Here is a 57,671-nt window from a genome sequence, read left to right as displayed (position 1 = left end):
CAACCGCCACGCGCTCGACCTTGCCATCCTTAACTTGCTGGATGAAGTCGGAATAGTTGAGGGTCTGCGGCTCGTTAGGGCTGGAGAAGTTGTTCATCACCGTCACCAGGACAGCCGCGATGATCAACCACAGGATCAGATTCTTTGCCATATCGTTCAATTAACTACCCTCTGAAGCAAGCTCCGCTACTGGCGCGCGCTTCGCATGATATTCACCGGCCTAACTTACTACATTACCTACAACTCTGGCAGGCGCCGTCTGTAACCCTTTGTGAAACTTTGACTACACAATATTCGTAAAGCTTCGTGACGAAAGCGATATAAAAAAACCTATCGGCTCTCTTAAAAACCTCAAAGACGCTCATCACTGGCGGCGCCTTCGATACCGCGGAACCCCCGCGCCAACAGATACTGCTCGCGAGATCGGTCCCGGGAGGAGTCTGGTTTGCGCATCTGCACCTTGTCGAACAGCTTGCGGATGTTCTTGTGGTACTCGTCGAAGCCCTCACCCTGGAAAACCTTGACCAGGAAATCACCACCCGGACGCAATACCCGCCCCGCCAGGTCCAGTGCCAACTCGCAGAGGAACATGGCTCGCGGCATATCAACAGCCGGTAATCCACTCATATTGGGGGCCATGTCGGAAATCACAAGGTCTACCTGCGAATTTCCCACAGCCTCCAATATCTCGGCCAGCACGGCATCCTGGGTAAAGTCGCCATGCACGAAGGTCACATCCGGGATGCTGTCCATCTCAAGGATGTCGGAAGCGATCAACCGGCCTTGCCCACCAATCAGACGACTGGCCACCTGGGACCAGCCACCCGGGGCAGCCCCGAGGTCGATCACGCTCATGCCGGGGCGAAACAATTTGTCTTTGTCCTGGAGCTCCAGCAGTTTGTAACTGGCCCGGGAACGATAGCCATCCTTTTGCGCCTTTTTGACGTAAGGATCGTTGAAATGCTCTTGCAGCCACTTAAGGCTAGTTTTGGAACGGGCCACGGGCCACCTCGAAAAATAAAACGGGTCGTGATTAACTGGGCGGTCCCGGACTCGCTCGGGTAAACTGGCCGCCGCTTTTTTACAAGATCAGACGCAGGGGTCAGATTATGCCGCTCACTCAAGAGCAGAAGAAACAGTACAAATCCATTGGCCACCATCTGAAACCAGTTCTGATTGTGGCAGACAACGGTTTGACTGAAGGTGTGTTAGCCGAATTTGAACGCGCACTGAACGATCATGAACTGATCAAAATCAAGGTCAACATCCTTGATCGCGAAGCACGCCTGGCCGCCATTGCAGAACTGTGCAAGGTCGGTAAAGCGGACCTGGTTCAGGTCATCGGCAAGATGGCGCTGCTGTATCGCAAGAATTTCAGCGTCAACAAGCAATTGTCGAACGTTCATCGCTTCAAGTAACAAGGGTCACGGGCGCGCTTCGCGCGCCCCGCCACTCCACCCTGGCGCCGGCTGTAAAACCAGCACCAACCCGCAGAACCCTAGCACAAGATAGCTGAATAGCTGCCAGCGCAACGCTTCCGGCAACCATACATGCACCACGCAAAACATTGCGCATGCATACAGCGCCACCAACAGTAGTTGGCCGCGAATATCCCGCCATAAACTCCCCAAGCCTTCGGCCTTGATCAGCACCAGCACCTGGAGCGTCACGCACGCCGCCGCAAAATCCACCAGCAGCGCACTGAGCAATCCGTCGATCTCATCGATCAGCAACGGCGCCAGACCAATCAGGCCCAGCACCGGTAACACGCCAACATGAAACAGCCACAGGCCACCCACCCAAAGCATCTGGGCGAGCTGCCAAAGCATGGCGCCCACACTAAATGGGCGCCGTCTTTCAGATGTGACGAACTTCAACAATCTCGTACTCGATCACGCCACTTGGCGTTTTCACAGCCACCACATCACCCTCTTCCTTGGCAATCAAGGCACGGGCAATCGGCGAACCTACAGAGATCTTGCCCTGCTTGATGTCAGCTTCGTCCTCACCCACGATGTGGTAAGTCACGCTTTCATCGGTCTCGACGTTGGCGATTTCAACGGTGGTGCCGAAAATCACCTTACCCGTATGGGGAATGGTCGTTACATCGATAACCACCGAGTTCTGAAGACGGCCTTCGATATCGCGAATACGCGCCTCGACCATACCCTGCTGCTCACGAGCAGCGTGGTATTCGGCATTCTCTTTCAAGTCACCCAGCTCACGGGCCGTACCGATGTCCTGGCTCAGCTTCGGACGGACGACCTTGGTCAGATGGGCGTGCTCCTCTTCCAGGGCCTTGAAGCCCTGGACAGTCATGGGGTATTTGGTCATGCCTTCAATCCTGCGTGTAGATCCTGCAAGCGACGCACGGTCTTTTCCGGACCGAACTTGAGCGCTTCGCAGATGGCTTCGCCAGCAGCAATAGTCGTGGTGCAGTAGATCTTGTGCTGCAAGGCGTTACGACGGATGGAGTAAGAGTCCGCGATCGACTGGCGACCTTCGGTGGTGTTGATGATCAGAGTGACTTCGTCATTCTTGATCATGTCGACCACGTGCGGACGGCCTTCCGTCACCTTGTTCACGCGACGCACTTTCAGGCCCGCAGCCTCGATCAGCTTGGCGGTCCCGGCAGTGGCCACGACTTCGAAGCCCAAGTTGATCAGATCACGGGCCACGCCTGCAACCAGTGGCTTGTCATCATCACGCACGCTGATAAACGCAGTACCGCCGGTCGGCAGCACTTCGCTGGCACCCATCTGGGCCTTGGCGAACGCCTCACCGAAGGTATCTCCCACACCCATCACTTCACCGGTGGACTTCATCTCTGGGCCCAGGATCGGGTCCACACCAGGGAATTTGGCGAATGGGAACACCGCCTCTTTCACGCTGTAGAAGTTCGGAATGATTTCCTGGGTGAAGCCGATTTCCTTCAGGGTCTTACCCGCCATCACGCGGGCAGCGATCATGGCCAGAGACACACCGATGCACTTGGAAACAAACGGCACGGTACGCGAAGCACGCGGGTTGACTTCGATGACGTAGATGTCCTCGCCTTGCAGCGCCAACTGTACGTTCATCAAGCCGACTACACCCAGCTCCAGGGCCATTTTCTTGACCTGTTCACGCATCACGTCCTGGATGTGTACCGGCAGCGAATAAGGCGGCAGCGAGCAAGCGGAGTCACCGGAGTGAACACCAGCCTGTTCGATGTGCTGCATGATCGCGCCGATCACCACGTCGGTGCCGTCGCAAACAGCGTCCACGTCCATTTCGATGGCGCAGTTGAGGAAGTGGTCCAGCAGCACCGGGCTGTCGTTGGACACTTTCACCGCATCACGCAGGTAACGCTTGAGTTCTTCTTCTTCGTAGACGATTTCCATCGCACGACCGCCCAATACGTAGGACGGACGCACCACCAGCGGGTAGCCGATCTTGCTGGCTGCACGGATGGCTTCGTCTTCGCTGCGCACGGTGGCGTTTGGTGGCTGACGCAGGTTCAGACGCTCGACCATCTGCTGGAAGCGCTCACGGTCTTCAGCGCGGTCGATGGCGTCAGGGCTGGTACCGATGATCGGCACACCGGCAGCTTCCAGGGCACGCGCCAGCTTCAGCGGGGTTTGGCCGCCGTACTGGACGATCACGCCTTTAGGCTTCTCGACGCGCACGATTTCCAGCACGTCTTCCAGGGTCACTGGCTCGAAGTACAGGCGATCGGAGGTGTCGTAGTCGGTGGAAACGGTTTCCGGGTTGCAGTTGACCATGATGGTTTCGTAACCGTCTTCGCGCAGAGCGAGGGCGGCGTGCACGCAGCAGTAGTCGAACTCGATACCCTGGCCGATACGGTTCGGACCACCACCCAGAATCATGATCTTGTCGCGGCCCGACGGCGCGGCTTCGCACTCTTCCTCGTAGGTGGAGTACAGGTAGGCGGTGTCGGTGGAGAACTCGGCAGCACAGGTGTCAACGCGCTTGTAGACCGGGAAGATCTCCAGCTTGTGACGATGGGTGCGCAGGTTTTTCTCGGTCACACCCAGCAATTTGGCCAGGCGCTGGTCGGAGAACCCCTTGCGCTTGAGGCGGAACATCATGTCGCGGTCGATACTGGCCAGGCCCAAGGTCTTGACCTTCTCTTCTTCCTTGATCAGATCTTCAATCTGGACCAGGAACCAAGGGTCGATCATGTTCATGCCGAAGATGTCTTCAACGCTCATGCCGGCACGGAAGGCGTCAGCCACGTACCAGATACGCTCGGCGCCCGGCACGGTCAGCTCGCGCTTGAGCACGCTCATGCTTTCCGGGCTGGCCAGGTCGAGCTTCTCGTCCAGGCCGCAAACGCCCACTTCCAGGCCGCGCAGGGCTTTCTGCAGGGATTCCTGGAAGGTACGGCCGATGGCCATGACCTCACCCACAGACTTCATCTGAGTGGTCAGGCGCGCGTCGGCCTTGGCGAATTTTTCGAAAGCAAAACGTGGCAGCTTGGTCACGACGTAGTCGATGGACGGCTCGAAAGACGCCGGGGTCTTGCCGCCAGTGATGTCGTTCGACAACTCGTCCAGGGTGTAACCCACTGCCAGCTTGGCCGCGACCTTGGCAATCGGGAAGCCGGTGGCTTTCGAAGCCAGGGCCGACGAACGCGATACACGCGGGTTCATTTCGATCACGACCATGCGGCCGGTGTTCGGGCAGATGCCGAACTGAACGTTGGAACCACCGGTTTCCACGCCGATCTCGCGCAGTACCGCCAGGGAGGCGTTACGCAGGATCTGGTATTCCTTGTCGGTCAGGGTCTGTGCCGGAGCCACGGTGATCGAGTCACCGGTGTGCACGCCCATCGGGTCGAAGTTTTCGATAGAGCAGACGATGATGCAGTTGTCCTTTTTATCGCGGACAACCTCCATCTCGTACTCTTTCCAACCGATCAGGGATTCGTCGATCAGCAGCTCTTTGGTCGGCGACAGGTCCAGACCACGGGCGCAGATTTCTTCGAACTCTTCACGGTTGTAGGCGATACCGCCACCGGTGCCACCCATGGTGAAGGATGGACGGATGATGCACGGGAAACCCAGGGTCTCAAGGACCGCATTGGCTTCTTCCATGCTGTGGGCGATACCCGAGCGTGGGCATGCCAGGCCGATGGACTTCATGGCCTTGTCGAAACGCGAACGGTCTTCAGCCTTGTCGATGGTGTCAGCATTGGCACCGATCATCTCTACGCCGAATTTCTCCAGGACGCCTTCGCGCTCCAGGTCCAGGGCGCAGTTCAGAGCAGTCTGGCCGCCCATGGTCGGCAACAGTGCGTCCGGACGCTCTTTCTCGATGATCTTGGCAACGGTCTGCCACTTGATCGGTTCGATGTAGGTAGCGTCGGCCATGGCCGGGTCGGTCATGATGGTAGCCGGGTTGGAGTTCACCAGGATGACGCGGTAACCCTCTTCGCGCAGTGCTTTACAAGCCTGGGCGCCGGAGTAGTCGAATTCGCAGGCCTGGCCGATCACGATCGGGCCGGCGCCGAGAATCAGGATGCTTTTTATGTCTGTACGTTTTGGCATGGGTTTGTCACTCAAATCCGCAGGTCAGTCGGCAAGCCGTCTTGAACAATCTTTGAAGCGCCTGCGGGGGCCACCGAGGTCCGGGGCCGCCCGCAAGCCGCTCAGTCAGCGTCGCTTGGCCATCTCATTGATGAAACGGTCGAACAGCGGCGCGACGTCGTTCGGGCCCGGGCTGGCCTCAGGGTGGCCCTGAAAGCTGAACGCGCTCTTGTCGGTGCGCTCGATACCCTGCAGGGAACCGTCGAACAGCGACTTGTGAATAGCGCGGACGTTGCTCGGCAAGGTTGCTTCATCCACCGCGAAACCGTGGTTCTGGCTGGTGATCATCACAACGCCCGTGTCCAGGTCTTGTACCGGGTGGTTGGCACCGTGGTGGCCGTGGCCCATTTTCAGGGTCTTGGCGCCGGAGGCCAGGGCCAGCAGCTGGTGGCCCAGGCAGATACCGAATACCGGAATCTCGGTTTCCAGCACGTCCTTGATTGCCTGGATAGCGTAGTCGCATGGCTCGGGGTCACCCGGGCCGTTGGACAGGAATACGCCATCCGGTTGCAGGGCGAGCACATCGCTGGCCGGGGTTTGCGCCGGAACCACCGTCACGCGGCAGCCGCGCTCGACCAGCATGCGCAGGATGTTGTACTTGACGCCGTAGTCGTAGGCCACTACGTGGTAAGGCAACTCAGCGGCTTCGATGGTCGCATGGTCATCAGTCTTCAAATCCCAGACCGTGGAGCGCCACTCATACTTCTCTTTAGCGCTGACGACTTTCGCCAGGTCCATGCCTTTCAGGCCAGGGAAACCTTGCGCCGCGGCAATCGCCGCCTCTTCGGAGATATTGTCACCGACCATGATGCAGCCGTTCTGCGAGCCTTTTTCACGCAGGATGCGTGTGAGGCGGCGAGTGTCGATACCGGCGATCGCCACAACGTTGTTGGCTTTCAGGTAATCGGACAGCGACATCGTGTTACGCCAGTTGCTCGCAACCAGTGGCAGGTCACGAATCACCAGACCCGCCGACCAGACACGATCAGACTCGACGTCTTCCGGTGTAGTACCGGTGTTGCCGATGTGCGGATAGGTCAGGGTAACGATCTGCTGGGCGTAGGAAGGATCAGTAAGGATTTCCTGATAGCCGGTCATGGCAGTGTTGAACACTACCTCTCCAACGGTTTGACCGTCGGCTCCAATGGCATCGCCGCGAAAAATGCTGCCATCAGCAAGGGCGAGTATGGCTGGCTTAGTCAAGAAGACCTCCCGTAAATAAAGCCTGAAAGGGCGATCGCAGGTTGTAAAAAAGCGGAGTGACGTATGGACACGTCACCCCGCTTGTTCACTGAATTATTCTGCGCGCTTTTAGTGGACACACTAAAGCTGTAGCTTACAGAAAAAGGCTTTTTGGGTCCACCGCTAATGAGCCTTAAAGGCAGGGGAATGCGACAGGACGTCGCCTAGCGGGTAAAAACGGGGCCTAAGCATAAGCTTGAGACCCCCTTTTAGCTACTGATTAGTGCAGATCCAGCACGTCACGCATGTCGTAAAGGCCAGGCTCACGCCCTTCCAGCCAAAGCGCGGCACGCACCGCGCCCTTGGCGAACGTCATACGGCTGGACGCCTTGTGAGTGATTTCCAGGCGCTCGCCTTCAGCGGCGAACAACACAGTGTGATCTCCCACCACATCACCACCGCGAACCGTGGCAAACCCGATGGTGTCATGCGCGCGCGCACCGGTATGACCTTCACGACCGTAAACGGCGACTTTCGACAAATCACGCCCCAACGCATCGGCAATCGCCTCACCCATGCGCAGCGCGGTACCGGACGGCGCATCGATCTTGTGGCGGTGATGAGTCTCGATAATCTCGATATCCGCCTCATCACCCAGCACGCGAGCCGCCAGATCCAGCAGCTTGAGCGAAAGGTTCACACCCACGCTGAAATTGGCGGCGAAGACGATAGGAATATCCTTGCCCGCCTCCACCAACAATTGCTTCTGCTCGGCACTCAAGCCCGTGGTACCGATCACCATGGCCTTGCCGGCTTTGCGGCAGAACGCCAGGTTCTTCAGCATGACGTCCGGCAGGGTGAAATCGATCAATACGTCGAACTCGTCAGCCACCTGTTCCAGGTTGCCGGACAGCGAAACGCCGATACGCCCCAACGAGGCCAGCTCACCGGCATCCGCACCGATCAGCGTGCTACCGGGGCGCACGATGGCCGCGGTCAGCCCGGAAGCAGGCGAGCGCTGCTGCACCGCCTCGACCAGCGTCTTGCCCATGCGCCCTGCAGCGCCCATTACGGCTATACGTCGCATACTCACTTCCTTACAGGTCGCCGAAGAAGCGCTTCACGCCATCGAAAAAGCCAGTGGTCTTCGGAGAGTGGGAGTGATCCCCCTCCAACGAACTGCGGAATTCTTCAAGCAATTCACGCTGACGGCGATTCAGGTTGACCGGCGTTTCCACCGCCACGCGGCACATCAGGTCACCGGCGCCACCGCCGCGCACCGGCGCAACGCCTTTGCCACGGATGCGGAACTGCTTGCCGGTCTGCGTGCCTTCAGGAATCTTGAGTTTCACACGCCCATCAAGCGTCGGAATCTCGATCTCGCCACCCAAAGCCGCATCGACAAAACTGATCGGCACTTCACAGAACAGGTGCTTGCCATCACGCTGGAAGATCGAGTGCTCACGCACGTTGATCACCACGTACAAGTCACCCGTAGGGCCGCCCTGAGTACCCGCCTCGCCCTCGCCCGACAGACGAATACGATCACCGGTATCCACACCCGCCGGCACTTTCACCGACAGGGTCTTGTACTCTTCGACACGCCCTTCGCCGTGACAGGAGTCGCACGGGTCGGAAATGATCTTGCCCTGGCCATGGCAGCGCGGGCAGGTCTGCTGCACCGAGAAGAAACCTTGCTGCATGCGTACCTGGCCGATACCCCCACAGGTCGGGCAAGTAATCGGCGAGGAGCCCTTCTTGGCACCCGAGCCATCACACGGCTTGCAGTTGACCAGCGTCGGCACACGGATATTGACACTCGTACCGCGTACCGCTTCTTCCAGGTTCAGTTCCAGGGTGTAGCGCAGATCGCTGCCGCGCTGGGCACCGCCACGCTGGCCACCACGGCCACCACCAAAGAAGTCGCTGAAGACATCGCCGAAGATATCGGAGAAGTTCTGACCACCAAAACCGGCGCCACCACCGCCCATGCTCGGATCGACGCCGGCATGGCCGTACTGGTCGTAGGCCGCACGCTTGTTAGGGTCAGATAGGCATTCGTAGGCTTCGTTGGCCTCTTTGAACAGTTCTTCGGATTCCTTGCTATCCGGATTACGGTCCGGGTGATGCTTCATAGCCAGGCGACGGTAGGCCTTCTTCAGGTCCGACTCGCTGGAGCTGCGCTCCACACCCAATACTTCGTAATAGTCACGCTTTGCCATAAGTCTTTGCACTCTTAAGGATGTTCAGCCAGACCCTCCTGAGCCTTGCCAAACTCGTTGAGCCCCAATACAGGCCCGGACCCAACTCACGTCAATTCAACGATCCTGGTCATTACTACTTTTTAACCGGAGCCCCGATCAAAAACGCGGTATTTACTGCTCGGGAAGCAGGAGCATTCCCGATCACACCGCCAGCATCCGAACGCTGTCGCATGCTGTAAAAATTCGCGTACCCCAGACACGCCAACGCGGGAGCAAGCTCCCGCGCGGCGACATCCTACCAGTCACCGCTTGATAGCGGTCAACCGGACGACCAACTTACTTGTTGTCTTTGACTTCTTCGAACTCAGCATCGACAACGTCGTCGTGCTTGGCTTCAGGCTCAGCGTGTTGCGCGCCGCCTTCAGGCTGGGCCTGTTGTTCGGCGTACATTTTCTGAGCGACTGGCGCGGAGACTTTCGACAGCTCTTCGATCTTGGCTTCGATGGCAGCCTTGTCGTCGCCTTTGACAGCGGCTTCCAGGGCAACCACGGCAGCTTCGATTGCAGTTTTCTCTTCAGCAGTCACTTTATCGCCAGCATCAGCGACCATTTTGCGGGTCGAGTGAACCAGGGCATCGCCTTGGTTACGCGCACCGGCCAATTCTGCAAACTTGGCGTCCGCGTCGGCATTGGCTTCGGCATCACGAATCATCTGTTGAATTTCTTCATCAGACAGGCCGGAGTTGGCCTTGATGGTGATCTTCTGCTCTTTGCCGGTCGCCTTGTCTTTCGCACCGACGTGCAGGATACCGTTGGCGTCGATGTCGAAGGTCACTTCGATTTGTGGCACGCCACGTGGTGCTGGTGGAATCTCGGACAGGTCGAACTTGCCCAGGGATTTGTTCTGTGCAGCCTGCTTACGCTCACCTTGCAGCACGTGAATAGTCACGGCGCCCTGGTTGTCGTCGGCAGTCGAGAACACTTGCGATTTCTTGGTAGGAATCGTGGTGTTTTTCTCGATCAGCGCAGTCATCACGCCGCCCATGGTTTCGATACCCAGGGTCAGCGGGCTGACGTCCAGCAGCAGTACGTCTTTCACGTCACCAGCCAGTACCGCGCCCTGAATAGCAGCACCCATGGCAACCGCTTCGTCCGGGTTCACGTCTTTACGTGCTTCCTTGCCGAAGAACTCGGTGACTTTCTGCTGTACCAGTGGCATACGGGTCTGACCGCCCACCAGGATCACGTCGTTGATGGAGCCAACGTCGATACCTGCGTCTTTCAGGGCGATGCGGCAAGGTTCGATGGTGCGCTGAACCAGGTCTTCAACCAGCGCTTCCAACTTGGCGCGCGAGATCTTCACGTTCAAGTGCTTCGGACCGGTGGCGTCTGCAGTGATGTACGGCAGGTTCACGTCGGTCGACATGCTCGAGGACAGCTCGATCTTGGCTTTCTCAGCGGCTTCTTTCAGGCGCTGCATGGCCAGCGGGTCACCCTTGAGGTTCATGCCGCTTTCTTTCTTGAATTCGTCAACGAGGTAGTCGATCAGACGAATGTCAAAGTCTTCACCACCCAGGAACGTGTCACCGTTGGTGGCCAACACTTCGAACTGGTGTTCACCGTCGACTTCCGCGATCTCGATCACGGAAACGTCGAAGGTACCGCCACCCAGGTCATAAACGATCACAGTGTGGTCGCCTTTGGCCTTGTCCATACCGTAGGCCAGAGCCGCCGCGGTAGGTTCGTTGATGATACGTTTTACATCCAGGCCCGCGATGCGGCCGGCGTCTTTGGTCGCCTGGCGCTGGCTGTCGTTGAAGTAGGCCGGAACGGTGATCACCGCTTCAGTCACGGTTTCACCCAGGTAATCTTCGGCAGTCTTCTTCATCTTTTTCAAGACTTCAGCCGAGATTTGCGGTGGAGACGCTTTCTTTCCATTTACTTCAACCCAGGCGTCACCGTTGTCAGCCTTGGCGATTTTGTAAGGCACCATCTTGATGTCTTTCTGTACGACTTCTTCGTCGAACTTACGACCGATCAGACGCTTTACCGCATACAGGGTGTTATGCGGGTTAGTCACGGCCTGACGCTTGGCCGACTGGCCGACGAGGATTTCACCGTCGTTGGCGTATGCAATGATCGACGGCGTGGTACGCGCGCCTTCGGCGTTTTCAATGACTTTTGCAACGCCGTTTTCCAGCACGGAGACGCAGGAGTTGGTAGTCCCCAGGTCGATACCGATAATTTTGCCCATGATTTACTCTCCCGAAACTTGAATTTGGATGCCGCAGCTGTGGTGGCTAACCGCGGTAGCACTTAAACGCTTGACTTATAGATGGGGCCGTTACGACTGATTTCAAGCCTGCTCATCAATAGAAGGTGAAACGGGTGCAGGAGCCTTGCTCACCACCACCATTGCCGGGCGCAGCAAGCGACCGTTAAGCAGATAACCCTTCTGGAACACTTTCAACACACTGTTAGGCTCAAGGTCATGGCTCTCTTGCATGGCCATGGCTTGGTGATGCTCGGCGTTGAACGGCTCGCCGCCTTGCGGATCGATCGCTTCCAACTGATAACGCTTCAGGGTGTCCTGGAACATTTTCAGGGTCAGCTCGATCCCTTCACGCATCGCACGGATGTTTTCGTCGTCCGGGTTGGACAGCTCAAGACCACGTTCAAGGCTGTCGATAATCGGCAGCAAGTCGCCGGCAAATTTTTCCAGCGCGAACTTGTGAGCCTTTTCTACATCCTGCTCGGCACGGCGGCGGACGTTCTGCAGATCGGCGGCAACACGCAAAGACTGATCCTGCGCAGCGGCCAATTGCTCTTCAAGCACTTGTACACGAGTTGCCAGCTCATCGCCGCCAGCCGAATTGGCGTCTGGAGTTTGCGTATCCTGCGTCTGTTCGTCAGCCATAGATTTCTCCTTTCAAAATCATGCGCGAACTCGACTCGCGCTTCTGTTCCGGTATATGGGGTCACAATTTCCAGGTTCAAGGGCGCAGGCGTTACCAAAAGTCTTTCACAGGCCCGGGAGCATTTCCGTCGCATTCATTCCGTATCGCACTAAGAAAAAACAATACTCAAGCAAATCGAGCTAAGCGCCAGGATTGTCAGGCCCGAACAAAACACTGTATAAATAACCAGACCTAAAGCCTGGGAGCGGCCGTCATGCTGGTGCACCTGTCCGTACATAACTACGCCATTGTTGAACACCTTGATCTAGAGCTGGATCGCGGAATGAGCGTAATCACAGGCGAAACCGGCGCCGGCAAGTCGATCATGCTCGACGCGCTGGGCCTGACCCTGGGCGACCGAGCCGACAGCGGCGTGGTCCGCCCCGGCGCGGACAAGGCCGATATCCTGGCCACCTTTGACCTGGCGGACATCCCGGAAGCGGAAGCCTGGCTGGCTGAACGCGACCTCAATAACGAAGGCCCGTGCATCCTGCGCCGAGTCATCACCGCCGAAGGGCGCTCACGCGGCTATATCAACGGCACGCCCTGCCCCCTTGGCGACCTGAAAGCGCTGGGTGAGCTGCTGATCGACATCCATAGCCAGCACGAACATCAATCCCTGCTGAAAACCGATACCCACCGTCGCCTGCTGGACGAATACGCCGGGGCCACCGACCTGGCCCGCCAAGTGCAGCTTGCCGCCCAACGCTGGCGCCAGACCCGCCAGGAGCTGGAGCGCCTGTCCAACTCCGGCGACGAACAACGCGCTCGCCACCAGTTACTCAGCTATCAACTTGAAGAACTGGAAAGCCTGGGCCTGGGCGAGACGGAGCTGGAGCAGCTGGAACAGGAACACAAGAACCTCACCAACGCAGAAACCCTGCTGGGCATTTGTCGCCAGGTAGTGGAGCAGTGCAGCGAGAGCGATTCGGGCAATGTGCTCAATGCACTCACGGCCAGCCTCAATCGGCTGTCCAGCGTAAACAGCGCATCCGGCTCATTGAGCGAAGCCACCACCCTGCTGACCAGCGCACAGATCCAGGTTGAGGAGGCAGTGGGCGAACTGAATCGCTTCCTGGATCACTTTGATGCCGACCCTGCTCGCCTCCAGGAAATAGAAGAACGCCTGGACACCATCTACACCCTGGCGCGCAAACACCGGATCCAACCCACCGAAGTGGCGACGATGCAGCAGAAATTGCTGGATGAAATCGAAACCCTCAACGCAAATGACGAATCCATCGAACGCCTGAGTGAAGAGCTCGCTTCGTTTGCCCGTCATTACCAGGAGAAAGCACGAGAACTCAGTGACCTGCGCCGTCAAGCGGCCACGGGGCTGGCCGCTGCGGTGGAACAGGAAATCCAGCGCCTGGGCATGCCGGGCGGCCGCTTTACCATCGAGTTGCACAGCAACGCCACCAATGAACTACAACCCCACGGCCTGGAGCAGGTAGAGCTGCTGGTCAGCGCCAACCCAGGGCAGCCGCTCAAGGCACTGGCCAAAGTGGCGTCCGGCGGCGAGCTGTCGCGCATCAGCCTGGCCATACAGGTGATAACGGCCCAGACCTCACGCGTCCCCACCCTCGTGTTCGACGAAGTGGACGTTGGGATCGGCGGGCCGACTGCTGAGATTGTTGGTCAGCTGTTGCGACGTTTGGGAGATCGCGGCCAGGTGCTGACGGTGACCCACTTGCCGCAGGTAGCTGCCCAAGGGCATCAGCACCTGTTTGTACATAAAGTGCGGGGCAGTGATGCAACGCATACCGCAGTGTCCAAGCTGAACAAATCGGAACGCGTGGAAGAAGTGGCACGCATGTTGGGCGGTATAGACTTGACCAAAGAGTCCTTGGCTCACGCCAAGAAAATGGTGGTAGCCGCCAAGGCTTAGCCAAGCCTTTCTTTATATAGAGGTAGAAAACACGAAGGCGACCCTGAGGTCGCCTTCGATCGTTGCGCGGAGTGAATCCGCGTCATTTTTACTTTTTCTTACGGATGTACAGAACCAGATTGTGGTCGACCAATTCGAATCCATGGTCCTCGGCAATCTTATGTTGCAGAGCTTCGATCTCGGGGCTGGTGAACTCGATAACCTCATTGGTATCCAGGTCAACCATGTGGTCATGATGACCACCGTCAGCCAATTCAAACACCGCATGACCGCCGTCGAAATTATGGCGAACCACCAGCCCTGCGGCTTCAAACTGGGTCAGCACACGATAAACCGTGGCCAGGCCAACGTCCTCGTTAGACTCCATCAGCGCCTTGTAGACATCCTCGGCACTCATGTGGCGCTGCTCAGCAGAATCGAGCATTTGTAGAATTTTGACTCGTGGCAGAGTCACTTTGAGACCGACTTTGCGTAGTTCGCTATTTTCAACCATGGTTAGCTTTCTCGCGGATGCTGCTTCGCAGCTTCTCTTAATACGGGTATGATCGGCGTTTAACGTTGTCCCAGCCAAGATAGTGGAAGTCGCCCACCGATGCAAAACACCAAGCTCTTGCTAACCAGTTTCACCTTTGTGGGACTGCTCGCACTCGCCGGTTGTTCATTCCCCGGGGTTTACAAAATCGACATCCAACAGGGCAATGTCGTCACGCAGGACATGATAGACCAGTTACGCCCGGGAATGACCCGACGGCAAGTACGGTTTATCATGGGCAACCCTCTGCTGACCGACACTTTCCATGCCGATCGCTGGGATTATCTCTACAGCATCCAGCCTGGTGGCGGTGAACGCCAGCAGGAGCGCGTCAGCGTTATTTTTAATGGCAACGACCAGCTTGTCAGCCTGTCAGGTGACTTCAAGCCCGGTGTAAGCCGCGATGACGCCCTGCTCGGCAAGGATAACGGCACGAACGTGAGCGCGCCTGCACAGGACGCCGAGAAGCCGAAGTCCGAAGAGCCTGCCAAGCCCGGCTCCTTGCTGGACCAGATCCAGAAGGACGTTGACGGCGTGAAGACCGTCCCGGTCCCGACACCAGAACCTCTGGACGCCAGCCCGCAGTAACTGCGCGGCAAGCAACAAAAAAGCCCGGCATGCCGGGCTTTTTGTTGCGTGTCATCTGGCGAACTTATGCGCCTTGCTGCCTGGCCATCGCAGCCTTGGCCGCACGCAGCCTACGCACCTCTTTAGGGTCTGCCAGCAACGGCCGGTAGATCTCGATACGATCACCCGCGCTGACGGTACGCTCATCCGGCTTTTCGACCACCTTGCCGAAAATACCCAAGGGATACTCAGCCAACTCCAGCCCGGGAAACTGCGCCGCAATCCCCGACGCCTGCACCGCGCCCCTTACGCTCGTGCCCACCGGTACCGTTACCGCCAACAAAACCTGGCGGTCCTCGGCGGCATACACCACTTCAATCTCAACCATGCAGTTGTTTGGCTCGCTGGCAAAATGCGTCCACCAGCGTATTGGCCGCCTGATTGAACAGAGGGCCCAATGTCGCCCGCACAACCGGGCCCGCGTAGTCAAAGGACAGGTCCAGGCTGATCTTGCAGGCTTTGTCGGTCAGCGCCTTGAAGACCCACACCCCGTGCAATTGAGTGAAGGGGCCTTCCTGCAGGTTCATTTCAATGGATTGCCCAGGCACCAGCACATTACGCGTAACAAAGTGCTGGCTGAGACCACCCTTGGCCACCCCGACACTGGCAACCATATGCTCATCAGTGCTTTCCAGCACTTGCGCAGTAGAACACCACGGCAGGAACTCCGGGTAACGCGCCACGTCGTTGACCAGGTCATAGAGCGCCTGCGCCGGATAGGGCAGCAGGGCCGAACGTTGAATATGCGTCGTCATGTGAGCGTGATTTCCACTGCTGAGGCAAACATCGCGAAAAGAACAGCCGGATCCGCGAGCGAAAAAGATCAAAGAACTGTCTGCATTGTCCGGGATTCGTCGAACACGCTCAAGCACGCAGGTTGACCGTAGCCGACACGCTCGCAACTCCCTATAATGCCGCCCCTATGGCTAAACAAAAGAAACACCCCACAGGGACCATCGCGCAAAATAAAAAGGCGCGACACGATTACTTCATCGAACATCGGTTCGAGGCTGGTCTGGTCCTGGCCGGCTGGGAAGTAAAAAGTCTGCGCGCCAGCAAGCTGCAACTGGTCGACAGCTACGTATTGCTCAAGGATGGCGAGGCATGGCTGCTTGGCAGTCATATCACCCCGCTGACCACCGCGAGCACCCACGTGATTGCCGACCCGGTACGCACGCGCAAACTGCTGCTCAATGCCCGCGAGATCGATAAACTCGCGGCAGCCGTACAGCAGAAAGGCTATGCCTGCGTCTGCTTGTCCTGGTACTGGAGCAAGCACCTGGTCAAGTGCGAGATCGCACTGGGCAAGGGCAAGAAGGAATACGACAAGCGCGATACCGAGCGCGAACGCGACTCCAACCGTGAGTTGCATCGCGCCGTGCGCAACAAGGGCAAGGAAGAGTAGCCCTTGCGAGGCTGTAGCCTGGGGTGGCTCACCCCGGCTACATGCCTTTACGCCGCTCCGCCCGCGCCACGCGCTGAACCTCCTGACGTACTTCCTCCAACACTTCCTGCACATACAGCAGGTGACGTGTTGAGACTTCCCGCGCCTGCTCGGCCCGCCCTTCGATAATTGCCAGATACAAGTCCCGATGCTGGCTGATCAGCATGTCGCGCGTTTCAGTGCGTTGCTGGTACATGCCACCGATATTGGTCACCACGTTGCGCTTGAGCAGATCGAACAGCCCCCGAATGGTGTGCAACAACACCGCGTTATGGCTAGCCTCGGCAATCGCCAAATGAAACCGCGCATCGGCCGCCCCCTCTTCCAGGCGGCTCACCTCGTCGGCCCGCGTGTAGCAATCCTGCAACGCGTCAAACGCTGCGGTCAGCCGCTCACGGTCGACCTCGGTGGCGCGCAGCGCCGCGTAATAGGCGCAGGACGCCTCAAGCGTCTGGCGAAACTCCAACAGGTCACGCTGCGCCTCGGGGTTGTTTTCCAACAGATGCAGCAACGGATCACTGAAGGTCGACCCCAGCGACTCCGCCACATAGTTACCCCCGCCCTGGCGACTGACCAATAACCCCTTGGCCGCCAGCTTCTGGATCGCCTCACGCAACGACGGACGCGACACGCCAAACCGCTCCGCCAGAGCACGCTCTGCCGGCAAGCGTTCGCCTGACTTCAACGTGCCCTCGAGGATCATGCCCTCAAGCTGCTCGACAATATCGTCAGACAAACGGCGCTGCCGCACCTGATCAAACCCCATAACTCACTCCCCACAACCCCGACCACTCGCCGGGGCCTCTATTCTCGCCTATCGCCGCGCTTGCAGCACCTATCAGAACACCCTCGATTGACCCAACCAGAACCCCCTCGCCGACGACGCTACGACCAAAGTTTGCCAAGCGGCAAATTGACACACCCACGCCAACGCTTTTACTCTAGCCGACAGCGCTTGTAAATTGGTCTTACCAATTATCCAAGATGACTGAATCGCGCCTGACCAACAACAATTAGGGGCCACCCCATATGCAAACCTGGCAACAGCTCTACAGCCCTCTCGGAAGCCTCGGCCTGTCCGCATTGGCCGCCGTTATCCCGATCGTATTCTTCTTCCTGGCCCTGGCCGTGTTTCGCCTCAAAGGTCACGTCGCCGGGAGCATCACCCTGGCGCTGTCGATACTGGTGGCAATCTTCGCCTTCCAGATGCCGGTAGACATGGCGCTCGCCGCCGCAGGCTACGGTTTCGCCTATGGGCTGTGGCCAATCGCGTGGATCATCGTCGCCGCGGTCTTCCTCTACAAACTGACGGTCAAAAGCGGCCAGTTCGAGATCATCCGCAGCTCGGTGCTGTCGATTACCGACGATCAACGCCTGCAGGTATTGCTGATTGGTTTCTGCTTCGGCGCCTTCCTGGAAGGTGCCGCCGGTTTCGGTGCGCCGGTGGCGATCACCGCCGCCCTGCTGGTGGGCCTGGGCTTCAACCCGCTGTACGCTGCCGGCCTGTGCCTGATTGCCAACACCGCGCCAGTCGCCTTCGGTGCGCTGGGCATTCCGATCATTGTCGCCGGACAAGTGACCGGTATCGATGCGTTCAAGATCGGCGCCATGACGGGCCGCCAACTGCCACTGCTGTCGCTGTTCGTTCCGTTCTGGCTGGTGTTCATGATGGACGGCCTGCGCGGCGTTCGCGAAACCTGGCCGGCGGCGTTGGTGGCGGGCGCAAGCTTTGCGGTCACGCAGTACTTCACCTCCAACTTCATCGGCCCTGAACTGCCGGACATCACCTCGGCCCTGGCCAGCCTGATTGCTCTGACCTTGTTCCTGAAAGTCTGGCAGCCCAAGCGCACTGCCGGCGCACAGATCGCCGGTGTCACCCCCAGCGCGACGATCACCGCCAGCGCCGGGGGCTTCGGCCAGCCGCGCAGCACAGTGGCCTCGCCTTATAGCCTGGGGCAGATTTTCAAAGCCTGGTCGCCGTTCCTGATCCTGACCGTACTGGTCACCATCTGGACCCTCAAGCCCTTCAAGGCAATGTTCGCCGCAGGCGGCTCGATGTACAGCTGGGTGTTCAACTTCGCCATTCCCCACCTGGATCAAATGGTGATCAAGGTCGCACCAATCGTCACCAACCCGACCGCCATCCCCGCCGTCTTCAAACTGGACCCGATTTCGGCTACCGGCACCGCGATTTTCTTCTCCGCGCTGATCTCAATGCTGGTGTTGAAAATTGACATCAAAACTGGTCTGACCACTTTAAAAGAAACCTTTTACGAGCTGCGCTGGCCGATCCTGTCCATCGGCATGGTGCTGGCATTCGCCTTCGTCACCAACTACTCCGGCATGTCGTCGACCATGGCCCTGGTATTGGCGGCCACCGGCGCCGCTTTCCCGTTTTTCTCGCCGTTCCTCGGCTGGCTGGGGGTTTTCCTGACAGGCTCCGACACCTCGTCCAACGCCCTGTTCAGCTCGCTGCAAGCCACCACCGCGCACCAGATCGGCGTCAACGACACCCTGCTGGTGGCCGCCAATACCAGCGGCGGCGTGACCGGCAAGATGATTTCGCCGCAATCGATCGCCGTGGCCTGCGCCGCGACGGGCCTGGTGGGCAAGGAATCCGACCTGTTCCGCTTCACCCTCAAGCACAGCCTGTTTTTCGCCACGATCGTGGGGCTGATCACCCTGGCACAGGCCTACTGGTTCACCGGTATGCTGGTGCACTAAAGACCTGCACGTAATAGGGTAAGCATCGACGCCGGACCAAGGTGCGGCGTCAACTATTCCTGGAGGACCGATGAGCCTGCCTGCTGCTTTTCTGCGTGACGTCGCACAGCTGATTTCGAAAGATCGACGCTTCGACGACCCGCTTTCCACCCTGGCCTTCGGCACCGACGCCAGCTTTTATCGACTGATCCCACAACTGGTGGTCCGTGTAGAGTCGGAAGACGAAGTGGTGGCGCTGCTGCAACTGGCCCAACGCGATCACGTTCCCGTGACCTTTCGTGCGGCAGGCACCAGCTTGTCCGGCCAAGCCATCTCTGACTCGGTGCTGATCGTGCTGGGCGACAACTGGAACGGCCGCGAGATTCGTGGGCAAGGCACGCAGATCCGTCTGCAACCCGGCGTGATCGGCGCTCAGGCCAACGCCTGGCTGGCGCCGTTCGGGCGCAAGATCGGCCCTGATCCTGCGTCGATCAACGCCTGTAAAATCGGCGGTATCGTTGCCAACAACGCCAGCGGCATGTGCTGCGGTACGTCACAAAACACCTACCACACCTTGGCGGGCATCCGCCTGGTACTGGCTGACGGCAGCCGCCTGGACACCGAAGATCCAGCCAGCGTCGCAGCCTTTGAGCAACAACATGGTGCACTGCTCGAGCGCTTGGCGACATTGGGCCGCGAGACGCGAGCCAACGCCGAACTGGCAGCCAAGATCCGCCACAAATACCGTCTGAAAAACACCACCGGCTTGTCACTCAATGCCTTGGTCGACTTTGATGAGCCCCTGGATATCCTCAGCCACCTACTGGTGGGCTCCGAGGGCACGCTGGGCTTTATCAGCGCGGTCACCTACGACACGGTGATTGATCACCCGAACAAGGCGTCGGCGCTGATTGTCTTCCCGGACGTCGAAACCTGCTGCAACGCAGTGACCGTCTTGAAAACCCAACCGGTCTCGGCGGTCGAATTGCTCGACCGGCGCAGCCTGCGCTCGGTACAGAACAAACCGGGCATGCCGGCTTTCGTACAACACCTATCGGAAAGCGCCTGCGCGTTGCTGATCGAATCCCGTGCGGCATCGCCATCGCTGCTGCAGGAACAGATCAGACTGATCATGGCCTCCCTGGCGCCTTTCCCTGTGGAGAAACAGGTCGACTTCACCGAGGACCCAGTGGAGAACGCCCGGTTATGGGCCATCCGCAAAGACACCTTCCCCGCCGTCGGCGCCGTGCGCAAAACCGGCACCACGGTGATCATCGAAGACGTGACCTTCCCGGTCGAACAACTGGCCATCGGCGTCAACCGCCTGATCGAACTGTTCGACAAGCATCACTACGACGAAGCGATCCTTTTCGGACACGCCCTGGAAGGCAATCTGCACTTTGTGTTCACGCAAGGCTTCAACAGCAGCGAAGAAGTCGCACGCTACCAAGCGTTCATGGACGACGTCGCGCAGCTGGTGGCCGTGGAATTCGGTGGCTCGCTGAAAGCCGAACACGGCACCGGCCGTAATATGGCGCCCTTCGTCGAACTGGAATGGGGCAGCGACGCCTATCAATTGATGTGGCAGCTTAAACGCCTGCTCGACCCCAACGGCATTCTCAATCCAGACGTGGTGCTCAGCGAAGATCCGCAAATCCACCTCAAACACCTCAAGCCCTTGCCCGCCGCCGACGAGCTGGTGGATAAGTGCATCGAGTGCGGTTTCTGCGAGCCGGTGTGCCCGTCGAAGGGGCTGACCCTGAGCCCACGCCAGCGCATCGTGATCTGGCGCGATATCCAGGCCAGACGGCGCGCCGGCGTCGACACCACCGAGCTGGAAGCGGCGTACCATTACCAGGGCATCGACACCTGCGCCGCCACCGGGCTATGCGCCCAACGCTGCCCCGTAGGCATCAATACCGGTGACCTGGTGAAAAAGCTGCGTTCTCGTGACGCCAACCGTACGAAAACAGCCGAATGGCTGGCCAGCCATTTCGCCACCGCCCTGCAAGGTGCACGCTTCACCCTGCACGTTGCCAATGGTGCGCGCATGCTGCTGGGCGCACCGCGCCTTGCAACACTCTCGGCGAACCTCACCCGGTTGTCCCAAGGCCAGATCCCGCAGTGGACCAACGCCATGCCGCAGCCGGAGAAAGCCATTCGCTTCAGCCCGCCTGTGACCGACGAGCGCCCCCGCGTGGTTTATCTGGCGGCTTGCGTCTCGCGTGCCATGGGCCCCGCAGCCGGTGATAAAGAGCAGATATCGCTGTACGACAAAACCCGTGGCCTGCTGGAAAAGGCCGGCTACCAAGTCGTATTTCCCGAGCACCTGGACAACCTGTGCTGCGGGCAGCCTTTCGCGTCCAAGGGCTACGCCGAACAGGCCGAACACAAGCGCCAGGAAATGCTCGGCGCCCTGCTCCACGCCAGTCGTGGCGGCCTCGACCCGATCTACTGCGACACCAGCCCCTGCACCCTGCGGCTGATGCAGGACCTCGGCGAAACGCGCCTGGACCTCTACGACCCGGTGCGCTTCATTCGCACCCATCTGATGGACCGCCTCGACTTCACCCCCCAGGAAGCGCCCATCGCCGTACACGTCACCTGCAGCACCCAGCACCTGGGCGAAAGCCAGGCGCTGATCGACCTGGCGCGACGCTGCGCCAAGACCGTGGTGGTCCCGGAAGGCATCCACTGCTGCGGCTTTGCCGGCGACAAGGGCTTCACCACGCCGGAGCTCAACGCCCACTCCCTGCGAACCCTCAAGGACGCGGTGCAATACTGCAGCGAAGGGATTTCCACCAGCCGCACCTGCGAAATCGGCCTGAGCCAGCATGGCGGCATCGATTACCACGGTTTGGTGTACCTGGTGGACCGCGTCACCCAGGCCCGCGCAGATTAAACCTGCAAAAAAACAGAACCCCAGCGCGCCGGCGTAGTCATCTGCATAGGTCTTCGCGACGAAGGCCCTCAACGACTTCGCTGGCTGCCCCAACCCGGGAGCAGCATCGAGCCTTACGTGTACAAGGAGAATACCGATGAAGCGCACTGCTCTTGCTGGCTTGTTCATCACTGCGGCGATGCTGGCCGCCCCTGTTTTCGCGGCCGGTGAACCTGATTTGTGCAAAATCAACCTCGACAAAATCAACAACGGCAAAGCCCTGCTGGCCACCGACACCTCCGGCAAAAGCGGCGAAATCGACACCGCCGTCTCCCAAGCAAAGGCAGCCCACGCCGCCGGTGATGACAAGAAGTGCATCGAGATTACCTCCAAAGCCCTGCAAGACCTGCAGAACACCGACAAAGGTGGCAACCAATAGCGCGCCGACGCTCAAGGCCAACCTTCGGGTTGGCCTTCTGTGACCGTTTGGCGTACACTGCACAAGCTTGTCACTCACTATGAAACAACGAGTTACAAGCACGGGGCCGTTTAGGATTCGACGCCGGTCGCGAAACTTTAGGTGCATGCCGAGTTGGTAACAGAACTCGTAAATCCACTGTTGCAACTTCTTATAGTTGCCAATGACGACCAATACGGTGCTGCTCTCGCTGCTTAATTGCAGCTGACATGCACTCCTGATGCCTTCGGGCTCAGCAATCATCAGGGGATGTCTGTAAACCCAAAATGATTGTCATATAGAACAGAATCGCCGTGCAGTACGTTGTGGACGAAGCGGCTAAAACTTACACAACTCGCCCAAAGCACCCTGCCCGTCGGGTCGCTGAGGGTTAACTTAATAGACACGGCTACGCATGTAGTACCGACAGCGGAGTACTGGCGGACGGGGGTTCAAATCCCCCCGGCTCCACCAAATGATCAAAAAAAGACGTCCAAGGGCGTCTTTTTTTGCGCCTGCGATTCGGTTAATACGCGGCTTCCAGCGCTTTTACGGTCTTCTGAGAGCTTTTGAGTTCCAGCCATTTGCCTATTCCAGACGGTATCCGGCAAATCCGCTGCAAATTTTTGGAATACCGAATCAGTGCCTGAGGACAATCTCATGCCTGCTCAAACTTTTCGTCTCTCCGATCGACAGCTCAAGGGAGTCAAACCCGCGTCCAAGGATTACGTCCTCACGGACGGTGACGGTTTGCAACTCCGAGTTCGCAGCAACGGCTCGTTGCTGTGGAATTACCGCGAACCTGTGACCAAGAAGCGCATCAACATCGGCTTTGGGACCTACCCCCGAATCATCACTGGCGAATGCACGAAAGATAACGGACATGAGCAAGCCATTCGATATGGACCAGCGCAGTGAGGCGACGCGGTACTACTATCTGCTAACGGCCAGGCTGCTCGCACGGCGCCTAGAAAAGCCATGGCTTTTCAGTCTCAGAGTGAGAGTGGCAGCTATCGATCCACCAGCCGCTCGTGAAGGGCATCTGACACTCAGAATCTACCGTTAAACTATAGCCCCTAGCCACCAGCAGGTTGGGCTTGTGCGAACCCAGGCCACACGCGAGCGTGGTAATGTGCGCCGACCGTAAGCTTCTCTAGATTGGTTTTTGATTTTTTTACTCATGATGAAATCGTTGATCGGATATAAAAAATGTTGAATTTCAACGAGATAGCTAAAATATTCTCCAGCAGCAACATCAATTCCGTTTCGGGGGGCGATCTGTCCCTTGTCACGAGAGTGGCTAAATGCTATCAAGACAGCTTTGATGACACCTTTACTGTTGCTAGCGTATTTGAATTTTGTTATCACCTACTGTGCAGGGAATATCGCAATGAATACTATTATAAAAACTCTATTGCAAAGAAAATCCTCCTAGGAAGGCATTCAATAAACAGCTCGACTATGCTCACTGAATTCCGAGTAGGTGCAAACAAAGCAGACTGCGTGATCGTCAATGGCATTTCAACATGTTATGAGATAAAAACCGATTATGACAACTTAACCCGGCTAAAACCTCAAATCGACTCTTACCTGAAGATATTCGACAAAGTTAACGTAGTAGTCTCTAAGAAAAATCTAGCCTCAGTACTGCACACAACACCTGAAGAAGTAGGGGTCATATTACTAAACAAGAGCGGCACTTTTCGAGAGATGAGATCTGCGCAACTTACAGGTGCACAGATTGATGTTCGGGTCTTAATGAGATCGCTTAGACGTGACGAATACGTGGGGCTTACTGAATCGTTGTTTGGCGCGGCACCCAATGTGAGCAATACCGAGATCTTTCGTGAGTGTGAGCGCTTACTGACATCTGCCGCCAACGAGAAAATTCGTACTGAGTTTACAAAAATCATTCGTCAAACCAGAGCTTTAGACAAGGATTTCATACTGTCTTTACCTACATCCTTAATAGCGGCCGGAGTCGAATTTGGATCAACCCGCAAGGCCCGAGCTGGACTTGTGGAAAACATGAACTCAATCTTAAGTAAGGAAGCTTTATGTACTACCCAATCCTTAAAGGAAAAAAGTTTGAACTAACTGCACTCAGGGAACTCGTTGGACATATACCCTCCAGCAATGTATGCCCCATTTTTGAACCTGTAAATTTAAACCTTGCCCCCCTAGCGGCTACCATCTCCGAATTGACAGCAGCTGGCATTACCTCATGGGTAGTAATTAATCCTTCTCAAAGTGAATTCGCAAGTGGTTCGGCGTCAAACATTTTTGCTTCTCTGAGAACCCACCTTGCAACTATTGGGACTGGCCAAGGTTCATTTGTCCCATGTATAAAAATACGTGATGCGTCTGATGCGCCTGCCATCGCATTATTAAAAAGCTTTACCATACCTTTTGTCGCTTATGTTGAAGGCATTGTTACACCTGCCCTCGTTGTGGATCTAATGAGAGCCTCTGCTGTGGCACTCAATCCAGACAAAACGAATGTTTCGGTGTGGGGAGTTCTTCCAAGAGTCGTCCTCTTTCATGATGGCTTTGACAAAAAAACCAGAAATTTAGATTACGGCACAGAATCGTATTACTCAAACTTTCACAGTGGGTATAAAGCGTTCCCAAATGCTATTGGATTTGGCGATTATACGATTCTCAGCGAACGCTTCGTTGAAGGTGGCGGCCCAGCATTTGTCGTTACCCTACACATGTCCTACCTTGATCCGTCACGGTCAACTCAAATGTATGTGCGCCATTTCTCCTCCTACTCTGACAATGACAGTCAAAGTGACCCCGGCGGTAAATTTCGCGAAGCTCTAGATTTGCTTATTTCCCATGTATCAACGAACCCAGGAAATTTCGTCAACACAGCAGGCCTGCAAGAATTTATAACTCTTCATGGCACTCGACACTACCCTGGACTTGGCAAAGTTAAAAAAGCATCAATCAAGCATCATATTCAGACGCTATCCACATGGTAATTCATTTCGCATATCTTATCAGGCCAACTTCCACCCCCTTCACAGGGAGCTGTTCGTGAAATAGTTCGGGAGTAATAAAATCGTTTCATCCAAAATATAAATTGCTCGCAAACTTGCGATCAGAGCTTGAATTCTCGCCTAACATCAACTTCATCTATCTCATATAGTCGTGCAGGCTTCTAATATTTAACGAAGCCTTGCACAACTCAATCTATTTAGCTGGCCGTGCTCAGTACGATTACGTGATAAGTCTCCGTCTATGCGCTCTGAACAACGACCAATGTCCGTCATTTTTTCATAAGCCCCTCGTCTTACAAACCTTAGAGGCGGCGAACTTCAACCCACTGGGCTCCTCTAGAAGCTTCCGCCTTTCTGCGCTTGTAGCCCCACTGCAAGCAATTCTTACCAGCAGATAACATGTGAGAAAAATAAAAAAAATCTGCGAGAGCAGAAAAAACTCTTACAATCCAGGGTCGGCTTTCCTACAAATTTTTTTGCCCCCACTGATACACAAGAGATAGCCCCGTGAGTGACTCAGACAGCTCATCCGTGCCACTGGTTGACGTAGTGAAGCTTGCCGCATCCCTTCAGCGTTTCGCAGATGATCGCGACTGGCAGCAGTTCCACTCCCCAAAAAATCTCATCTTGGCGCTCACTGGCGAGGTAGGAGAGCTGTGCGAGATTTTCCAATGGATGAGCGATGCCGATTCGCTCTCCGTAGCTAAAGATCCCGAAATCGGCCTAGCCGTAAAGGACGAATTGGCGGACGTACTGATGTACCTAGTTCGCCTGAGCAGCGTACTCGGCGTTGATCTCAACGAAGCGGTGACACGGAAACTCGCCTCGAACGGCCAGAAGTACCCCGTGGATAAAGCCAAAAGCAGCAGCAAAAAGTACGACCGACTCTAAACAACTCGAATCTAAGGACACCCCGTGATCGTCTACGCTGCGACCAAACAGCAATTTCTTAAAGACAACGATAACGATGACATTGAGGAGGTGATCCTCAGGCATTTTAAGGAAGCCACCGGCAAGACCGTTGGCAGGTCGGAAATCAGGTCGTGGCAAGGATCTCTAACGTATATGGCCAAGGTCCTTAGGGATGAAGGCCTTCCGAGCGACGCGGGCCTGGCCATTGAGCTGCACATTCCGCAGTCGTCGAAGCGCATCGATTTTCTGCTCACCGGCCGCGACGAAAATCAGGCAAAAAAAGCCGTCTTGATCGAATTAAAGCAATGGAGCAAGGCCAGCGCCACTACCAAGGATGCCATCGTCAAAACGGCATTGGGTGGTGGCCTCGTTGAGACCATTCACCCGTCCTATCAAGTATGGTCATACGCCGCGCTGCTGGAGGGCTTCAACGAGGCGGTGTATGACAAAAGCATCGAGATCCGTCCGTGTGCCTACCTTCATAACTACGTCAGCGACGGCATCATCGACTCAGCGCACTACGAGCCCCACATCAGCAAAGCCCCACTATTCCTGAAAGGGCCGGATGAGCTCACCAAGCTCAGAAGCTTCCTGAAAAAGCATATTGCTCACGGCGACAACAAAGAGGTTCTCTACGAACTGTCCGATGGGAAAATCCGTCCGTCCAAAGCGCTAGCCGAGGCCCTCGAAGGGCTGATGACAGGCAAGCCAGAGTTCGTATTGATTGACGATCAAAAAGCAATTTTTGAATCAGCGCTTGCGGCAGCAAGCGAAGCCTCGGACCAGGCACCAAAGGTGCTGATCATTGAGGGGGGCCCGGGCACCGGGAAAACTGTTCTGGCTATCAATTTACTGGTGAGGCTCACAGAATTGAGGTTGTTAAGCAAATATGTCTCGAAGAATGCCGCCCCACGCAAGGTCTACGAAAGTAAACTGGTTGGCACCATCAAACGCAGCCATTTCTCGAATTTCTTTTCAGGCTCTGGGGCGTTCATCGACACTGAGCCCAACACATTCGATGCGCTTATCGTGGACGAAGCCCACCGGCTGAATGAGAAAAGCGGGCTTTATGGGAACCTTGGCGAAAACCAGATCAAGGAGCTGATTGAATCAGCGAAATGCTCAATTTTCTTCATCGATGAAGATCAGCGTGTGACCCTGAGCGACATAGGCAGCAAGCAGGCAATACGTGCCTTTGCCAAAGCCAAGGGGGCTGAGGTCGAGGAATATGTGCTGTCTTCACAGTTTCGCTGCAGTGGTTCTGACGGTTACATGGCATGGCTGGATGACGTGCTTGGCATTCGCTCGACAGCAAATCCGACGCTCAACACCTCGGAGTACGAGTTCAAGGTATTCGACTCACCTCAGGCGCTGCATGACGCCATTGACGAGAAAAACCATGGAAACAAGGCTCGTGTGGTCGCGGGCTATTGCTGGCCTTGGCTCAGCAAGAAAGACTCCAAGGCCGCTGACATCGTTATCGGCAATGACTACACACGCCAATGGAATCTGGATCAGGATGGCAGCTTGTGGATCATCGCTGAAAATTCCATTGAACAGGTCGGTTGCATCCACACCTGCCAAGGGCTGGAAGTTGATTATATTGGTGTAATCATCGGACCGGATCTAGTCGTGCGTGATGGGCAGGTGGTGACGTCGCCGCATGAGCGAGACAAGCACGACAAATCGATTCGTGGCTGGAAGAAGTTTATGAAGGAGCAACCTGCTCTGGCGCAGCAGGAGACAGACCTGATCATCAAAAACACGTATCGAACATTGATGACTCGTGGGATGAAAGGCTGCTACCTATACTGTACCGATAAGGAGACCGCGCAATACTTTGAGAGTCGACTTGCCGGGTACAGCAACGACTGATGGCCCTGCGAGTTTGATGTCACTATTCGGGGTTAGCCTTACGAAAAAACCGTAGGTTGAACACAGTAAAAAACTAAGGCTCGATTACCCATCGCCCGCGCAACATTCCTTTCAGCTCATCAACGCTCAGAGTCATATGCCGTTTGCGATGGACCACCGCGTGACAGTTCGCGCACAACGTAACGAGGTCAGTCTCAGGATTCACGGCTTTCTCACCACCAAAGTCCGAAATCGGCACTATATGGTGAACGTGAATGAACCCCTTCGCGTGCTCGCCGTACGCCTGTTCGAAATCAAAACCACATGCCTTGCAGTCAAAGCCGTGGATAGCAATGGCCTTCACCCTCAGATCTTTCCGGCGCTCGTAACGGGTTCCAAAGTAACTTAATTTGCTGCCTTCATTGGCCGATTCAAAGGTCAATGAATCACCGTCGGAATTTGGTGCGACCTGGTCAGCCTGGGAAGACAGGAGCTTCGCATGACTTAGGATTGCATCGTAATCCAGTTGGGAAATGGACCGAACCCCGTCACGCCAATAGTTGTTCACTCGAGTAGCAGGGATCGTCTCTAGGTACACTCCGTTAATTTTTGAGGGGATAGCGGCTTCAAACGGAGTGAAGTTTTCGATCAAAGCAAAAAGGTCACCCTTATCACTCCTCCGGTCTGCGTAGACCTTGCCGATGCGTGCCATACCAAAATAATGCGGATCGGCGCTGAGGCGGACAGAAGCAAAAGTTTTGTCCTTTATGCGTCCTTTGTAATAGATCACTTCGGTTCCTTCAGCAAGCCAGGCTTGGTACCGCTTGGGGAAGTGATAGACAGCACCGGTTTCGTCTTGCCATTGCGATGTGTCGTTTTCAACGATGACTGCGGGCATTCCATTTCCTCTAGACTGATGGCAAAAGCCTACCAAAAATGAGGAAGTTTCTTACAAGATACTTAAGATTTACATCCTTGCTTAACGTCAGCTCCGCTCTGTTGAACTCATACCACCGATCGTGGTGAGTATTGCCCGGTAGAGCGGTATTCCAATTGGTATTCCAGACGGAAAGCCTGACCGGTGGACCTTCGGAATTTTCCTTCAAGATGCCGAGCCGTTCGTGAACTAGTGCAATCCACCCTACAACGCTAACTTCCCTCTGTCGCTGCCCATCAGCGACCGGCTTTGACAGGCCGAAAAGTGTAACCTTTCACACCCCTCGATAAGTCGGCATGCTTCAAGCATCCCGACTCGTTCATGGCGGCTGTGCGTGGGGCATCTTCGGGTGCGCCGGGTTCCTACACTTCCGGTCTGTCAACCTGCGTACAGCTGCCACCCAATCCTGTTTGACAGCAGGGGGCGGCGGCTCCTTAAACAGTGTGGGAGCTCCATCATGAAAAAGATCACCCCCAACCCAACAACAACCCTCTTCACCCTGGCTCCAGACATTCCTGCCGAAACCCTGCTGGTCCAAGCCAGTGAAATCCTCACCTCGCTGAACGTCATGACCACAGACCTAGCCTTTGAACTTGAAGGCTCACACCGCCACAAGCTGCTGGCTACTCAGCAATTGATAGTGTTGGGCGAGCTGCTGCTGGACCGAGTACTGGACACGCTTGTGTTCACGGGTGGTGCGCAAACGCCGCAACAGTAAAGAGTCGGCAAATTGAAAGCGGCCTCTTGCAGGCTGCTTTCTCGGCCAAACTTTCGCTACTCTTGTAGCCCTATCCACCCAAGCCTCTGACCCCTCCTGCAATTATTTCCTCAACATCTCCCCCCTCTCAATACAAGCAATTAAAAACACAAGCCGTACAATGAGAACGTTCGGCCTCTCACTCGCTCCACCCCGCGAGCCCCAAACCCCGGCCCCAACAGCGACCTCTCCCCCCAAACAGGCGCCCCAATGGACATAAAACAACTCAAATTCCTAATCGCACTGGAGCAAACCCGTCACTTCGGCCAGGCAGCCGCGCGCTGCCATATCACGCAACCGACACTGTCGATGCGCTTGCGCAATCTGGAAGATGAGTTGGGCCTGGAGCTGGTTACCCGTGGCCAGCGCTTCGAAGGCTTCACCGAGGCCGGGGAGCGCGTGTTGGCGTGGGCCAGGACCTTGCTGGCCGCGCATGATGGGTTGTTCGCCGAAGCGGCGGCGTGTCGTGGTCAGTTGGTCGGTAACTTGCGCCTGGGCCTGGTGCCGCTTAGCGGGTTCAACCCGATCAGTTACATCCAGGGCCTGTCTCATACGTTCCCCGAACTCAAGTTCAGCCTGTCGTCCATGAGCTCGGACAAGATCATCGAAGCCTTGGGCACCAACCAACTGGACCTGGGCGTGTGTTACCTGGAGCACGTGAACCCCAATTACCTGGACTTTTTCGAGCTGGGTGAGACCCGCGTCGGGCTGTTGTACGACACCCGGCACTTCCATTTCGAAGGCACCGAGATGAGTTGGGAAGACGCCGCCGAGTTGCCCCTGGGGATGATCAGCAATGGCATGCACTATCGTAAGTCCATTGACCTGAGTTTCCGCAGTCGCGGTCTCGACCCCCAGCCCATCCTCGAGAGCGATTCGACCTATCAGTTGTTCCAGGCGATCCACGAAGGTTTTTGCTGTGCGATCATGCCGTTGGACAGCGGCCTGGAAAGCCCTATCGAGAATCTGGCGTTTATCAACCTGCCCGATGCCAGCGTGCTCGCGCCGTTGGGCATGGTCATGCGCAAGACCGAGCCGCGCTCGGCCATCGCCGAAAAATGTTTTGCCGAAGCCAGGAAATTGCTCACCGCCAAGGGCGCAGGCGAGTAACGGAGGTTTGCCCATGATTTGCCGAGTCGAACACGCCGCTGAAGCAGGCGATGCCAATGCACCGGCACCGCAGCCACGCAACGTTGCCTATCGGGAGTATGACGAAGGTGCGCAGGTCGCCGAGGCGGCGCTGGCGGCGGAAATCGCGCTGGCCATCAGTTACAACGGCTTGAGCCAGGCGGTGATGATGGTTTCACCTGGCGACATCGAGGACTTCATCCGCGGCTTCAGCGTGAGCAATGGGATCATCGACAATCTGGGTGAAATCTACGATATCCAGCTCACGCATTTTGATCAGGCTTGCCAGGCAGACGTCAACATCTCCAATCGGGCGTTCTGGGCGCTGAAAGATCACCGGCGGCAGATGGCGGGCACCAGCGGCTGCGGATTGTGCGGCGTGGAGGCGCTGGAACAGGCATTGCCTCAACTGGACATCCTGCAACCGGCGCTCCTGCCGCCCGCGCATCACCTCAAGGGCTTGCGTGAGCGTATCGACGCCGCCCAGGTCATGGGGAAAAGTACCGGCGCCCTGCATGCGGCGCTGCACTTCGACGCTGACGGCTCAGCCTTGTTGTGCCGTGAAGACATTGGCCGGCATAACGCACTGGATAAATTGATCGGCGCTATGCAACAGGCACAGGTCGATGCGCGCAGCGGGTTCACGGTCGTCACCAGTCGTTGCAGCCTGGAGCTTATTCACAAGGCCGTGAGGGCCGGGCTAGGCACCTTGGTCAGTTTGTCGGCGCCCACCAGCCTGACGGTGCAATGGGCACGCAAACACCAGCTCAACCTGATCCACGTACCGCATCGAAGCGCACCGCGGATCTACAGCCCGGCCTGAAGGACGGCTGGAATCCGGCCCCACGACGCATTACCCTGATGGCCTTTATCAGACAACCGGAAGTCAGATACCCGTGCTCAAGCCTCTCGCCGCCATTGCCCTTGCCTGTACGCCTTTGTTGACCAGCGCCGCCGACCTGGCCGGGGTGTGGAAAGGCACCCTGGGCAAATCCGCCATCGTTGCCTGTTTCAACGGCGCCGATGGCGAGCACGGCAGTTATTACTATCAGCGCATCCTCACACCTATCCAGCTGACTCAAGCCAGCGACAACGCGCCCTGGGTGGAAGCCGGAAATACCGGTTTCTGGGCGCTGCAACCTCCGCAAGGCGATAGGCTTTCAGGCGCCTGGAGCAAAACCCCGGGCGGCACACCGCTGCCACTCAACCTGCAACGCGTCGACACGCAAGGCTGTGGCAGCGACGCCTACAACGCGCCCATGGAAGCCGCGCCGCTACCGATCAAGACCGAGAAGAAAACCTTCGGCGAGCACCGCTATCAGCTCAAGACCCAAGGTGCCCAGGTCACGCTCAAGCTCGAGGGTGATGGCCCGGCCATCCAGAAGATCAACCAGCAACTCGCGGCCCTGGCCGTGAGCGACGATGATCAGAAGGAGTATTTGCAGGAACGGCGCGAGTACCTGGGCCGCAACGGCTCGGCCTACACCAGCGAAATTGAAGTGGCGCCCACGTACTGGTCATCTCAATTCATGACCGTCAGGTTTTACCGATGGGCCGCAGGCACCGGCGCCGGCGGCATCAGTTGGGGCCTGCACTCATGGGATCTGCAAACCGGTGAAAGCGTCGATCCCTGGGCATGGCTTGGCGGGCGCCAGGAGTGGTATGACGCCTACGCCGGGCACGTGAAGCTGCCGGCCAAATTCAGCCAATGGCTGGCCGGGCAGACCACTACCGACGAAAGCTGCCCGGCGATCACCAGCTATTCCACCTTCGACCTGAGCTTCAACACCCAAGGCTTGCAGCTCGCGACGCGCGCCACGGGTGACGGCTGCGATAACGAGCTGAATTTCACCTGGGAGCAATTGACACCGGTGCTGACCGAGGCAGGCAAAGCGGCGTTGCCCCGCTTGAAACAGCCCTGAACGGCAGGCTCGGCCAGCCTTACAAAAACCTCACATTGATTCACCAAATATTAAGAATCGCTTTCGTATACTGCTGGATCGCCCAGGACCGATCCCCCGATCGGTCCCCTTTTCCGGTAGCCAGATTCCATGACGCGCCCCGCCTCTCTGCTGCTTCTTCTCGCTGGACTGTTATTTTTCTGCGCCCTTGGCGGCCATGAGCTGCAAGGCTCCACCGAAGCCCGCGTCGCCGGGATCGCCATGGCTATGCACCTGGACAATGACTGGGTGATCCCGCGCCTGTTTCGCGAACCCTTCCTGGAAAAACCGCCCCTGAGCCTCTGGCTGGACGCCGGCGCCATTCGCCTGTTTGGCGCGTCGACCTGGGCGGTGCGCCTGGCTTCGGCGTTTGCCGGCTTGTTCAGCGTGATGCTGTTCTACGGCATGCTGCGCAAGTTTGGCCGGCCCAAGTCGCTGGCGTTCTGCGCCGCGTTGATCCTGGCGACCATGGCCAGCTACTGGGGCAATGTGCGCGGCGTGGGTGAAGACTCATTGCTCAGCCTCGGTGTGACCACCGCGCTGCTGGCGTTCTACCAGGCGATGCGGCCCGAGTCCGAGCGCCAGGGCTCCAACACGTGGGCCTGGGCACTGTTTACGCTGGGCATGGTCATCGCCACCCTGAGCAAGGGTGTGCTGGGCCTGGCGATGCCGGGCATCGTGATCTTCGTGTACCTGGCCGCGACCAGCGTGATGGACAAGCGCCTGCGCATCGGCGATTGGCTCAAGCCGGCGCTGTTTACGCTGTTGGCGTTGGTGCCGCTGCTGATCTGGCTGGGGTTCCTGTACCAGCGTGGCGGGATGCAGGCGGTCGGTGAGGTGCTGTGGACCAACAGCGTCGGGCGCTTCAGCGGTTCATTTGTGGAAGCCGGGCATTACGAGCCGTTCTACTACTACCTCGCGAAATTGCCTCAAGCGTTTTTGCCGTGGAACATCCTGGTGTACCTGGGCCTGTGGCACTTTCGCAAAAGCCTGGTGCGCAATCGCTACCGTCTGTTTTTCAGTGTGTGGCTGTTGGCGCAATTCACCCTGCTGACCCTGGCCTCCAGCAAGCGCACCGTGTACCTGATGTCGCTCACACCGGCCGCGGCCGTACTCGCAGCCGAATACGGGCGGGTGCTGTTGGAACGCTTGAAAGAGCGCAAGCCTGGCGTGTACCGCTACCACCGCCAGGTGATCGGCGGCGTATTCGGTGTACTCATTGCCTGCTATATGAGCGCTGCATTCTGGTTCGCGCCCAAGGCGGACGCCGTGGAGTCATTCGTGCCGGTGATCAGCCAGCTCCAGGCACTGCAGGCAGAAGGCCGGGAAGTCGCAATATTCCAACCTAACGAACGGATCTTCGGTGCCGGGGTGTTCTACATGCAAGCGTACGTGCCCATCCTGCAAACCGAAGCCGAGTTGCGCGCCTTCCTCACGGCCAAACCGGGTAACGTGGCGCTGATGGATCACACCGACCGGCTGAATGAAAAGGTCACGGTGATCAAGCAGATGGCAATCGGCCGCCAGCCTTACTACTTCGCGGAGCAGTAAGGCCGGCGCGGGTCATCAGTGCTTGGTGACCTTGTCCAGGTAACCCATGGCGAACGCCGAGATCACGAAGGTCATGTGGATGATCACGTACCACATCAGGTGTTGTGGATCGACGTTCTTGGCATCCATGAAGATGCGCAACAGGTGGATGGAAGAAATCGCCACGATGGACGCCGCCACTTTCATCTTCAGCGAGGAGGAGTCCATGGTGCCCAGCCAGTTGAGCTTTTCCTTGTTCTCATCGATATCCAGCTGCGAGACGAAGTTCTCGTAGCCGGAAATCATCACCATCACCAGCAAGCCGCCAACCAGGGCCATGTCGATCAACGACAGCAGCACCAGGATCAAGTCGGACTCGGCCATCGAGAACACGCTCGGCAGCAGGTGCACCACTTCCTGGAAGAACTTCAACGCCAGCGCCAGCAACCCCAGGGACAAGCCGAAATAGATGGGCGCCAGCAGCCAGCGCGAAGCGTACATAGCATTTTCGATAAAACGTTCCATTGGATCTCACACAGCTTGGCTAAAAATGGCCGCGAGTATACCAGCCGCTACCTGATCGCTGTCACCGCGAGAAAACTGACCCAGGTGGCATCTGTAAGAGATTTTTTCTGCTAGTGTCGAGCCCATGAACTCGGCTCGATGATGTCGGACAGGAAGACTCAGATGATGGATGTGCGATCCCCTTTGGCCAGCCTCGGCCTGTGTGCGGCGTTGCTGATCGCCAGCGGCTGCTCACCCAAAGAAGAGCAGAAACAGGCGACCCTCGAAGAGAAAACCGCAAAATTCGAACAGTCACTGGACAGCATCCAGGCCCCCAAGCTGCGGGACGCCATCGCCGACCTTGGCGGTTCGCTGCTGCTGCTGGAACGGGCCCGCGTCAAACTTGCCAACAAGCCGATCGAAGCCGAATACGGCGAAGACACGCTGGCCTTGCTCAAGCATTACCCCACGCCCCAAGCCTTGGTGGACACCTACATCAACGGCCTGTTCGTGCTGCGCAAGACCTCCCATTCCGACTACCTCACGGATTTGCAGCCGGTCTTCCCGTTCAGCTTCAACAGCCCCGACCAGTTCCCCTTCCCTCACAGCCTGGAATGGCAGTCGGTGACGTTGAGCAACAACAAGGTGATCCCCTTCCAACCGGAATGGTCGGAAACCGATCCTGGCATTCAACTGAGCCCGAGCAGCTCCAACCTGACCAACCCCGACGACCTTACGGTGAGCTACCCGTTTATCGAAGGGGTCGAGACGGACAACAAGAGCCAGCCCCAACCAGTCAGCCTCAAAGGCACGGTTGACGTGGTGGCACCGGGCAAGGTGCTGACCTTTGACTTGTCAAAAAAGGACGTGGGCCGCAAGCGCACCGAAGGCAACATCACCCTCAACCTGGTGTTGCTTGAAAAAAACTACGCCGAGATCGAGCTGACCAACAGCGAGCCCCTGGCCGCCGAAGTCGGCGACGACTCGCCTAACCCGTTGCTGGTGCAGGCACGTGACAGCACCGGGCAGTTTCTGACGCGTTCGGGCTCAATCAACGAAAGTGCCGCGCAAGTGGCGTTCTATGAGCAGCAGTTGGCCGAGATGCGCAAGCAGAAGACGTGGTCCGATGCTTTCGAGAAGCAGCTCACCGACGAGCAAAAAGCCTTTGAGCACAAGCAGACCAGCCATTATGCCAAGGTGTATTTCAATGGCCTGATCGACACGCTGCAGGTCAACGTCCTGGATTTTTCCAAAGCCACACTGACGCATAAGGACCTGGACCTGCCGGTGATGCGCTTCGACAAGAACAGCCTGCAGAATACGGTGCAAGCCTTGCCGATGCCCGTTACGGTGTACGACGACAGCGCCGCCGGCTGGCTCAAAGACGCAAGCATGAGCGAAGACCAGCTGAAAAAAAGCATCACAATCAGCCAGTCGACCGACGATGCCAGTGCTGCCAGGATCGTGTTTGACCACCCCTTCACCTTCAATGACGAACTGGTGGGCAACGACCACAGCAGCAGCGACGAACCCATCACCTTCTTCACCGCGGACGAAAAAGGCGAACGTGGCGAACCCATCGAGCTGCCCAGCGAAGCCTTTGAGCTGGACCCGGCGCGAGGCACGCTCACCTACGACCTCAACCTGTTCCCGGAAACCCCGGCATACGTGGTGGGCTCGATTCCCTTGTTCCTGGCGAACATCGAGAAAAGCACGATTGACGTCGCCAAACTGCCCAAGGGCCTGACGCTTAAAGACAACGCCCTGATCGTCGACCAGAAGGCATTCCCTTCCGACAGCTGGCGCTTCTACGCCAAGGACGCCAGCGGCAACTATCTCAAGGAAATCCTCGGTGTCAGCCACCGTGCAGAGGAATACGGCACGGCCATGTTCGACGTGCATTATTTCTATGGCCAACCGACCACTCTGGAAAGCTACCAGCGCACCGACCTGAGCACCGTGCAATACGGCTTTGAGGTCAAGTTGGACAAGCCCGAGAGCCAATAACCTGGCTACAGCGCCAGGCGTTCCTGGCTACCGTTGAGCTGTCGCAGATGGGCCTGCATATGCAGGCACCAGATCTGCGGATCGTCTGCCTGCTCGTAACCGTGCAGGGTCAGGCTGTCGACAATCGACTGAAGAATGGTTTCTGCCACGAAGGGTCCATGAAACGGGCCTTGGGACTTGATGGTGGAAGGCTGTTCGCCGGTCATTCCGGCGGCAAACAACAACGTCCACATCCCGTTATCCCCAGCCAGAGGACGAATGGAGCATTCGATACGGGTGACCAGGCCCAGGCACTGGCGGGTAAGGCTGAGGTTGCGCGACATGGCGGCGACCCTCGGTAGATCGGTGTTCAACCTCAGGCACATGGCGAGGCTGTTTCTATCCTGCGACTCCTGTGGATATCCCTTAAGTTGAGAATAGAGGAAAACCACAACAAACCAAGGTTGTAGGGACCAACGGGCATCGCCTCCCAAGAAGCGTCAATTTATTGGCTGGCCACCCCCAAAAAATACACCGCCAACCCAATGTGGGAGGGGGCTTGAACTGGTCAAGTAATCTTGGACACTGATTACGGTTCACGCCGCCAACCTTTCCTTCACGACCGGCGACCTGTAGTCGTTATAGCTGTGAGGCCTGCTGATGTTGTAGCGCGAGACATAGCGCTGCACATCTGCCCGGGCCTCATGCTCCAGTTGGTAGCCCGCTTCAGGCACCCACTCGGACTTCAAACTACCAAAGAAACGCTCCATCGGGGCATTGTCCCAGCACTCGCCTTTACGGCTCATACTTTGCCTAAACCGATGTTTCACAAGCGCATTTCGGAATTTATGGCTGGTGTACTGGCAACCTTGATCAGAATGAAACAACACATCCTGGGGATGGCCGCGCAGCTCAACCGCCATGCGTAGCGCTTCGCAGGTCAGGTTGGCATCAGAAATCATCGAGAACGACCACCCTACGATCCTGCGAGCGTACAGATCCAGAACGGCGGCGAAGTACATCCATCGCTTGCCCACCTTGATGTATGTCACGTCGCCACACCACACCTGATTAACCGCCGTCACATCAAATTTTCGCTTGAGCACGTGCGGCGCCACCAAGGCCTCCACACCCGGCGATTTGTACTTATGGCGCCGGCGCTGACGACTAGCGATGCCAGCTTCGCGCATCAAACTGCGAGCCATATAACGCCCGATACGATGCCCTTTGGCTTGTAGCTCCTTGGACAAAGTACGTGCGCCGGCCGACTCTCTGGACGCCTTGTGGTGCCTGACCAGCGCGGCTTTGAGCTTGTCCCGTTCAGGATTTGCTCTGCCTTGGCGCTGGCGCCAGGCGTAAAAGCTACTGCGGTTGACCCCAAACGCCCGGCAACACTTTTTAACGCCGTACTGCTCGTCCAGCTCATCGATCAGCGTGAATGATCTTTGGCGTCCAAAAGCAGGAGAGCACTGGCCTTTTTTAGGATTTCGATATCCAGGTCTTTCTCTCTGAGCAGAGCTTTGAGTCTCTGGATTTCTCGTTGATCAGCGGTAATCGCCTTGGCCCCCACCGGAGTCGAGCCCAAGCGCTCTTTTTGCACTTGATCAACCCAACGGCGCAGGGCTGTGGGGCCGATATCCAGGCTGGCACAGACTTCGGTAACCGGCTGACCTTCATCCAGCACCATGCTGGCAGCCTTGAGCTTGAACTCACTCGAATAAGATTTACGCATATCCAAACACCTGAGATTTGGGCGCTATCATAGCGCCCGATTGAAGTGTCCAAAATCATTAGGCCAGTTCAGCTTGCTCCCGATAGCGGAGTGTCAGTCAACCTATTCAGTGATGACACCGCTATCGGGAGCAAGCCCCCTCCCACACTTCCCGCGTCAAACCCAAATTCAGTTGGGTGGGGTTTCGGCCAGGGCTTGCTGTGCCAGCTCTTTCTCGGCTTCCTTCAGGTCTTCCTCGCTGATCATCTCCGCAATCGCCCGCAGGCGCTCAACCACCCGTGCATTCACGCTGCCTTCCGGGAATTGCCCTTCGGCATCCGGCTCGCCGGCAGGCTCGCCCACCAGCAGGCTCAAGGCCTCATCCGCCTGACGCACGGCATAGATGTGGAATTGGCCGTTGCGCACCGCCTGCAACACCTTCTCGTCGAGCATCAGCGTGGCGACGTTGGCCTGGGGAATGATCGCCCCTTGCTCGCCGGTCAACCCACGGGCCTCGCAGAGGCGGAAGAAGCCTTCGATCTTCTCGTTGACCCCGCCCACCGCCTGCACTTCACCAAACTGGTTGATCGAACCGGTGATCGCAAAACACTGCTTGAGCGGCGTTTTCGACAACGCCGAAATCAACGTGCACGCCTCGCCCAGGGACGCGCTGTCGCCGTCCACGTAACCGTAGGACTGCTCCAGCGCGATACTCGCCGAGATCGCCAGCGGGAATTCCTGGGCATACCGGCTGCCCAGGTAACCGGTGAGGATCATCACGCCCTTGGAGTGAATCGGCTGGCCGAGGTTAACTTCACGCTCGATGTCGACGATGCCACTGCCGCCGGGATACACCGTGGCGGAAATCCGCGCCGGCACGCCGAAGGCCGAATCGCCGACTTCCAGCACTGTCAGCCCGTTGCACTTGCCGACGGCTGCACCGGCAGTGTCGATCAGGATCACCCCGGCGAGCATGTCGTCGAGAATCCGCGCCGACACACGCCCGGTGCGCGTGGCCTTGGCCTTGAGCGCACGTTCGATATGGCCGGCGTCGGTCATTTCGTCACCCGCCAGATGGCGAATGAAGTCCGCTTCGCTGACCAATTGGAACAAATCGCCAATCCGCGCCGACAAACGCCCCTGATGTTCCGCCAGCCGCGCACTGTAGGTGGCCAGGCGCGCCACCGCATCCGAGGTCAGCGGTGCCATGCCTTCTTCTGACGTGCGGGTTTTAAGCAATTGGGCGAACTGCTCCAGGCTTTCGTCGACCATCGGGATGTCTTCGTCGAAGTCCACCAGCACGCGGAACATCTCCTGGAAGTCCGGATCGGCGTCCTGCAACGCGTAGTAGAGCTGGCGCGAACCGATGATGATGACCTTGACCTGCAACGGAATCATCTGCGGGTTGAGGGTCACGGTGGCCAAGCGGCCCAGCTCGCCCAGGGGCGACTCCATCTTCAACTTGCGCGATTGCAGGGAACGCTTGAGCGCGTCCCACACAAACGGCTCGCCGAGCATTTTTTCCGCTTCAAGGATCAGGAAACCGCCATTGGCACGGTGCAGGGCACCCGGGCGCAACTGGCGATAAGTGGTGTAGAGCGCGCCCTGGTCGGTGCTGTATTCGATACGACCGAACAGGTTGTCGTAGGTCGGGTGCGGTTCGAAAACCACCGGCGCGCCACCGTTGGTCGGGTGGCCCACCACCAGGCTCGGGCAGTATTGCTCCTCGAGCAGCTTGCGGGCCTGGGCGTCGGTCTTGGCATCGTCCACCAGTTGCTCGACCACGGTCTTGAGCAGGTACACCTGCATGGCTTGCAGGTAACCGCAGACGGCGGCGTTTTCCGCGTACTTTTCCGACAGCGGAGCGAGCAATGGCTGCAGGGCCAGGGTGATGGTTTCTTCGTTGAATTGGCGCAGTTGGTTATTCGACTCACGCTTCCACTGCGGCAGGCTGGCCAGTTCCTCGTTGAGGCGCTCTTCCAGCTCGGAGATATCCGTATGGAAACGCTCGCGGTCGGCTTCCGGCAATTGCGAGAACTCGGCTTCGTCCAGCGCCTTGCCGTCGAGCATCGGCGTGAAGGCGATGTTGGAGCTGTCGCGATACAGCGCTACGTCTTTTTCCAGGGCCAGGCGTTCGATGACGTCCAACGCCTTGTCGTAGCGCTGGTTGAAGGCGCGGTCGATGGCGCTTTTGCGCTGTTGATAAGTCGGGTGTTCGAAGACCGCCGGGAAAGTCGCCACCAGGTTGTCGACCAGAGCGTTGATATCGGCGATGAACGCTGCGGCGGCGCCGCCTTGCAGCTCCAGGGCACGCGGTTCGCGCGGCTCATCGAAATTATTCACATAGACCCAGTCCGCCGGGGTCTGCAGGCGTTTGCCTTCGGCCTTCAGGTAGCGTTTGACGAACGAAAAGCGGCCAGTACCGGGCTCACCCATGACAAACACGTTGTAACCGGGGCGTGGCATGGCCACACCGAACTGCAAGGCTTCGACCGCACGTTCCTGGCCAAGCACACCGCGAAAAGGCTCCAAATCATTGGTGGTCGAGAAGCTGAACTGTTCAGCGGAGAAAGGGCGAGTCAGCGCTTCGGGCGCTAGACGCAAGCTGGCAGCAACAGGATCAGGCATCGGGCTTCCTTACATCAGGCGGGGCAGATGACGGCATTCTGGCTCTCGCTTGCGCGCTATGGCAAGGCGCGCCGTTGGGAAAGCTGCGCTGCGGTAGGCGCCCTGCAAAAAAAATCGCGATAAGGCCGATTGTTTTATAAAAAATAACGGAACCCCAGGATCATGCCTAAACTCCAAACTGCGCGGGTTGGACTAATAACTGGCCCCTTAGGGCGCTGCGAAGCGCCTGAACCCCTTGTCCATTGGTTTGCACACAAAGAGAACAAAGCTATGAAACGGATCCTTCTTGGTACTCTCTTCACCGTTGTCTCCCTCAATGCTATGGCAGAAGCACCAGGCGGCCCGAACTGCGGTTGGGGCAACATGCTGTTCGAAGGCCAGCGCGGTACTCCGGCGCACTTCCTCGCGTCGACCACCAACGGCACCTCGGGTAACGCCACCTTCGGCATGACCTCGGGCACCAACGGCTGTAACACCAACAGCAAGCTGACCTACGGCGGCAAGTCCTGGATTGCCATGAATGGCATGATGAACGAGCTGTCCGAAGACATGGCCAAAGGCAATGGCGAAGCACTGACCACCTACGCGGTGGTACTGGGCGTAGCCCCTGAGGACCGCGAGCACTTTGCGGCAGTGACCCACGAGCACTTCCAGCAGATCTTCAGCAAAGCTGACGTGACCGCCGACGACGTGCACACCAACACCCTCGCTGTACTGAAAGGCGATGCCCGCTTGGCGAAATACGCGACCCAAGCTTAAGCTCGACCCGCCCGCGTCTTGCGAGACGCGGGCCTTATTTTTTGGACCCGCCCCCCTTTGGGTCTCACTTATTCCGACTTAAGTTGCCCCTATGCTCAAACGCTTTGCCTGGTTGGCACTCTTCGCTTGCGCCCCGCTGTATGCGGCCGCGCCTATTGATGATCAACGTTTGCAGCAACTGGCCAACGACCCGTTCTGGCTATCTTTGGGCCATTACGAAGCCGGCAAAATCAGCGGCTGGCGCAGTTATGTCAGCGACAAGAAATTCTTCATTGCTGCCGATGGCGCACACCACCCGGATGCCGAACTCAAGGCCACCGTCCAGGCGCTGTACCAACCTGCGAGCCTAGGTGAAAAACACGCCCAATGCGTGTACCCCGCACGGACCCGCTGGCTCAAGGACCAGTTGCACCTGACCGACCTGCCCGCCGTGGACTGCACAGAGTTCAAGCAATGGTTCAAAGACGTCGCGCCCCACAGCGCCGTGATGATCTTCCCGGCTGCCTACCTCAACAGCCCGTCGTCGATGTTCGGTCACACGCTGCTGCGCATCGACCAGGCTGACGTGCAGAGCAACAACACCGCCCTGCTCAGCTATGCAATCAACTTCGGCGCCTATATCGAAGGCTCCGACAACAGCATTCTTTACGCCTGGAAGGGCCTGATGGGCGGTTATCCCGGCCTGTTCGCACTGGTGCCCTACCAGGAGAAACTCTCGGAGTACCGCAGCCTCGAAAACCGCGACCTGTGGGAATACCGCCTGAACCTGACCCAGGTCGAAACCGAACGCATGGTCGAGCACGTGTGGGAGCTCAAGCAGATCCAGTTCGACTACTTCTTCTTCGACGAAAACTGCTCGTACCGCCTGCTGGAGCTGCTGCAAGTGGCCCGCCCCGGCTTGCGCCTGACGGAGCAATTCCCGCTGACCGCCATTCCAACCGACACCGTCAAGGCGGTAAAGGATGCGGGGCTGGTCGAGAAGATCGACTATCGCCCGTCCCGCGAGCGCGAGTTGCTGGAGCGCGCCAAACCACTGGATGGCGATGAACAGCAATGGGTGCTGAAAATCAGCGACGACCAGAAGCAATTGCAGGCGCCGGCCTTCAAAGCCCTGCCCCGCGAGCGCCAGGCGCTGATCATCGACGCGGCCTACCGCCTGGGTCGCTACCGCGCCAATGGCCTGGAGCGCGACACCGAACGCTCCCAGCGCAGCTTCGAACTGCTGCGCGCCATCAACCAGAACCCGGCGCCCGACCTCAAGATCGAACGCCCCGGGCTGCCCGAGAACGGCCACGAGTCACGCACCTGGCAGGCCGGCATCGGCACACGTGGCAGCAAGACCTTCGGCGAATACGGCCTGCGCATGGCCTACCACGACCTCAACGACAACGCCGAAGGCTTCCCGCTTGGTGCACAGATCGAAATCCTGCAAATGAAACTGCGCCAGTACGAAGGCAACCACTGGCAGCTGCAGCAACTGGACCTCGCCACCATCCGCTCCCTGACCCCGCGCAACGCCCTTTTGCAACCCTGGTCATGGCAAGTCACCGGCGGCCTGGAACGCGTGCCGGGCAAGCACGACGACCAAACCCTGGTGGCCCACGTCAACGGTGGCGCCGGCAGCACCTGGCAATTGAGTGACGACATGCTCGGCTTCGCCCTCGGCACCGTACGCGTGGAGCATAACAACGACTTCAGCGAAGCCATCTCCCCTGCAGCCGGGTTCAACACCGGCGTGCTGTGGAAAAATCCGTTGGGGAATCTGAGCCTGGAAGCCAAGGGCGACTTCTTCACCAATGGCGAAGTGCGGCGCAGTATCAGCCTGAACCAGCAATGGGAGTTGTCACGTAACCTCGGATTACGCTTGAGTGCGCAGCGCGAGTACAGCCACCTGTCGACGCCGATGAATGAAGTGATGCTTGAAGTGAAGTGGTACCACTACTGATTCCAAGTGTGGGAGGGGGCTTGCTCCCGATAGCATTGCATCAGCCAAGTAGCCAGTGACTGACACACCGCTATCGGGAGCAAGCCCCCTCCCACATTTCGGCTCGCGTATATTCAGCTACATCGCATTGCCCGCCCATTCAGGAGCTCAACCAACATGGCTGTTACCTGCACCACCCTCGAAGAAGTCCGAACCCACATCGACCACCTCGACCAACAAATCGTCACCCTGCTGGCCGAGCGCGGCCGCTACGTCTCCCAGGCCGCACGCTTCAAAAAAGACACCGATGGCGTCAAGGCGCCCCAGCGGGTTGAACAGGTGATCGCCAAGGTAAGAGGTTTATCGCAGACCGTGGGCGCCAACCCTGAAGTCACTGAACAGGTGTATCGCGCGATGATCGCGGCGTTTATCGAGCAGGAATTGGCGGAGCATGCAGTGCTGACAAACTAAACCGTCATCTACGCATACAAATTCGCAACCCACTTCTAACCCTTTGATAAATATGAGGGAAATTTCGGACAAATTTTTAGCTTTTTTCAATCAATCCAAAATGCCTCTTACTTCATTCTCTTTATGGGATTTTATGACTAGTATCGGATGGCAAATCAAATTGCCACCACCCCATCTATACACGGATCTGAATAGGTAAGAGGCTCACCATGGATTTCTTTGAAAAGCTAACCAGCTTGGCAGCAAAAGTGCGGTTACAAGGCCCCGCCATCCAAACAGAAGAAGCGACAAAAAATGCTTTCGTAATGCCTTTCATCAACACCGTATTGGGCTACGACGTATTTGATCCACAGGAAGTGACACCAGAATTTGTCTGTGATATTGGGACAAAGAAGGGTGAAAAAATTGACTACGCAATCATGAAAAATGGTGAAGTCCAAATACTCATCGAATGTAAAAAGATTGGCGAGTCATTGAGCATCAATCACGCCTCACAGCTTTTTCGGTATTTCCATGTTACGAGTGCAAGAATTTCAATTCTCACTAACGGCCAGGTCTACAGGTTTTTTACCGACTTGGACGCTCCCAACAAAATGGACGAAAAGCCATTTTTAGAGTTGGACCTACTGGATATTGATGAGTACGCCGTACCGGAATTGATTAAACTTACCAAGTCGGCTTTCGATGTTGACTCCATCATCAATGCTGCCGGAGAACTGAAATACGTCAGCCAACTCAAAAAACTCATCGGCGCCCAAGTTATCAAGCCAGAGGATGACTTCGTAAAATTTTTCGCATCTCGTGTTTACGAAGGCGTGATCACGCAAAAAGTGCGTGAGCAGTTTTTCGAACTGACTCGAAAAGCATTAGCACAATTCCTGAACGACCAGATCAACGAACGGCTGAAATCCGCAATGAGCGGTGCTATCGCACCGACAATGGCATCACTCCCCGTCGCGAACAGCGCGAACAGCGCGAGTGCAGATGTTCAGGACAGGAACGAGTCAGAAGACAAGATTCTAACGACGCTTGAAGAGCTAGAGGGTTATCACATCGTCCGAGCCCTCGTTAGATCAGTCGTTGATGCAAAACGGATAGTTCAACGGGATACCCAGAGCTATTTCGGAATACTGCTGGACGACAACAATCGCAAACCTATTTGCCGCCTTCACTTCAATCGCAGCCAAAAGTACCTCGGAATATTCGACGAGGAAAAAAATGAGACCCGGCACGCGATTTCGTCTATCGACGAGATTTACGAGTACGCGGAACAGCTGAAGAAGACAGTGGGCTATTACGACTGAAGGCCACATCGGCCTGCCTTGAGCCATTGGAAATCCTATGGCGAGCAGAGCAAGCCTGCTCGCCACATGCGTGGTCCTGGCGTTAAGTGTCGGGCGTCATCGCTTGGGTCAGGTCGTCCACGACGGCCTTACCCATCTCACACAGATAATGCGCAGCCCATGCGTATTGTTCGCCACGCACATCCATCGCAGCTTCCATAGCGAGTTTCTTGGAGTAGAAAAGCAAAGTAGAGGCGTGTTCCAGAGCCTCATCAATCGGCATGCCGGAATTGACGCGGAACAGTGGTTTTTCGTTTTCACCGTAGTCGCCGAAGGTAACGACGCCGAGAGTGGTGATTGAAGATAGGGGCGGATCTGGGACGACTTTAGACATGGTGTACCTACTAAGTGAGATGAAGGACCACCACAACACGTCGCTAAACATATAGGGGTGGCAGCTGTACGCAGGTTAGCGAACCGGTCACCTAGACACCCGGCAGATCCGAAGATCTCCCGCGCACAGCCGCCATAACACGTTATCGACAGGCGTAAAAAATTCCTGCCAAGTGTGTAAAGAGGATGAATCTTAGTGATTCGGGTCGCTAAACCCGGTCGCTGTTTTCACAGCGAAGCCAGGAGACTAGTGACCCAAACCGTAAGGCACAATAGATCGGAGATTCTCTAGGAATCGTCCTGCAAATTAAAGAGAATCATCGTTGATGGCCCTTTAACCCAACACCGTTCTCACACCCCTTTCACGCCGCCCCGACAAATTCCCTTCTAGACTTCCCCTATCAGCCGTGAAACGGCCAGGGAGCGAGCAATGTGGCGGTATGCGGTAATGCTGTGTGCGGCAGTGTGGTTGTCGGGTTGCCAGTCCACCCATCAAGAGTTGTTGGCCAAGGGTTATCCACCGGCCTTTGCCGATGGCTTCGATGATGGTTGCAGCAGCGGTCGCCAGGCGGCCGGGGTGATCAGCGGGGAGTTTCGCAAGAACGTGCCGCGTTATCTGAAAGACCGCGAATACGCCGCGGGTTGGGAAGATGGCTTTCGCCAGTGCAAGGCCATGCGTGAGAACGAAGAGCTGCGTGACTACAAGGACAACCACTGGGACGAGCGTGAGCGCGCCTGGCAGCAGGAAAAGGACCGCGACGCCGCCCGGGCTTATCGCTCGCAATAGGTCGCTTTCAGACATCCGCCGAAACTAAAGCGCGGCGAACATGGCCCAAGCTCCATAGAGGGAGAATGTCATGAGCCGAGCTTTTGTTAATGAAGACAACGCCGCCGCCCAGGCCGACCAGCCGGTGGAACGTCAGGTCAGCGGCCAGCCCAATCGCCTTACCGCCCAAGGGCTGGCGCAGTTGCAGGCCAGGGTTGCGCAATTGCAGCACGCGTACAGCGCCGAAGCCGCCAAGGGCGAGCAGGCCGACAAACAGCGCCAGGCCGACCTTGAGCGGGATTTGCGTTACTTCAATCAACGCGTCCAGAGCGCTCAGGTGGTGCCTCCCGCCTTGTCGACCGACAAGGTGCAGATCGGCAGTTGGGTGACCTTTGCCAATGAGCAAGACGAGCAGCAACGCATTCAACTGGTCGGAGAAGACCAGGCCGATGCCCACGCCCATTTGATCAACTGGGGCTCGCCGCTGGGCCGCGCGTTGCTGGGCGCCCAAGTGGGCGACGAGGTGCTGTGGAAGCGCCCCGTCGGCGATCAGTTGATCGAAGTGATGCGTATCGAGCCCGAGGCTTAGACGATGCCTTGGGCCAGCATCGCGTCGGCCACTTTCACGAAGCCTGCGATGTTCGCGCCCTTCACGTAGTTGACCCGGCCGTTTTCTTCGCCGTAGTGCACGCAGGCGTGATGGATCGACTGCATGATGTTGTGCAGCTTGCTGTCCACTTCACCGGCGGTCCACAACAGGCGCATGGCGTTCTGCGACATTTCCAGGCCACTCACGGCCACGCCACCGGCATTGGACGCCTTGCCCGGCGCAAACAGGATGCCCGCGTCGATGAAGAGATCCACTGCCTCCAGCGTGGTCGGCATGTTGGCACCTTCGGCCACGCAGAGGCAGCCGTTGCGCAGCAGGGTACGGGCGGCCTCGGCGTCGAGTTCGTTCTGGGTGGCACACGGCAGGGCAATATCGCAGGCCAGTTCCCAAGGGGTTTTGCCCTTACGGAATTCCAGGCCGAAGCGTTCAGCCAGCTCAATGATGCGACCTCGCTGCACGTTTTTCAGCTCCAGCAGTGCCGACCATTGTGCCTCGCTCAAACCGCTTTCGGCGTACAGGGTGCCCTCGGAGTCGGACAGGGAAATCACCTTGCCGCCCAGGTCCATCACCTTACGCGCCGCGTATTGCGCGACGTTGCCGGAACCCGAGATGGCCACGCGCTTGCCTTCAACGCGCTGGCCGTCGCGCTTGAGCATTTCTTCGGCGAAGTACACGCAACCGAAACCGGTGGCTTCAGGTCGGATCAGGCTGCCGCCGTAGGTCATGCCCTTGCCGGTCAGCACGGAGGTGAACTGGTTGCTCAGGCGCTTGTACTGGCCGAACAGGAAGCCGATTTCACGCGCGCCCACGCCGATATCGCCGGCGGGTACGTCCACGTCAGCGCCGATATGGCGGTACAACTCGCTCATGAAGGCCTGGCAGAAACGCATGACTTCGGCATCGCTCTTACCTTTCGGGTCGAAGTCCGAGCCGCCTTTGCCGCCGCCCATGGGCAACGAGGTCAGGGAGTTTTTGAAGGTCTGTTCGAAGGCGAGGAATTTCAGTACGCCGAGGTTCACCGACGGGTGAAAACGCAAGCCGCCTTTATAGGGGCCGATGGCACTGTTCATCTGGATGCGGAACCCGCGATTGACCTGGACCTTGCCGTGATCATCCACCCAAGACACCCGGAAGGTAATGGCGCGTTCCGGCTCACAGATGCGCTCGAGAATGCCCGACGTCAGGTAGTGGGGATTGGCTTCAAGAAACGGCCACAGGCTGCGTAGGACCTCTTCCACGGCTTGGTGAAATTCCGGCTGGTCGGGGTCGCGTTTCTTGAGGCGAGCGAGGAAGGATTCGACGGATTCGATCATGAAAAGTCTCGGCAATTTTATTGTAATCAGGGTCGATTTGACCCGGACCTTAACAATTCATATCGCACCTGAAAAGCGCAAAATGTCGCCTTTGTGAATTTAAATGGTGCATTGGATATAAATAAGCAGGCTTTTTCGCACCAAAAAAGTGATTTCAACCTGAGGCATGCACCAACAGTTGGAGCACTATCGGGAGCAAGCCCCCTCCCACATTTGATTGGATTCCAGCCTTTGGAATGCGGTCGAATGTGGGAGCGGGCTTGCTCGCGAACGAATCCACCTCAGTCCTCCTGGAAAAAAGCAAAAAAAAACGGAGCCCGAAGGCTCCGTTCCTTTATCCACCCGCCGAATCAGGCCAGTTTCTTGTGCCGCACACGGTGCGGCTGGGCAGCTGCTTCGCCCAGGCGCTTTTTACGGTCCGCTTCATACTCGGTGTAGTTGCCTTCGAAGAACACCGCTTGGGAGTCATCTTCGTACGCCAGGATGTGGGTCGCGACGCGGTCAAGGAACCACCGGTCGTGAGAGATCACAATGGCGGCGCCCGGGAAGTCCAGCAGGGCTTCTTCCAGGGAACGCAGGGTTTCAACGTCGAGGTCGTTGGACGGTTCGTCGAGCAGCAGCACGTTGCCGCCCTCTTTCAGGGTCAGGGCCAGGTGCAAGCGACCGCGCTCACCACCCGACAGGTCCTTGACGAACTTCTGCTGGTCACCGCCCTTGAAGTTGAAGCGCCCCACGTAGGTACGCGACGGGATTTCATAGTTGCCGATGCGGATCTGGTCGGAACCGTCGGAGATCTGCTGGAACACGGTCTTGCTGCCGTCGAGGTCGTCGCGGCTTTGGTCCACACAGGCAAGCTGCACGGTTTCGCCGATCTCGATGCTGCCGGAGTCCGGTGTCTCCTTGCCCATCAGCATGCGGAACAGCGTGGACTTACCCGCACCGTTACCACCAATAACGCCGACGATCGCGCCTTTTGGCATGGAGAACGACAGATTGTCGATCAACACGCGGTCACCATAGCCTTTGGTGACGTTCTTGAATTCGATGACCTTGTCACCCAGCCGCGGGCCGGCCGGGATGTAGATCTCGTTGGTTTCGCTGCGCTTCTGGAATTCCTGCGATTGCATTTCTTCAAAGCGTTGCAGACGTGCCTTGGATTTGGACTGGCGGGCCTTGGCGCCTTTGCGCACCCATTCCAGTTCTTCCTTCATGGCTTTTTCGTGGGCCGATTGCTGCTTGGATTCGGCGGCCAGACGCTCGGACTTGGCTTCCAGCCAACCGGAATAGTTGCCCTCGTAAGGAATACCGGCGCCGCGGTCGAGTTCCAGAATCCAGCCGGCAACGTTGTCCAGGAAGTAGCGGTCGTGCGTGATCGCAACCACGGTGCCCGGGAAATCGTGAAGGAAGTGCTCCAGCCAGGCGACGGAGTCGGCATCCAGGTGGTTGGTCGGTTCGTCGAGCAGCAGCATGTCGGGCGCCGACAGCAGCAGGCGGCACAGGGCCACGCGACGCTTTTCACCACCGGACAGGTGTTCGACCTTGGCGTCCCACGCCGGCAGGCGCAGCGCATCGGCGGCGACTTCCAGCTGGCGCTCCAGGTTATGGCCATCGCCCGCCTGCAAGATGGCTTCGAGCTTGGCCTGTTCAGCGGCAAGCTTGTCGAAGTCGGCATCCGGTTCGGCGTAAGCGGCGTAGACCTCGTCCAGGCGCGCCTGGGCGTCCTTGATCACGCTGACGGCCTCTTCGACCACTTCACGTACGGTCTTGGCCGGGTCCAGTTGCGGCTCCTGCGGCAGGTAGCCAATGTTCAGTTCCGGCATCGGGCGGGCTTCGCCTTCGAACTCGGTGTCGACGCCGGCCATGATTTTCAGCAACGTGGACTTACCCGAACCGTTGAGGCCGAGCACGCCGATCTTGGCGCCAGGGAAGAAGGACAGCGAAATGTTTTTCAGGATTTCCCGCTTCGGCGGAACAACTTTTCCCAGCCGATGCATGGTGAAGACGTATTGAGCCATGGTAAACCTAGCGTCAGTGACTGATGGATTAAGCGGGCGAAGCCCGTGCAGGCCATGCGCCACGCGGGCCGTTGACGGAAATCAATGCCTGCGTGCGGAAAAAGCCTGAATGTCTGGGGCTGGAACGCCCCCGCGTAACCGGCAAAGCTACCTCAATGCGCTTGGTCAGTCCAGCCAAGCGGGACTGGCACTTTGCCACAACTCAAGGCATGCTAGCCGCCCTTCGGGCGTCCGGCTTATAGTGCACGTCGCGCGCCAGTCCAGCCAAACCGCAGGATCACAGCTTGTCCAAAGTCACGCCGCCAACTCCCTTGCGCGCCGCTCATATTGCGCCGGGAGCGCCCCTGCACGGCACCCTCAAAGGCGCGTTGGCGACGCTTGTCCTCATGCTGCTCGCCCTATTGTTCTGGCAGTTGCTGGACCAACTGCAGCAAAACCAGAAAAACCAGCAGCAGTACACCATCGATTACAGTGCCGACCTGGCTGAACAGATCAGCCTGAACATGGCCCTGAGCGCGCAGATCGCCCTCAACCTGCTGCCCATTGTCGAGCCGCCAAGCACTCCCGAGCAGCAACAAGCCTTGATGCGCAGCTTACAGCGCTCCTTGCCGGAGCTGCGCAGCTTCGCCCTGCTCGCGCCCAGCGGCGCGATGATCAGCGATACCGCCAGTGACAGCCAGGACGGCGCCTGGCTGGAAGAACTGGTCAAGCGCAGCCATTCCCAGTCCTATTACCTGAGCAACAACAAGGACGGCACCCTCATCTATCTGCTGCTGCACCAGCCCAGCGGCGGCTCGAAGATGTATTGGGCCTTGCGCCTGGCCCCCGGCTACCTGACCAACCTCACGCCCCAGGACGGCCAGGGCCAACGCCCGATGTGGGCGATCGAGAACCGCCTGAACCAGCGTGTGGTCAGCCGTGACAGTGGAATGCCGGCTCACTGGCCTGCTGCGCTGACCCCGGACGAGCTGGATAAAAGCGTACTGGTCACGCCCTTGAGCAAAAGCGACTGGCAATTGCGCGGGCTGTTCGACCGCAGTGCGGTGCTGGAGCAACTGCTGCCGGCGTTTATCGGCAAATGCCTGCTGGGCCTGGCCTTCTCGCTGGTGCCGGTGATCGTGCTGCTGAACATGCGTCGCCGCCAACGCCAGGTGCATGAAGGCCGGCGGCGCTATCAGGACATTTTCGAAGGCACCGGCGTGGCCCTGTGCGTGCTGGACTTGTCGGGCCTCAACAGCTTTTTTGACAAGCCCTACCTGCAGACCCGCGAGCAACTGAATCTTTGGCTGCAGGACAACCCCCACGGGCACAAGCAGTTGCTCAAAGAGTTACGCATCACCGAGGTCAACCAGGTTGCGGTGCGCCTGCTCAACGTGTCGTCCTGCGAGGAAGCCTGGCAGCGGTTGATCAATGATTGCCCGGACAACGCCACGTCCATCGGCCACCAGATACTCGAAGCGTTGCGCACTCACCAGAACCAGCTGGAGCTGGAAATCCGCTGCAAGGACCTGGCCGGCAACGAGCAATACCTGTGGCTGGTCATGCGCCTGCCGGAGCAGCAGGACGATTTTAATGCGGTGATCCTGAGCATCAGCGATATCACCAGCCGCAAGCTGATCGAGCTGTCGCTGGTGGAGCGCGAAAGCTTCTGGTCGGACGTGGTGCGCACCGTGCCCGACCACCTGTATGTGCAGGACGTCATCAGCCAGCGCATGATCTTCAGCAACCACCATTTAGGCCACACCCTGGGCTACAACAAGGCCGAACTGCAGCAAATGGGTGAGTATTTCTGGGAAATCCTGCTGAACCCCGAAGACGCCGAGTACTACCACGACCTGCGCCAGCAACAGCGCCAGGCCGGTTATTCGACCCAATTGCAATGCCAACTGCGCTTTCGCCATCGCAATAACCAGTGGCGGCGCTTCGATATCCGCGAGCAAGCCCTGGCACGCGACAAGAGCGCAGTGGTCACGCGGATCATCGGCGTGGCCAAGGACATTACCGACCAGATCGAAGCCAGCGAATCCCTGCGCGACAGCGAGCAGCGCTACCGCATGCTGGCCGAGAGCATCAGTGACGTGATCTGCTCCACCGACAGCCAACTGGCCCTCAACTACATCAGCCCGTCGGTCAACGCCGTGCTCGGGTATGACGTGGACTGGGTGTTCAAGAACGGCTGGCAGTCGATTATCGCCAACCCGCAGCAATTGACCGGCATTTATACCCTGATGGAGCAAGTCAGCCGTGCCCTGGGTGATGCCGACGCCCTGAATACCCTGCGCGATGAAGTACAGACCCAGTTGTTCCTGTTCGACTGCCTGCGCGCCGATGGCCGCAAGGTGCCGATCGAGTTGCGCCTGGTGCTGGTGTGGGATGAGCACGGCGCGTTCGAAGGCATCCTCGGCGTGGGCCGCGATATCAGCCAGCAACGCCGTGCGGAGAAAGACCTGCGCATGGCGGCCACGGTATTCGAACACTCGACGTCGGCGATCCTGATTACCGACCCGGCGGGTTATATCGTGCAGGCCAACGAGGCGTTCAGCCGGGTCAGCGGGTATGACGTGGCGGATGTGCTCGACCAGTTGCCCAACATGCTCACCGTCGACGAACAACAGGAAGCTCATCTGCGCTACGTGCTCAAGCAGTTGCACCAGCACAGCACCTGGGAAGGCGAAGTGTGGCTCAAGCGTCGCAACGGCGAACATTATCCGGCCTGGGTCGGCATTACCGCCGTGTTCGACGATGAAGGCGACCTGGCCAGCTACGTGTGTTTCTTCAGTGATATCAGCGAGCGCAAGGCCAGCGAACAACGCATCCACCGCCTGGCGTATTACGACGCCCTGACCCACCTGCCCAACCGCACGCTGTTCCAGGACCGCCTGCACACGGCGTTGCAGTCGGCCGAGCGGCAAAAGTCGTGGGTGGTGCTGATGTTCCTCGACCTCGACCGTTTCAAGCCGATCAACGACTCCCTGGGCCACGCCGCCGGCGACCGCATGCTCAAGGAAATGGCCACCCGCCTGCTGGGCTGTGTCGCCGAGGACGACACCGTGGCGCGCATGGGCGGCGACGAGTTCACCTTGCTCCTGCAACCGCGGGTCAGCCGTGAGATGGCGTTGAACCGTGCGATCACGGTGGCCGAGCAGATTCTCGCCAGCCTGGTGCGGCCTTTTGTACTGGAAGGCCGCGAGTTTTTCGTGACCGCCAGTATCGGCATCGCCTTGAGCCCTCAGGACGGCAACGAGCTGAGCCAGCTGATGAAAAACGCCGACACCGCGATGTATCACGCCAAGGAGCGCGGCAAGAACAACTTCCAGTTCTACCAGGCCGACATGAACGCCAGCGCCCTGGAGCGCCTGGAGCTGGAAAGCGACTTGCGCCACGCGCTGGAGCAGAACGAATTCGTGCTTTATTACCAACCGCAATTCAGCGGCGACGGCAAACGCCTGACGGGCGCCGAGGCCCTGTTGCGCTGGCGCCATCCCCGTCGCGGCCTGGTGCCACCAGGCGACTTTATCCCGGTGCTGGAAGAGTTGGGCCTGGTGGTGGATGTGGGCGACTGGGTGCTCAGTGAAGCCTGCCGTCAACTCAAGACCTGGCACCACAACAAGGTACGGGTGCCCAAAGTCTCGGTGAACATCTCGGCGCGGCAGTTCTCGGATGGCCAGTTGGGTGAGCGCATCGCCACCATCCTCAAGGACACGGGCCTGCCGCCGGCGTGCCTGGAGCTGGAGCTGACCGAAAGTATCCTGATGCGCGAGGTCAACGAAGCCCTGCAAATCCTCGCCGGCCTGAAAAACCTGGGCCTGAGCATTGCGGTGGATGACTTCGGCACCGGCTATTCGTCGCTCAATTACCTCAAGCAGTTTCCCATCGACGTACTGAAGATCGACCGTACCTTTGTCGACGGCCTGCCGTCAGGCGAACAGGATGCCCAGATCGCCCGCGCCATTATCGCCATGGCCCACAGCCTGAACCTGGCGGTGATCGCCGAAGGCGTGGAAACCCATGAGCAACTGGACTTCCTGCGTGAGCATGGCTGTGATGAGGTGCAGGGTTATCTGTTTGGGCGGCCGATGCCGGCCAACCGGTTCGAGGCGCAGTTCAGCAATGATGCGCTGTTCATGTTCGACTGAACTGGCCTCATCGCGAGCAAGCCCCCTCCCACACAATGGCACCGCTGATCCGTGGATGAGCCCCACTTGTCCGCGACATGATGTCCTTTCATATGCCATCTAAAACCCATTGAGTTAGAATGCCTTCCTTTTCTGCCCCCGATCCTTGAGGACCGCCATGTTCAGCCGTGATTTGACTATTGCCAAGTACGACGCCGATCTCTTCGCCGCCATGGAGCAAGAAGCTCAGCGCCAGGAAGAGCACATTGAGCTGATCGCTTCGGAAAACTACACCAGCCCTGCGGTGATGGAGGCTCAAGGTTCGGTTCTGACCAACAAATACGCCGAAGGCTACCCAGGCAAGCGCTACTACGGTGGTTGCGAGTACGTCGACGTGGTCGAGCAGTTGGCGATTGATCGCGCCAAAGAACTGTTCGGTGCCGATTACGCCAACGTCCAGCCGCACGCCGGCTCCCAAGCCAACAGCGCGGTGTACCTGGCCCTGCTGCAAGGCGGCGACACCATCCTGGGCATGAGCCTGGCCCACGGCGGTCACCTGACCCACGGCGCCAGCGTTTCCTCCTCCGGCAAGCTGTACAACGCCGTTCAATACGGTATCGATGCCAACGGCCTGATCGACTACGACGAAGTCGAGCGCCTGGCGGTTGAACACAAGCCGAAAATGATCGTGGCCGGTTTCTCTGCCTACTCGCAGATCCTGGATTTCCCACGCTTCCGCGCCATTGCCGACAAAGTCGGCGCTTACCTGTTCGTCGACATGGCCCACGTGGCGGGCCTGGTCGCCGCAGGCGTCTACCCGAACCCGGTGCCTTACGCTGATGTGGTCACCACCACCACCCACAAGACCCTGCGCGGTCCACGTGGCGGCCTGATCCTGGCTCGCGCCAACGCCGACATCGAGAAGAAGCTGAACTCCGCCGTCTTCCCAGGCGCCCAGGGTGGCCCGCTGGAGCACGTGATCGCGGCCAAGGCGATCTGCTTCAAGGAAGCCCTGCAGCCTGAGTTCAAGGCTTACCAGCAACAAGTGGTGAAAAACGCCCAGGCCATGGCCAAAGTGTTTATCGACCGCGGCTTTGACGTGGTATCCGGCGGTACTGAAAACCACCTGTTCCTGCTGTCGCTGATCAAGCAGGACATTTCCGGTAAAGATGCTGACGCTGCCCTGGGCAAAGCCTTCATCACCGTGAACAAGAACTCGGTACCGAACGACCCACGTTCGCCGTTCGTCACCTCCGGCCTGCGCTTCGGCACCCCGGCTGTGACCACTCGTGGCTTCAAGGAAGCAGAGTGCAAGGAACTGGCCGGCTGGATCTGCGACATCCTGGCTGACCTGAACAACGAAGCCGTGATCGACGCGGTCCGTGAGAAGGTCAAGGCCATCTGCAAAAAGCTGCCGGTATACGGCGCTTGATTGCAGTGGTTTGAATAAGAAGCCCGGCTCCAGAGCCGGGCTTTTTTATGCCATTTTCAATTTGAAATGCCATCAACTGTGGGAGGGGGCTTGCTCCCGATGGCGGTATGTCAGTGATAGATAACTGCCTGGCACCCCGTCATCGGGAGCAAGCCCCCTCCCACAGTTGCCTGTATTTCAAGTCAGGATTGGTAAACCTGCTGGAACCCGTCGCGAATCTTCTGTTCCGGCAACTCATCGGCAATGAACACGATCACACTCTCCCGCGCCTCGTCCTCGGCCCATTCGGTATCCCAATCGAACCCGTACAGCTTGAGCACGCCCTGGAACACCAGGCGTCGATCCTCCCCGGCAATGTTCAGCACGCCTTTGTAGCGCAGCAGTTGCTTGCCGTGATCTTCGAGCAACTCGTTCATGAACGCGCTGAGACGATCGATATCCAGCGGCTGGTCGGTGCGCAGCACCAGGCTTGAGATGCGGTCGATGGAAGGCGCGGCACTCACCGGGCGCAGTGTCATGCCGGCGTTGAGGTTGAAACCGCGAACATCGAGCAGTTCGGCCAGATCGATGGCGCCATGGTCCACCACACGAATCGGCGCACGGCGGTTGATGCGGGTCAGGCGCTGGCTCAGGGCGTCAAACGTCACGTCATCCACCAAATCACGCTTGCTCACCAGCAGGCGGTCGGCGAAACCGATCTGCGCCTGGGCGATGGTCTGGGTCAGGTGATGTTCGGCGTGGGCGGCGTCCACCAGGGTGATGATGCCGTCGAGGATGTAGCGCTCGCGCAGTTCTTCGTCGATGAAAAACGTCTGGGCCACGGGCGCGGGGTCGGCCAGGCCGGTGCATTCGATCACCAGGCGGTCGAAGGCGATCTCACCGCTGTCCAGGCGTTCAAGCAGCAGGTACAGGGCTTTGGTCAGGTCGGTGTGGATGGTGCAGCACACGCAGCCGTTCGACAGGGTCATGACTTGCACCGGCTCATCACCCAGGAGTTGGGTGTCGATACCGGCGTTGCTGAATTCGTTTTCGATCACGGCGATTTTCAGGCCGTGCTCGGCTTTTAGCAGGTGCCGCAGCAAGGTGGTCTTGCCGGCGCCCAGGAAACCGCTGAGGACCGTGACTGGAATGGGAGAGGACAAGCGCAATTCTCCTGAAGCAATACATAAACAAATGTGGGAGGGGGCTTGCTCCCGATAACGGAGTGTCAGCCACTAATAAGGTCACTGACAC

Annotated in this window: 49 protein-coding genes, 1 other RNA gene and 1 pseudogene (1 of these 51 running past the window's edge); 27 read left to right on the top strand and 24 right to left on the bottom strand. The window is 57.8% G+C overall.

Annotation, left to right across the window (positions count from 1 at the left end; all coding sequences use genetic code 11):
* A protein-coding gene (gene ftsH, locus ACQRBV_RS27260; RefSeq protein ID WP_060752266.1) for an ATP-dependent zinc metalloprotease FtsH crosses the window boundary here: on the bottom strand, positions 1–151 show its beginning. It extends 1,760 nt beyond the left edge of the window; 151 of the gene's 1,911 nt are visible here — the first part of the coding sequence; it begins with the start codon at positions 149–151; its stop codon lies off the left edge, out of view.
* Positions 152–351: 200 nt separating this feature from the next.
* Positions 352–1,002, bottom strand: coding sequence for a 23S rRNA (uridine(2552)-2'-O)-methyltransferase RlmE (gene rlmE / locus ACQRBV_RS27255; RefSeq protein WP_010206606.1), 651 nt, complete (start codon positions 1,000–1,002; stop codon positions 352–354).
* A 107-nt stretch (positions 1,003–1,109) separates the two neighbouring features.
* Between rlmE and ACQRBV_RS27250 the strand changes: the two genes are divergently transcribed.
* Positions 1,110–1,418: a YhbY family RNA-binding protein gene (locus ACQRBV_RS27250; RefSeq protein ID WP_010206607.1), complete on the top strand. Its 309-nt coding sequence runs from the start codon at positions 1,110–1,112 to the stop codon at positions 1,416–1,418.
* Positions 1,419–1,424: 6 nt separating this feature from the next.
* On the opposite strand, the gene ACQRBV_RS27245 is transcribed toward ACQRBV_RS27250, so the two are convergent.
* The 8 genes from ACQRBV_RS27245 to grpE all read right to left on the bottom strand — a co-directional run bounded on the left by ACQRBV_RS27245 (position 1,425) and on the right by grpE (position 11,893).
* Entirely contained in the window at positions 1,425–1,829 is a 405-nt protein-coding gene (locus ACQRBV_RS27245; RefSeq protein WP_060752267.1) for a hypothetical protein, read from the bottom strand.
* A gap of 28 nt (positions 1,830–1,857) precedes the next feature.
* On the bottom strand, positions 1,858–2,334 hold the full coding sequence (gene greA, locus ACQRBV_RS27240) for a transcription elongation factor GreA (protein WP_060752268.1): 477 nt from the start codon (positions 2,332–2,334) through the stop codon (positions 1,858–1,860).
* Complete coding sequence (gene carB, locus ACQRBV_RS27235) at positions 2,331–5,552, bottom strand: carbamoyl-phosphate synthase large subunit (protein WP_411985609.1); 3,222 nt, start codon at positions 5,550–5,552, stop codon at positions 2,331–2,333. Before carB ends, greA begins: the two co-directional genes overlap by 4 nt.
* A 105-nt stretch (positions 5,553–5,657) precedes the next feature.
* Positions 5,658–6,794 (bottom strand): glutamine-hydrolyzing carbamoyl-phosphate synthase small subunit, encoded by a 1,137-nt coding sequence (gene carA / locus ACQRBV_RS27230; protein ID WP_060752270.1) that lies wholly within the window; start codon positions 6,792–6,794, stop codon positions 5,658–5,660.
* Positions 6,795–7,053: 259 nt separating this feature from the next.
* A complete protein-coding gene (gene dapB / locus ACQRBV_RS27225; protein ID WP_090365776.1) occupies positions 7,054–7,860 on the bottom strand; it encodes a 4-hydroxy-tetrahydrodipicolinate reductase in 807 nt (268 codons plus the stop codon).
* A 10-nt stretch (positions 7,861–7,870) separates the two neighbouring features.
* Positions 7,871–8,995, bottom strand: coding sequence for a molecular chaperone DnaJ (gene dnaJ / locus ACQRBV_RS27220; protein WP_060752272.1), 1,125 nt, complete (start codon positions 8,993–8,995; stop codon positions 7,871–7,873).
* Positions 8,996–9,313: 318 nt separating this feature from the next.
* Complete coding sequence (gene dnaK, locus ACQRBV_RS27215; protein ID WP_244700622.1) at positions 9,314–11,230, bottom strand: molecular chaperone DnaK; 1,917 nt, start codon at positions 11,228–11,230, stop codon at positions 9,314–9,316.
* 102 nt (positions 11,231–11,332) lie between these two features.
* Positions 11,333–11,893 (bottom strand): nucleotide exchange factor GrpE, encoded by a 561-nt coding sequence (gene grpE / locus ACQRBV_RS27210; protein ID WP_244700624.1) that lies wholly within the window; start codon positions 11,891–11,893, stop codon positions 11,333–11,335.
* A gap of 254 nt (positions 11,894–12,147) precedes the next feature.
* On the opposite strand from grpE, the gene recN reads away from it, so the two are divergent.
* Entirely contained in the window at positions 12,148–13,821 is a 1,674-nt protein-coding gene (gene recN, locus ACQRBV_RS27205) for a DNA repair protein RecN (protein WP_411985608.1), read from the top strand.
* An 88-nt stretch (positions 13,822–13,909) separates the two neighbouring features.
* Here recN and fur read toward each other — a convergent pair whose 3' ends face one another.
* A complete protein-coding gene (fur, locus tag ACQRBV_RS27200; RefSeq protein WP_090365772.1) occupies positions 13,910–14,314 on the bottom strand; it encodes a ferric iron uptake transcriptional regulator in 405 nt (134 codons plus the stop codon).
* A 99-nt stretch (positions 14,315–14,413) separates the two neighbouring features.
* On the opposite strand from fur, the gene ACQRBV_RS27195 reads away from it, so the two are divergent.
* A complete protein-coding gene (locus ACQRBV_RS27195; protein ID WP_060752277.1) occupies positions 14,414–14,941 on the top strand; it encodes an outer membrane protein assembly factor BamE in 528 nt (175 codons plus the stop codon).
* A gap of 64 nt (positions 14,942–15,005) precedes the next feature.
* On the opposite strand, the gene ACQRBV_RS27190 is transcribed toward ACQRBV_RS27195, so the two are convergent.
* Positions 15,006–15,308: an RnfH family protein gene (locus ACQRBV_RS27190; protein WP_411985607.1), complete on the bottom strand. Its 303-nt coding sequence runs from the start codon at positions 15,306–15,308 to the stop codon at positions 15,006–15,008.
* Positions 15,301–15,735 (bottom strand): type II toxin-antitoxin system RatA family toxin, encoded by a 435-nt coding sequence (locus ACQRBV_RS27185; protein ID WP_060752279.1) that lies wholly within the window; start codon positions 15,733–15,735, stop codon positions 15,301–15,303. The genes ACQRBV_RS27190 and ACQRBV_RS27185 overlap by 8 nt, the downstream gene beginning before the upstream one ends.
* Before the next feature lie 167 nt (positions 15,736–15,902).
* On the opposite strand from ACQRBV_RS27185, the gene smpB reads away from it, so the two are divergent.
* On the top strand, positions 15,903–16,385 hold the full coding sequence (gene smpB, locus ACQRBV_RS27180) for an SsrA-binding protein SmpB (protein ID WP_060752280.1): 483 nt from the start codon (positions 15,903–15,905) through the stop codon (positions 16,383–16,385).
* 37 nt (positions 16,386–16,422) lie between these two features.
* Here the strand turns inward: smpB and ACQRBV_RS27175 are convergent, their stop codons facing one another.
* A complete protein-coding gene (locus tag ACQRBV_RS27175; protein WP_060752281.1) occupies positions 16,423–17,190 on the bottom strand; it encodes a GntR family transcriptional regulator in 768 nt (255 codons plus the stop codon).
* A 263-nt stretch (positions 17,191–17,453) separates the two neighbouring features.
* Here ACQRBV_RS27175 and ACQRBV_RS27170 point away from each other — a divergent pair, with 263 nt between their 5' ends.
* The 9 genes and pseudogenes from ACQRBV_RS27170 to ACQRBV_RS27130 all read left to right on the top strand — a co-directional run bounded on the left by ACQRBV_RS27170 (position 17,454) and on the right by ACQRBV_RS27130 (position 28,257).
* Entirely contained in the window at positions 17,454–19,148 is a 1,695-nt protein-coding gene (locus ACQRBV_RS27170; RefSeq protein WP_205344941.1) for a lactate permease LctP family transporter, read from the top strand.
* Between the two features lie 70 nt (positions 19,149–19,218).
* A complete protein-coding gene (locus ACQRBV_RS27165) occupies positions 19,219–22,029 on the top strand; it encodes an FAD-binding and (Fe-S)-binding domain-containing protein (RefSeq protein WP_411985606.1) in 2,811 nt (936 codons plus the stop codon).
* A gap of 136 nt (positions 22,030–22,165) precedes the next feature.
* Positions 22,166–22,447, top strand: coding sequence for a hypothetical protein (locus ACQRBV_RS27160; RefSeq protein ID WP_411985605.1), 282 nt, complete (start codon positions 22,166–22,168; stop codon positions 22,445–22,447).
* Positions 22,448–22,549: 102 nt separating this feature from the next.
* Positions 22,550–22,939, top strand: a transfer-messenger RNA (tmRNA) gene (gene ssrA / locus ACQRBV_RS27155).
* A gap of 186 nt (positions 22,940–23,125) precedes the next feature.
* Positions 23,126–23,342, top strand: a pseudogene (locus tag ACQRBV_RS27150) (integrase arm-type DNA-binding domain-containing protein); the annotation flags it as partial.
* Between the two features lie 332 nt (positions 23,343–23,674).
* Positions 23,675–24,562 (top strand): sce7726 family protein, encoded by an 888-nt coding sequence (locus ACQRBV_RS27145; RefSeq protein WP_411985604.1) that lies wholly within the window; start codon positions 23,675–23,677, stop codon positions 24,560–24,562.
* On the top strand, positions 24,523–25,452 hold the full coding sequence (locus tag ACQRBV_RS27140; protein ID WP_411985603.1) for a sce7725 family protein: 930 nt from the start codon (positions 24,523–24,525) through the stop codon (positions 25,450–25,452). Before ACQRBV_RS27145 ends, ACQRBV_RS27140 begins: the two co-directional genes overlap by 40 nt.
* 525 nt (positions 25,453–25,977) lie before the next feature.
* The gene (locus tag ACQRBV_RS27135; protein WP_411985602.1) at positions 25,978–26,361 is read left to right on the top strand and encodes a nucleotide pyrophosphohydrolase; all 384 of its coding nucleotides are present in this window, start codon (positions 25,978–25,980) and stop codon (positions 26,359–26,361) included.
* A 24-nt stretch (positions 26,362–26,385) separates the two neighbouring features.
* Positions 26,386–28,257, top strand: a complete 1,872-nt coding sequence (locus ACQRBV_RS27130; RefSeq protein ID WP_411985601.1) for a DNA/RNA helicase domain-containing protein — start codon at positions 26,386–26,388, stop codon at positions 28,255–28,257.
* A gap of 73 nt (positions 28,258–28,330) precedes the next feature.
* On the opposite strand, the gene ACQRBV_RS27125 is transcribed toward ACQRBV_RS27130, so the two are convergent.
* Positions 28,331–29,134 (bottom strand): HNH endonuclease, encoded by an 804-nt coding sequence (locus tag ACQRBV_RS27125; RefSeq protein WP_411985600.1) that lies wholly within the window; start codon positions 29,132–29,134, stop codon positions 28,331–28,333.
* 496 nt (positions 29,135–29,630) lie between these two features.
* Between ACQRBV_RS27125 and ACQRBV_RS27120 the strand changes: the two genes are divergently transcribed.
* From ACQRBV_RS27120 to ACQRBV_RS27100, 5 genes are all read left to right on the top strand, one after another.
* Positions 29,631–29,891 (top strand): DUF6124 family protein, encoded by a 261-nt coding sequence (locus ACQRBV_RS27120; RefSeq protein WP_198762445.1) that lies wholly within the window; start codon positions 29,631–29,633, stop codon positions 29,889–29,891.
* Between the two features lie 249 nt (positions 29,892–30,140).
* A complete protein-coding gene (locus ACQRBV_RS27115; RefSeq protein WP_161548398.1) occupies positions 30,141–31,040 on the top strand; it encodes a LysR family transcriptional regulator in 900 nt (299 codons plus the stop codon).
* 13 nt (positions 31,041–31,053) lie between these two features.
* The gene (gene fdhD / locus ACQRBV_RS27110; RefSeq protein WP_411985599.1) at positions 31,054–31,881 is read left to right on the top strand and encodes a formate dehydrogenase accessory sulfurtransferase FdhD; all 828 of its coding nucleotides are present in this window, start codon (positions 31,054–31,056) and stop codon (positions 31,879–31,881) included.
* Between the two features lie 73 nt (positions 31,882–31,954).
* Entirely contained in the window at positions 31,955–32,980 is a 1,026-nt protein-coding gene (locus tag ACQRBV_RS27105; protein ID WP_411985598.1) for a hypothetical protein, read from the top strand.
* Positions 32,981–33,109: 129 nt separating this feature from the next.
* Positions 33,110–34,549 (top strand): ArnT family glycosyltransferase, encoded by a 1,440-nt coding sequence (locus ACQRBV_RS27100; protein WP_411985597.1) that lies wholly within the window; start codon positions 33,110–33,112, stop codon positions 34,547–34,549.
* 15 nt (positions 34,550–34,564) lie between these two features.
* On the opposite strand, the gene ACQRBV_RS27095 is transcribed toward ACQRBV_RS27100, so the two are convergent.
* Positions 34,565–35,053, bottom strand: a complete 489-nt coding sequence (locus ACQRBV_RS27095; protein ID WP_060752294.1) for a TIGR00645 family protein — start codon at positions 35,051–35,053, stop codon at positions 34,565–34,567.
* 162 nt (positions 35,054–35,215) lie between these two features.
* On the opposite strand from ACQRBV_RS27095, the gene ACQRBV_RS27090 reads away from it, so the two are divergent.
* Positions 35,216–37,039: a hypothetical protein gene (locus ACQRBV_RS27090; RefSeq protein ID WP_411985596.1), complete on the top strand. Its 1,824-nt coding sequence runs from the start codon at positions 35,216–35,218 to the stop codon at positions 37,037–37,039.
* A 5-nt stretch (positions 37,040–37,044) separates the two neighbouring features.
* Here ACQRBV_RS27090 and ACQRBV_RS27085 read toward each other — a convergent pair whose 3' ends face one another.
* The 4 genes from ACQRBV_RS27085 to ACQRBV_RS27070 all read right to left on the bottom strand — a co-directional run bounded on the left by ACQRBV_RS27085 (position 37,045) and on the right by ACQRBV_RS27070 (position 41,357).
* A complete protein-coding gene (locus ACQRBV_RS27085; RefSeq protein ID WP_060752295.1) occupies positions 37,045–37,362 on the bottom strand; it encodes a hypothetical protein in 318 nt (105 codons plus the stop codon).
* Between the two features lie 252 nt (positions 37,363–37,614).
* The gene (locus ACQRBV_RS27080; protein WP_411985623.1) at positions 37,615–38,439 is read right to left on the bottom strand and encodes an IS3 family transposase; all 825 of its coding nucleotides are present in this window, start codon (positions 38,437–38,439) and stop codon (positions 37,615–37,617) included.
* Between the two features lie 8 nt (positions 38,440–38,447).
* On the bottom strand, positions 38,448–38,750 hold the full coding sequence (locus ACQRBV_RS27075; protein WP_014717988.1) for a transposase: 303 nt from the start codon (positions 38,748–38,750) through the stop codon (positions 38,448–38,450).
* A 168-nt stretch (positions 38,751–38,918) separates the two neighbouring features.
* Positions 38,919–41,357, bottom strand: a complete 2,439-nt coding sequence (locus ACQRBV_RS27070; RefSeq protein WP_411985595.1) for a Lon protease family protein — start codon at positions 41,355–41,357, stop codon at positions 38,919–38,921.
* 270 nt (positions 41,358–41,627) lie between these two features.
* Between ACQRBV_RS27070 and ACQRBV_RS27065 the strand changes: the two genes are divergently transcribed.
* The 4 genes from ACQRBV_RS27065 to ACQRBV_RS27050 all read left to right on the top strand — a co-directional run bounded on the left by ACQRBV_RS27065 (position 41,628) and on the right by ACQRBV_RS27050 (position 45,815).
* Positions 41,628–42,116 (top strand): DUF3015 domain-containing protein, encoded by a 489-nt coding sequence (locus tag ACQRBV_RS27065; RefSeq protein ID WP_060752297.1) that lies wholly within the window; start codon positions 41,628–41,630, stop codon positions 42,114–42,116.
* A 91-nt stretch (positions 42,117–42,207) separates the two neighbouring features.
* Positions 42,208–44,061 carry a DUF4105 domain-containing protein gene (locus ACQRBV_RS27060; protein WP_104996025.1) on the top strand — a complete coding sequence of 618 codons (1,854 nt, stop codon included), beginning with the start codon at positions 42,208–42,210 and terminating at the stop codon, positions 44,059–44,061.
* Positions 44,062–44,217: 156 nt separating this feature from the next.
* Entirely contained in the window at positions 44,218–44,511 is a 294-nt protein-coding gene (locus tag ACQRBV_RS27055) for a chorismate mutase (RefSeq protein ID WP_411985594.1), read from the top strand.
* Between the two features lie 209 nt (positions 44,512–44,720).
* Positions 44,721–45,815: a type I restriction endonuclease gene (locus ACQRBV_RS27050; RefSeq protein ID WP_411985593.1), complete on the top strand. Its 1,095-nt coding sequence runs from the start codon at positions 44,721–44,723 to the stop codon at positions 45,813–45,815.
* Between the two features lie 82 nt (positions 45,816–45,897).
* Here ACQRBV_RS27050 and ACQRBV_RS27045 read toward each other — a convergent pair whose 3' ends face one another.
* Positions 45,898–46,188: a DUF3077 domain-containing protein gene (locus ACQRBV_RS27045; RefSeq protein WP_411985592.1), complete on the bottom strand. Its 291-nt coding sequence runs from the start codon at positions 46,186–46,188 to the stop codon at positions 45,898–45,900.
* 429 nt (positions 46,189–46,617) lie between these two features.
* Between ACQRBV_RS27045 and ACQRBV_RS27040 the strand changes: the two genes are divergently transcribed.
* Positions 46,618–46,974, top strand: a complete 357-nt coding sequence (locus ACQRBV_RS27040; protein WP_060752300.1) for a hypothetical protein — start codon at positions 46,618–46,620, stop codon at positions 46,972–46,974.
* Positions 46,975–47,044: 70 nt separating this feature from the next.
* Positions 47,045–47,542: a GreA/GreB family elongation factor gene (locus ACQRBV_RS27035; RefSeq protein WP_090365725.1), complete on the top strand. Its 498-nt coding sequence runs from the start codon at positions 47,045–47,047 to the stop codon at positions 47,540–47,542.
* On the opposite strand, the gene gdhA is transcribed toward ACQRBV_RS27035, so the two are convergent.
* Positions 47,539–48,876 (bottom strand): NADP-specific glutamate dehydrogenase, encoded by a 1,338-nt coding sequence (gdhA, locus tag ACQRBV_RS27030; protein WP_411985591.1) that lies wholly within the window; start codon positions 48,874–48,876, stop codon positions 47,539–47,541. The two genes, ACQRBV_RS27035 and gdhA, sit on opposite strands and share 4 nt — an antisense overlap.
* 350 nt (positions 48,877–49,226) lie before the next feature.
* A complete protein-coding gene (ettA, locus tag ACQRBV_RS27025) occupies positions 49,227–50,891 on the bottom strand; it encodes an energy-dependent translational throttle protein EttA (protein ID WP_060752303.1) in 1,665 nt (554 codons plus the stop codon).
* 284 nt (positions 50,892–51,175) lie between these two features.
* Between ettA and ACQRBV_RS27020 the strand changes: the two genes are divergently transcribed.
* Both ACQRBV_RS27020 and glyA read left to right on the top strand, forming a co-directional pair.
* Positions 51,176–55,027 (top strand): sensor domain-containing protein, encoded by a 3,852-nt coding sequence (locus ACQRBV_RS27020; RefSeq protein WP_411985590.1) that lies wholly within the window; start codon positions 51,176–51,178, stop codon positions 55,025–55,027.
* 157 nt (positions 55,028–55,184) lie between these two features.
* On the top strand, positions 55,185–56,438 hold the full coding sequence (gene glyA / locus ACQRBV_RS27015; protein WP_060752305.1) for a serine hydroxymethyltransferase: 1,254 nt from the start codon (positions 55,185–55,187) through the stop codon (positions 56,436–56,438).
* Between the two features lie 182 nt (positions 56,439–56,620).
* Here the strand turns inward: glyA and yjiA are convergent, their stop codons facing one another.
* On the bottom strand, positions 56,621–57,580 hold the full coding sequence (yjiA, locus tag ACQRBV_RS27010) for a GTPase (RefSeq protein WP_411985589.1): 960 nt from the start codon (positions 57,578–57,580) through the stop codon (positions 56,621–56,623).
* Positions 57,581–57,671 lie beyond the last annotated feature (91 nt).

The sequence above is a fragment of the Pseudomonas sp. R11F genome, assembly GCF_050312575.1.
In the GTDB taxonomy this organism is placed as follows: domain Bacteria; phylum Pseudomonadota; class Gammaproteobacteria; order Pseudomonadales; family Pseudomonadaceae; genus Aquipseudomonas; species Aquipseudomonas palleroniana.
Note: the sequence above shows the minus strand (reverse complement) of the source record. Positions and strands in the feature narration are given on the sequence as shown.

What these genes read in the sequence shown, in the direction of transcription:
- ACQRBV_RS27250 (WP_010206607.1), top strand. Translation starts at nt 1,110, where the DNA reads ATGCCGCTCACTCAAGAGCAGAAGAAACAGTACAAATCCATTGGCCAC.
- ACQRBV_RS27245 (WP_060752267.1), bottom strand. Translation starts at nt 1,829, where the DNA reads ATGCTTTGGCAGCTCGCCCAGATGCTTTGGGTGGGTGGCCTGTGGCTG.
- greA (WP_060752268.1), bottom strand. Translation starts at nt 2,334, where the DNA reads ATGACCAAATACCCCATGACTGTCCAGGGCTTCAAGGCCCTGGAAGAG.
- carB (WP_411985609.1), bottom strand. Translation starts at nt 5,552, where the DNA reads ATGCCAAAACGTACAGACATAAAAAGCATCCTGATTCTCGGCGCCGGC.
- dapB (WP_090365776.1), bottom strand. Translation starts at nt 7,860, where the DNA reads ATGCGACGTATAGCCGTAATGGGCGCTGCAGGGCGCATGGGCAAGACG.
- dnaJ (WP_060752272.1), bottom strand. Translation starts at nt 8,995, where the DNA reads ATGGCAAAGCGTGACTATTACGAAGTATTGGGTGTGGAGCGCAGCTCC.
- dnaK (WP_244700622.1), bottom strand. Translation starts at nt 11,230, where the DNA reads ATGGGCAAAATTATCGGTATCGACCTGGGGACTACCAACTCCTGCGTC.
- grpE (WP_244700624.1), bottom strand. Translation starts at nt 11,893, where the DNA reads ATGGCTGACGAACAGACGCAGGATACGCAAACTCCAGACGCCAATTCG.
- recN (WP_411985608.1), top strand. Translation starts at nt 12,148, where the DNA reads ATGCTGGTGCACCTGTCCGTACATAACTACGCCATTGTTGAACACCTT.
- fur (WP_090365772.1), bottom strand. Translation starts at nt 14,314, where the DNA reads ATGGTTGAAAATAGCGAACTACGCAAAGTCGGTCTCAAAGTGACTCTG.
- ACQRBV_RS27195 (WP_060752277.1), top strand. Translation starts at nt 14,414, where the DNA reads ATGCAAAACACCAAGCTCTTGCTAACCAGTTTCACCTTTGTGGGACTG.
- ACQRBV_RS27190 (WP_411985607.1), bottom strand. Translation starts at nt 15,308, where the DNA reads ATGGTTGAGATTGAAGTGGTGTATGCCGCCGAGGACCGCCAGGTTTTG.
- ACQRBV_RS27185 (WP_060752279.1), bottom strand. Translation starts at nt 15,735, where the DNA reads ATGACGACGCATATTCAACGTTCGGCCCTGCTGCCCTATCCGGCGCAG.
- smpB (WP_060752280.1), top strand. Translation starts at nt 15,903, where the DNA reads ATGGCTAAACAAAAGAAACACCCCACAGGGACCATCGCGCAAAATAAA.
- ACQRBV_RS27175 (WP_060752281.1), bottom strand. Translation starts at nt 17,190, where the DNA reads ATGGGGTTTGATCAGGTGCGGCAGCGCCGTTTGTCTGACGATATTGTC.
- ACQRBV_RS27170 (WP_205344941.1), top strand. Translation starts at nt 17,454, where the DNA reads ATGCAAACCTGGCAACAGCTCTACAGCCCTCTCGGAAGCCTCGGCCTG.
- ACQRBV_RS27165 (WP_411985606.1), top strand. Translation starts at nt 19,219, where the DNA reads ATGAGCCTGCCTGCTGCTTTTCTGCGTGACGTCGCACAGCTGATTTCG.
- ACQRBV_RS27160 (WP_411985605.1), top strand. Translation starts at nt 22,166, where the DNA reads ATGAAGCGCACTGCTCTTGCTGGCTTGTTCATCACTGCGGCGATGCTG.
- ACQRBV_RS27145 (WP_411985604.1), top strand. Translation starts at nt 23,675, where the DNA reads ATGTTGAATTTCAACGAGATAGCTAAAATATTCTCCAGCAGCAACATC.
- ACQRBV_RS27140 (WP_411985603.1), top strand. Translation starts at nt 24,523, where the DNA reads ATGTACTACCCAATCCTTAAAGGAAAAAAGTTTGAACTAACTGCACTC.
- ACQRBV_RS27125 (WP_411985600.1), bottom strand. Translation starts at nt 29,134, where the DNA reads ATGCCCGCAGTCATCGTTGAAAACGACACATCGCAATGGCAAGACGAA.
- ACQRBV_RS27120 (WP_198762445.1), top strand. Translation starts at nt 29,631, where the DNA reads ATGAAAAAGATCACCCCCAACCCAACAACAACCCTCTTCACCCTGGCT.
- ACQRBV_RS27115 (WP_161548398.1), top strand. Translation starts at nt 30,141, where the DNA reads ATGGACATAAAACAACTCAAATTCCTAATCGCACTGGAGCAAACCCGT.
- fdhD (WP_411985599.1), top strand. Translation starts at nt 31,054, where the DNA reads ATGATTTGCCGAGTCGAACACGCCGCTGAAGCAGGCGATGCCAATGCA.
- ACQRBV_RS27100 (WP_411985597.1), top strand. Translation starts at nt 33,110, where the DNA reads ATGACGCGCCCCGCCTCTCTGCTGCTTCTTCTCGCTGGACTGTTATTT.
- ACQRBV_RS27095 (WP_060752294.1), bottom strand. Translation starts at nt 35,053, where the DNA reads ATGGAACGTTTTATCGAAAATGCTATGTACGCTTCGCGCTGGCTGCTG.
- ACQRBV_RS27090 (WP_411985596.1), top strand. Translation starts at nt 35,216, where the DNA reads ATGATGGATGTGCGATCCCCTTTGGCCAGCCTCGGCCTGTGTGCGGCG.
- ACQRBV_RS27085 (WP_060752295.1), bottom strand. Translation starts at nt 37,362, where the DNA reads ATGTCGCGCAACCTCAGCCTTACCCGCCAGTGCCTGGGCCTGGTCACC.
- ACQRBV_RS27075 (WP_014717988.1), bottom strand. Translation starts at nt 38,750, where the DNA reads ATGCGTAAATCTTATTCGAGTGAGTTCAAGCTCAAGGCTGCCAGCATG.
- ACQRBV_RS27070 (WP_411985595.1), bottom strand. Translation starts at nt 41,357, where the DNA reads ATGCCTGATCCTGTTGCTGCCAGCTTGCGTCTAGCGCCCGAAGCGCTG.
- ACQRBV_RS27065 (WP_060752297.1), top strand. Translation starts at nt 41,628, where the DNA reads ATGAAACGGATCCTTCTTGGTACTCTCTTCACCGTTGTCTCCCTCAAT.
- ACQRBV_RS27060 (WP_104996025.1), top strand. Translation starts at nt 42,208, where the DNA reads ATGCTCAAACGCTTTGCCTGGTTGGCACTCTTCGCTTGCGCCCCGCTG.
- ACQRBV_RS27055 (WP_411985594.1), top strand. Translation starts at nt 44,218, where the DNA reads ATGGCTGTTACCTGCACCACCCTCGAAGAAGTCCGAACCCACATCGAC.
- ACQRBV_RS27050 (WP_411985593.1), top strand. Translation starts at nt 44,721, where the DNA reads ATGGATTTCTTTGAAAAGCTAACCAGCTTGGCAGCAAAAGTGCGGTTA.
- ACQRBV_RS27045 (WP_411985592.1), bottom strand. Translation starts at nt 46,188, where the DNA reads ATGTCTAAAGTCGTCCCAGATCCGCCCCTATCTTCAATCACCACTCTC.
- ACQRBV_RS27040 (WP_060752300.1), top strand. Translation starts at nt 46,618, where the DNA reads ATGTGGCGGTATGCGGTAATGCTGTGTGCGGCAGTGTGGTTGTCGGGT.
- ACQRBV_RS27035 (WP_090365725.1), top strand. Translation starts at nt 47,045, where the DNA reads ATGAGCCGAGCTTTTGTTAATGAAGACAACGCCGCCGCCCAGGCCGAC.
- gdhA (WP_411985591.1), bottom strand. Translation starts at nt 48,876, where the DNA reads ATGATCGAATCCGTCGAATCCTTCCTCGCTCGCCTCAAGAAACGCGAC.
- ettA (WP_060752303.1), bottom strand. Translation starts at nt 50,891, where the DNA reads ATGGCTCAATACGTCTTCACCATGCATCGGCTGGGAAAAGTTGTTCCG.
- glyA (WP_060752305.1), top strand. Translation starts at nt 55,185, where the DNA reads ATGTTCAGCCGTGATTTGACTATTGCCAAGTACGACGCCGATCTCTTC.